We start from the raw sequence: 55974 nt of genomic DNA on the forward strand, positions 1-55974 counted from the left end.
TCTGTTAATGAGTCTGACACAACGTTTGATGCCACTGGTGGCCAAGTTGATCACCAGCGAACGCCTGCAACAATGGCGGCGGGCCTTTCGTGAATGGCAACGCAAGCTGAAGCGGCGCCCTCATCAGGCGGTATTCTACTTCCGCATTGATGACCCCTATTCGGTGCTGATGGCCCAGGTATTGCCCCGCTTTGCCCGCCACTTCGGCATCACCATCACCCCCCGGGTGATGCTGTATCTGGATCAGCAGATGTACCCGGCGGCGGACATGCTGGAAGAACTGGCTCCCCGTGATGCCATTCAGCTGGCCCGGGTTCATGACCTGGATTTCCCTGACGCTTGGCAATTACCGCCTCGGGAAGTGAGCCTGGCGGCCACCCGCTGCCTGCTCAAGCACGAGGGCGACGAGCGCTTCTGGAGCCTGGCCGCCGCCCTGGCGGATGCCCTGTGGCGCAACGACCACGACAAGCTGGAAGAGCTGCTCACCGAACACGGCCAGATGCCCGCCGACCGGGCCCAGCTGGCACTGGAAGCCCGTCGCGACCAGTTCCTCAAGGATGGCCACTACCTCACTGGCACGCTGCAGTACGAAGGTGAGTGGTACTGGAGTATCGAGCGGCTGGACCATCTGGCCCATCGTCTCAACGACCTGGGCCTGGGCAGCGCGGACTGGCCACTGCCCTACGGCCGCGCCAAACGGGCCCGTCTGAAAGAGGTCCCGGAAGGCCTGAAAGGCAAGCCGCTGGTGCTGTTTTTCTCCTTCCGCAGCCCCTACTCCTACCTGGCGCTGGCCCGCACCTATGCCATGGCGGACCATTACGGCCTGAACCTGAAAATTCGCCCGGTCCTGCCCATGGTGATGCGCGGGCTCTCGGTCCCCAAGGCCAAGCGTTTCTACATCCTCAAGGACGCCGCCCGGGAAGCCCGTCTGCACAAGGTGCCATTTGGCAAGGTGTGCGATCCGGTCGGTGCCGGGGTGGAACGCTGTATGGCCATCTGGCCTTTCGCGGAAAAGGAAGGCCGCCTGCGCGAATGGCTGCGTGCCGCCGCCACCGGCATCTGGAGCCAGGGCATCAATGCCGCCACCGACAACGGCCTGAAGTTTCTGGTGGAAAATGCCGGGCTGGACTGGAACCGGGCCCGCCGCTGGCTGGACGACGACAGCTGGCGCGACCGTGCCGAAGACAACCGCAACGCCATGATGGCCGCCGGCAGTTGGGGCGTACCCAGCTTCCTGACCGAAAACACCATGGTCTGGGGGCAGGATCGCTTTGCGGTGATCGAGGCATGCCTGCTAGCCTCACAGGCCGATGACAAAGACTGAGATAACCTAATCTTCATTCCAGTAGGAGCGGCGCTTGAGCCGCGAAGCCCCAGAGATCTTTTCGAAGACGGCTTCGCGGCTCAAGCGCCGCTCCTACGGCATATAAAAATCACGGAGAAAACATCATGACCCTTGCCTATTGGTGCGTGCTTGCCGCCATTTTCCTGCCCTACCTGAATACCGCTTTAGCCAAATTCCAGGGCGGCTTCGGCCCGAAGCAGAACCATAACCCGCGCGAATTCCTGGAAACCCTGGAAGGCAGCCGCAAGCGCGCCCACTGGGCCCAGCAGAATGGCTTCGAAGTCACCCCCGCCTTTGCCGCGGCCGTGATCATTGCCCACCTGGCCCAGACCGCCCCTCAACCCACCATCGACGGCATCGCCCTGGCCTTCGTGGTCAGCCGGGTCATGTTCACCGTCTGCTATATCGCCGACTGGGCCAGCGCCCGCACCCTGGTATGGGCCTTTGGCATGGGTTGTATCGTGGCGCTGTTCGTGGGCGTTGGAGCATAAAGAGCAGGCAATTGATCATTGAGAATGGATAATTGATAACTTAAAACCATGAAAGCCACCGCCAGCCCTTACTGGAGGTGGTTTCCGTTATCAATTCTCAATTTTCCATTATCAATTCAGCAAAACGTGCCCGATATCTTCACCATCACCGTCAACGGCAGGGAACGCTTCTCCTGCCATGACGACCAGACCATCATCGAGGCCGGCCAGCAGGCCGGCTTCGGCTTTCCGGTGGCCTGCCGCAATGGTGTCTGTGAGCGCTGCATGGGAACGCTTCAAAGCGGACACGTTCAGCAAAGAAACCACACCATTCATGCGGGCGATGCCGATAGCATCCAGGTGTTATACTGCATCGCTCAGCCACTCAGCGACTGTGAGATCGATGTGCCCGAGGTGACCGCTCCCGGCGAACTGCCGAGCCATGAAGTTCATTGCCAGATTCAGCAGATTGAAGCGCTCAATCACGATGTGAGTCGGGTCTGGTTACAGCTACCCGCCGGCAAGCGGGTGCAGTGGCATGCCGGGCAATACATGATGCTCAACCTGAACGGCGAGAGCTTCCCCTTTTCCATCGCCAACCACTGCGATGGCCGCCGCCTGGAATTACATATCCGCCACGGCGACGATAACAGTGCCGCCCAGGACATCATGGCGCACCTGACATCAGCCAGCACCGTCAGCGCCACCCTGCCCGCCGGCATGCGCTTTATCGACAGCGCCCCGGAACAGCCGGTGTGGTTTATCTGTGGCTCCACCGGTTTCGCCCCGGTAAAGGCCATGGTCGAACGCCTGATCGCCCTGGACTTCGACCACCCGGTCCGCCTGTTCTGGGGCGCCCGCACCCCGGAAGATCTCTACCTGCCGACACTCCCCTCCCAGTGGAAGATGGCACTGAAAGACTTCGATTTCACCACTGCCCTCTCCGACATCCGTCACCCGGACCACGCCGAAGGCCTGGTGCATGAGGCAGCGCTGGCGGCCCTGAACGAACCGGAGTTGCCGCTGTTCTACCTGGGCGGTTCCCCGCCCATGGCCTGGGCGGTATTCGATGCGCTGGTGGAAGAAGGCGTCCCCGCCGGCAATATCCACTGTGACGTGTTTGATTACGCGCCCAGGGAATAGCTGCAGCAACGCGGGCTAAACCCGTGCCGACCGAAGAGGCCTGAGCCCGCGATGCGAGTCTAATTCGTCATTGGGCATCGAGCATTCGCCTCGAATCGCGGCCAAAACGCTCCCGGACTGGCAACAACCGAGCCCGCGTTGTAGCTTGAAGCTTGTAACTTGTAGCTAATTCCCAAGGAAAGGATGCGATGGCGCAGGATTCTCCGCCCACGGCGCATAACCAGACATTGCTTCTGCCTTGCCACGAATGCGACCTGGTATGCGAAGTAGACCTTCGCCAGGAAAGCGGCTGGCTACAGTGCCCCCGTTGTCGGCACCCGCTGATGCGCCAGGCGCAGAGCGATCAACTGACTCCCGCGCTGGCCTTTACCGCGCTGATTTTGCTCGGCCTGTCGTTGCTCTTCCCCTACATCGGTTTCGAGAAAAATGGCATTGAGAGAGCCATGACGGTGACCGATGCCGCCTGGGAACTGGCGGTCTATCACCACCCGTCGCTGGCGGTCATCGTGATCGCCACCATCATCGTGATCCCCGCGCTCTATCTGCTGTCGATTTGCTGGATACACCTGAGTCTGTCCGCCCGCCGTCATCTGCCCGGCAGCCTGTTGCTGGCCCGCTGGCTGCCCCGCATGCAGCCCTGGATGATGGCAGATGTGTTTGCCATCGCCGCATTGGTGAGCCTGGTAAAGATCGTCGCCATGGCCCATATCCAGCTGCTCTCGGCCTTCTGGACCTTTTCCGGCTACGCTTTGTTGTTGCTGATTACCGTCACCCGCATGAATACCGTGAGCCTGTGGCAGCGGTTGCTGGGTAATCTGCAGCAACCCGCCGCTACCCGCAGCGGACTCACCGCCCGCAGCCAGGGGCTGATCGGCTGCCAGCGCTGCGGGCAGTTGCAAACCCTGGGCAGTCACCATTGCCACCGCTGCCACAGCAGCCTGCATGACCGCCACCCGCTGACCCTGCAACGGGTCTGGGCACTGCTGATCACCGCCATCCTCTGCTGCTTCCCCGCCCACCTGTTTCCGATCATGACCACCACCAGCCTGGGGCAGAACGAGCCGTCCACCATCATTGCCGGTGTCATGCTTTTCATCCGCCATGGCGACTGGCCCATTGCCCTGATCATCTTTACCGCCAGCGTGCTGGTGCCGTTCGGAAAAATCCTGGCGCTGGGCTGGCTATGCATTGCCAGCCGCCGGCGCGACACCCTGGACATGAAAAACCAGATGGCGCTCTACCGGATCACCGAATGGGTGGGGCGCTGGTCCATGATCGATGTATTCGTGGTGGCCATCATTGTCGCCCTGTTCCAGATGGGCAATATTCTTACCGTGACCCCGGGCGTGGGTGGCGTGGCCTTTTCCGCCGTGGTGATATTTACCATGCTGGCGGCCCACCAGTTTGATCCGCGCCTGATCTGGGACCAGCAGCAGAAGCTGCCCCCCAACACACAACCGGAGCATCAGCCTTGAGTGATACCCAAGCCGAACCCCGCCGCACCCGGCTTTCCGCCGTCTGGCTGATCCCTCTGGCCGCTGCCCTGATCGGCCTGTGGCTGGTATTCAGTTATCTCTCCAGTCAGGGGCCGGTAATTACCCTGAAACTGACGGACGCGGAAGGCATCAACGCCGGCAAGACGCCGGTGAAAACCCGCAATGTGCAGGTCGGCCTGGTAGAAAGCGTGAGGCTGTCGGATGACATGAGCCACACACTGCTGACCGTACAGATGCAGTCAGACACCGACCGCATGCTGGCCGAGGACACCCGCTTCTGGGTGGTCAAACCCCGGATCAGCAGGGAGGGCGTGAGTGGCCTGAACACGGTACTGTCCGGCTCCTACATCGAGCTGATGCCCGGCGAAAGCGGCAAGAAGGGCAAGCGTTTTCAGGTACAGGACACGCCGCCCCCGGAAAAAACCGGCGCCGGCCTGTTCCTGAAACTGGTCAGCGAGGCAGGGACCAATGTGGACGTGAGCGACCCGGTGCATTTTCGCAGCCTGAAAGTGGGCCGGGTGGTGGAAACCCGCTTCAATGCCAGCGACAAGCGCTTCCACCACCGCATCTTTATCCAGAAGCCCTACGACGTGCTGGTCTCGGACAGCAGCCGTTTCTGGCAGGTCAACGGGCTTGGCTTCAAGCTCGATGCCCGCGGCTTCCAGGCTCAGATCCACTCCCTGGAAGCCCTGATCGGCGGCGGCATCACCTTTGCCGTCCCTGATGGCAATATGCGCGCCGGCGACCCGGTAAAAGACGAGCGGGAGTTCACCCTGCACAACGATGAAGAAAGCGCCCGGCGGGCTCTCTACACCGACACCCTGGATTATGTGTTGCTGGTGGAGAGTAGTGTGCGGGGCCTGAAAACCGGCGCCCCGGTGGAGTATCGCGGCATCCGTGTGGGCACCGTGGAACAAGTGGCCTGGAGCTTTGCCCAATCGGGCCCGGGCACTATCAGCAGTGCTCCCATTCCGGTGCTGATCCGCCTGGAACCCCAACGCATCACTCACCAGAGCCGGGAAGATACACAGCGCTGGCGGCAGGAAATCGATCGCATGATTGATGATGGTCTGCGCGCCAGCCTGAAGCCGGGCAACCTGCTCACTGGTGCCCTGTTTGTGGATCTGGATTTCCATGCCGACACGCCCGCTGCCAACAGTGGCGAACGCTATGCGGATGTGGCCGTTTTCCCCACGATCGACAGCGGCGGCATCAGCAAGATCGAGGACAAGATCCAGCGGCTTCTGGATACCCTCAACAACCTGCCCATGGAATCCATTGCCGGCAACCTGAACCGCAACCTGGACAACTTGGCCGGCACCACCCAACGGCTCGAAGCCCTGCTGGCCGACCCGGCACTCAATGCCCTGCCGGAACGGCTTACCGGCACCCTCGGCGCCCTGGAAGGTACGCTGCAGGGCTGGCAGACCGGCGGCGACGGCTACCAGCAACTGCAAGGCACCCTGCAGAAACTGGATCGTCTACTCAACGACGCCGAACCGCTGCTGGATACCCTGAATCGGCAGCCCAATGCACTGATCTTCCAGCGCCAGCCGGCCCCCGATCCGCAACCCAGAGGCTCCCGCCAATGAAATCATTGTTCATTTCCGGCCTGCTGGTCACCCTGATGGTGTGGCTGAGCGCCTGCAGCCAGACCCCGCCGGCACCCGCGCCGGACTACCTGCTACCCGGCGCCAGCCACAGTGGCCACAGCCCACTACAGATTCGCGTAAGCCTGGCCAGCTACCTGGACCAGGGCGGCATCGTGTTGCAACTGAGCGACACCGAACTGCACGTGGCCCGCCAGCATCGCTGGGCGGAGCCACTGGGCTCGCAACTACAGCGGGCGCTGGCGGCCACCCTGGCAAGCCAGACAACACTCCATGAACTGGGGAAACTGGATCTGCAACTCAGCCGCTTTCAGGGCGTGCAGAGCAATGGGGGTGACGTGGCCATGATCACCGGCACCTGGCAATTCACCCATGAAGAGCAAGTCCAACGGGGAACCATCGAGTGGCAGGGCCCTATTGGCGGCGAGGGCTATGCGGCACTGGTTAAAGCCCTGGATCAGGGCTGGCAGGAAGTCGGGCAGAGCATCACCCAGGCCCTGAAATAACCCGCCACACCGGGCCGCAAGGGCTCGACGGGTTTTGTAGGAGCGCCGCTTGAGGCGCGAACAGCATTAGAAGCGAGTCACGAGGTTCGAGTTTCGAAAGTCCTTTCGTTCCTCGTAACTCGGCCCTGTTCGCGCCTCAAGCGGCGCTCCTACAGCAAAAAGGCCGCACCAGAAATCCGGCGCGGCCTTTTGGTTTTCGTTTGCCAATGCCGTTCTACAACGACTTCTCCGGCATCGGCAACGCGGGCAACTCTCCGTCCAGTTGCTGCAGGCGACGCTCAAAGGCCTTCTGTGCCTTGCTGGTATCACCCAGCGCCTGATACAGCCGAGACAGTTCAGCCAGGGCTGTGGCGCTCTGGCTGGAGTTGGCGGCGGCCTCAAAGAAACCCTGGGCCTTGCCCCACAGACGGGCCTTGAGAGCCACTCGACCGGCCGTAATCAACACCGCTGCGTTACCCGGTCGTTCTGCCAGCCAGCCTTCCAGCACCTGTAGCAAATCATCCGGAGACATATCATCGATGGCTTCCAGTACCGGCGGTAAGCGGTCATCCCACTGTTGGGTCAACTGCTCACGGACCAGATTCAAGGCGCCCTTACCACCGCCCAGCTGGGCCAGAAAACCGGTATAGCGGGCCACCATGGCCGGATCATTCTTCAAATGAACCGGCACATCCTTCCATAGCTTGCGCAGTTCCTCCCGACGGCTGTCCGCATCATTGAAGCCGGGCTTGCGCGCGGTTTCCTGCAGCAGGGCCAGCCAGGCTCGGCGTTCACGACGGGATTCCTTGCCCTCACCGAAGGCGCGCTTGAGGCGCGGCATCAGGGCGCACAGAGCCGGCCAGTCTTTCTGGCTCTCCAGCACTTCCGCATAGGTACGCAGGATGCGTTTGTTGCGCGGCGCCAGGTCCGCCAGCACCTTGAGCTCCTGGCGGGCCTGCTCCGGATAACCATCATCCAGCGCGAAACGGGCCTTCATCAGCCCGGCCACCAATTGGCCACGGCGGTCGCTGCTGGCATTTTCCAGATACCGCTGACTGGCCTCCACGTTCTCCTGTTCCTGAGCCGCTTCCGCCGCCAGCAACCAGGCCAGCAGGGGCCAGTCACCGTCTTCTCCGGCGGCTACCAGCAGCCGCTCGGCCTTTTCTTGTTCGCCATCCACCAGTTGCAGAAGACCACTGCGCAAACGCCGGGCCGCCACGGCTTTTTTCCAGCGACGTGTAGCTCGCACCGGCTCCAGCACATTCCAGGCGGCATTGCCGAGCAGGGTAAGCACCACAATGGCCACCACCGCCAGCAGTGCCGCCAGCACCACAAAGCCCAGGGTGGTGTCCAGGGAGAAGTCATCGCGGATTACCAGCACGTAGCCGGAATCCGCCGCCATCCAGCGCCCCAGTGCCAGTGCGGCAACCAGGGCGATGACGATCAGCAGGGCGACTTTTTTCATGCACCGCCCTCCTTGCGTTTCAACTCTTCAATGGCAGCCAGACCCGCGCCAATCTCCGGCAGGGCCTGAGCCACACTGCTGCCACCCAGCTCTTTCAACGCCTTGCGCATTTGCACCGCCCGCGGCTCATCCTCACGGAACCACTGGGCCAGCGTCGTGCGCGCATTATCCAGCGCCTGCTGGTAGGCCTTGGCACGTCCTTGCATTAGCGCCAGCTGCGCCTGCTGCAGACTGCCATCCAGGGTCAGACGCACCAGTGACGCCTGCTCGGCAGACAACGGCAACGGCACAGCCCCTGCGTGATGACGTACATTGATCGGCAGGCGGTCGAGCACGTCTTGCCACCAGGGCTGATTCACTTCAGGTAAATCCCGCTCGGGAGGGGCTTCCTCCACTGGCACCGCCAGCTCAGCGGTAATCTGACGCAGGGCGCCCAGGCGAAGCACCATGCCTTGCACATCCACCTGACCGGCACCGCTGAGTTTTTCCATGTCCATGGCCAGCGCCTGACGGCCCGGCAGCACCTTGGGATCATCAAGGCGGGCCAGGGTTTCATCCGCGGCTTTCAATAAACGCCGCGCGGCAGAGGCATCCTGGGTCAGCAGCAGTCGCTGGCTGGCCAGGCTGGCCAGTGCCCGGGCTTCGTTGACCAGCCACAGTGTTTGCCCACCACTCTGCATATCGCTGAGCACGGCGCGATCCTTGACCATACGGGCGGACAGCTCCGCCTGTTTTTTCTCGAAGGAAGACAGCGCGCCCTGCACCTCGCTGCGCTGGCTGGCCATGGCAGCTTTCAATTCGCTGATCTGACCGGCAAGACCGGCTTTTTCTTTCTGCATCTGCTGGAACTGTTGCCAGCCCCACCAGCCACCGGCCCCCAGGGCCGCCAGAACCACCAACGCCACCAGTACAACCCAGACGCTCTTGCCTGTCTGGCGGGAATAAAGACGTTCCTGCGTCATGTCAGCTCCATGTTCTGATTATCTGGCACCCCCAAACGGGCGATCCTCTGCGAAAACCTTAATTGGGGCTGCGCTGAGTGTCCATTAAACAATGTAATAGGAGAGGCAAACAGGGCATGAACCCGGGAGATAGATTACAAAACACTACCTTGGCGATATGAAGAAATCAGTCATTCATGTTCTTTATGCAGAAGGCAGAGTGGCCAGCATATCTTCATCATGGGCACTGGCCGCCACTCGCACTGGACCGGCATGTTCCGCACGGATATGAGAGGCCACTCGCTCCCCGGCAGCCACCACCCCGACGTCAGGTGGAATTTTTTCGCTGATGGCTCGCCAGCTTTCCACACTGGTCACCATGACCCAGTTGCATTGTGCAGGGCAATGAAATGCTGCGCAGGGCAAACGACGATAGAACGGCAGGGTGACAACTTCCGCTCCTCGCTCGGCAAGAGTCTGTGCCAATAATTCCCGACCGCTATCACCACGACACAACAGCACTTTTTTTTCCGTCAGTTGCTGCAGGCAGGGCAGGGATAGCACCGCTTCGGAATTGAAACCGCCGTCAGGAACGGTGGGCTGCAGATGCCAGCGGGTAATTTCCGCCGCAGTGGCCTTGCCTACCGCCAGCCAGTGGACGCCCACCGGCCACTGGGGCCAGATATCCGCCATGGCGGCCAGGGCCAGGCGGGCGGCATTACTGCTGGCGAAGAAAACCGCATGGAACAAATCCAGGTCCATCAGCACCCGGCGGGTCGTATCGCTGACCGGCAGCGGCTCGATATGCAGTGCGGGGCTGTGCAGCGGCTGATAGCCAGCCTGACGCAGGGCATCCATTAAGGCCTGCTGCTGCCCCCGGGGACGGGTGACCAGCACCTGCATGACAATCAGCCTTTCTCGTAGAGAGCCTTGAGGATCACATCCGCCCCCTGGGCCAGCAGTTGCTCGGCAATCTCCACACCCAGTTCGGCACCGCGCTCGCGGGGGGCGCGCCCTTCTGCACGGAGCACCTGTTTGCCGTTTTCCTCGGCAACCAGGCCACGCAGCCAGAGCTGATCGTCTTCCAGCAACGCGAAGCCGGCGATAGGCACCTGACAACCACCCTCAAGACGTCGATTCATGGCTCGTTCCGCCACTACCCGGTCCCAGGTATCCACATCACTGAGCGGACTCAGCAGTGCGATGGTGCGCTCATCGCCTTCGCGGCACTCGATGCCGACCGCACCCTGCCCCACCGCCGGCAGGGATTCCTCCGGCGGCATTTCGTAACGGATCCGCTCGTGCATCTCCAGCCGCTTGAGCCCGGCAGCGGCGAGGATAATGGCGTCGAACTCGCCGGCATCCAGCTTGCCCAGGCGGGTCTGCACATTACCGCGCAGGCTTTTCACCACCAGGTCCGGGCGGTTGGCCTGTACCTGGGCCTGACGGCGCAGGCTGGAAGTCCCCACACAGGCACCATGTGGCAGAGCAGACAGGCTGTCATGATGATTGGAGACAAAGGCATCGCGGGGATCTTCCCGCTCACAGATCACCGGCAGCGCAAAGCCTTCCGGCAATTCCATGGGTACATCCTTCATTGAATGCACGGCAATATCCGCACGGCCGTCCATGATGGCCTCTTCCAGCTCCTTCACGAACAGGCCCTTGCCACCAATCTTGGCCAGCGGGGTATCGAGAATCTTGTCACCCTGGGTCTTGATCCGAACCAGCTCCACGCTCAACCCCTCATGCAGACTTTCCAGACGCTGCTGAACGTATTCTGCCTGCCAGATGGCAAGCGGGCTGGAGCGGGTGGCGATACGCAAGACTTCGCGGGACATGGGAGATCCTGTGGTTCTGAAATGAGGAGGACAGTTTACAGGAAGAGAAGCTCATACCGTAGGAGCCATGCTCGCCATGGCGAACTGAGCGCAGCGAACCATTGAGATCGCAAGCAAGTTCGCCATGGCGAGCATGGCTCCTACAAATTCAAAAGGGGCAATCAGTTACCGTAAACCACCACGGTAAACTCCGCCAACACCCCGAAGAAGTTCTGGGACTCGTAGTCCACATGATGGATTTCGGTGATGCCGCCGTTGCGCGCTGCGGTCTGGATGCTGGCGTCGCCGGAGGCAATGATGCCGAGAATCGAACGGGTACTGGCTCGGCCAACCCGGGTGGGTTTCTCGGTGGAAGCAGTGGCGGTGAGCGGCGCTTTCACGTTGCCGTAGAGCAGACCGGTGACCGGCATGGTGGCGGAGGCACAACCGCTCAGTGCTGCGGCGCTGACCAGCAGAAGAAGAAGCTTTTTCATGGCAGGTTTCCTGTTCTTGTTATTGGATTGCTAGGAACATGGGGAGGTCCAAGGCTAGCATGCCGACAGACCTCTGTTAACGACTACAGATTCTGCAGCACCCGGCGCAAGCCGGCCACATGCCGGCGGCTGACAGTGAGCCTTTCATCGATGCCGCGCAGGCGTACCTGGTGGTGGCCGGCAGTGGCCATCTCCATACCCTCGATAAACTTCAACGCCACCAGGGCATTGCGGTGAATACGCACGAACTGGTCACCGAATTCGGTCTCCAGCTCCTTGAGGGTTTCATCGATCAGCACTTCGCCCTCGCCGGAGCAGACGGTGACGTATTTCTGGTCAGCCAGGAAATAGCGCACCTCATCCACTGGCACCAGTTCCAGACCCCGGTGGGTGCGGGCACTGATATGCCCGCGCCGGCGCGGCTTTTCTTCACTGACATCCCTGCCGATTTCCGCCAGTTGCACCCGGTTCAGGGTCCGGGCCTTGCCCAGCGCCGTGGCCAGATCATCGGCACTGACCGGCTTGAGCAGATAGTCCACCGCATGGACCTTGAAGGCCTGCAGGGCATGTTCGTCATAGGCGGTACAGAAAATCAGCGCCGGGGGATTATCCATCTTGCTGAGATGCTCGGCGGCTTCCATACCGTCCATTTCCGGCATGCGAATATCCATCAGGATCACGTCAGGCCTGGTGATTTGAGCCTGATCCACAGCCTCGCGGCCGTTGGCCGCTTCTGCCACCACTTCAACGCCGTCGGTTTTCTCTACCAGCCGCTTGAGCCGGTCCCGAGCCAGTTGTTCGTCGTCGCACACAAGCACCCGCATAATTCCCATCCTTTTTTATTGCAGCGGATATCGGATTTCGATTTCGTATTCTTTTTGTTGCGGCCGTGATTCCACCGCCACCTCGTCACCATACAACGCTTCCAGTCGATGACGAATATTCTCCAACGCCATTCGGTTGCCGTTGTGGTGCCCGTCGCCTTCCGGCTTGGGGTTACTCACCGATAATACCAACTCGCCATCTGCTGCCAGGGCCCGGATCGTCACCACGCCGCCCGCAGCTAATGGTTGTATGCCATGATAAATGGCATTTTCGAGCAAGGGTTGCAAGGTTAACAGCGGAATCATCACGCTTTTTGCCTCCACGCGGATATCCCATTCCACCTGGAGACGCTCGCCCATGCGCAATTGCTCAATATGAATATAGCGCCGACACAGCTCCAGTTCCTCATCCAGAGAGACCTCGTTGCCGATATTCTTCAGGCTGGCCCGAAACAGCACCGACAGATCTTCCACCACTTTCTCGGCGGTATCCGGGTCCACCGCAATCAGGCTGGCGATGATGTTCATGGAATTAAACAGGAAGTGCGGGCGAATCCGTGATTGCAGGGCCTGGATGCGCGCCTGCAATTCCGCCTGCCCCTTCTGGCGAAGCTGTTCTTGCACGTAGAAATAGCGCATGACCAGGCCGGCAATAATGGCGGCAATCAGGCCGTTGACGAGAATTTCCATGGACCACAGGGAGCCCGGCATCAGATTTCCGGTCACCCAGCTCATCACCAGGGCCGCCACCACGCTGAACACCAGGGTGTCGATTACCACCAGCAGCACCACCGCCACCGCCGCACCGGCCGGAGCCAGGCGATTGAGTCGGGAACGTAGCTGGCAGACCAGCGCCGCCGAGGTAAGTCCCACCCACTGCACAAACAGGGAGGTGATCGCCAGCCTGCCCATGCTGAAATCGCTGTAATAGGTGGCCACCAGGTTGATTACCAGGGCCATGAGCTCCGCCACCACCACCACCACCAGCACCGCGCGGGTGCTGCACAGATCAGGCAGGAAGCTGGTATTGGGCCGGTCGTCCGTGGCCGCCATTGATTCTCCTATCAGTAAAAATCACTAGTTACAGGCAGTTATACCTTAAGCGAGCACGTCACCCAAGCAATACCGATTGTTCAGGGGGTCCCCGGTCCCTGCTATACTGCGCGCCTCGCAAATCCGGCTTTATGCATGGGAACCGTACGATGACCGACAAGCAGCAGAACAAACTCTGGGGCGGCCGCTTCAGCGAATCCACCGATCAGTTCGTTCAGGAATTCACCGCCAGCGTGAATTTCGACCGGCGCATGTACCGCCAGGACATCTTCGGCTCCCAGGCTCATGCCACCATGCTGGCAGAAGTGGGCGTGCTCACCGATGAGGAGCGCGATGCCATCATCAACGGCCTGGCGGAAATCCAGAAGGAAATCGAAGCCGGTGAATTCCAGTGGTCCGTGGCCCTGGAAGACGTGCACATGAACATCGAGGCGCGGCTCACCGACAAGATCGGCATCACCGGCAAGAAGCTGCACACCGGCCGCAGCCGCAACGACCAGGTGGCCACCGATATCCGCCTGTGGCTGCGCGATGAAATGCTGATCATGGAAGAGCAGTATCTGCACCTGATGACCGGCCTGCTGAACCTGGCCGAGCGTGAAGCGGCCACTATCATGCCCGGCTTCACCCACCTGCAGACCGCCCAGCCGGTGACCTTCGGCCACCACCTGCTGGCCTGGTTCGAGATGCTCAAGCGCGACCGCGAACGCCTGCTGGACTGCAAGAAGCGGGTCAACCGCATGCCGCTGGGCGCCGCTGCACTGGCTGGCACCACCTACCCGATCAACCGCGAGCGCACCTGCGAATTGCTGGGTTTTGACGGCGTCTGCGAAAACTCGCTTGATGCCGTCAGCGACCGGGACTTCGCCATCGAATTCTGTGCCCTGGCCGCCCTGACCATGACTCACCTGTCACGGATCAGCGAAGAACTGGTGCTGTGGACCAGCGCCCAGTTCAACTTTATCAACCTGCCCGACCGCTTCTGTACCGGCAGCTCCATCATGCCGCAGAAGAAAAACCCGGACGTGCCGGAGCTGGTGCGCGGCAAGACCGGACGCGTCAACGGCCATCTAATCAGCCTGCTGACCCTGATGAAGAGCCAGCCGCTGGCCTACAACAAGGACAACCAGGAAGACAAAGAGCCGCTCTACGACGCCGTGGACACCATCAAAGGCAGCCTGCGCGCCTTCGGCGACATGATCCCGGCCCTGGAGCCCAACCGCGAGGTAATGCGCGAAGCGGCCCGTCGCGGTTTCGCCACCGCCACCGACCTGGCCGATTACCTGGTACGCAAGGGCATTGCCTTCCGCGACTCCCACGAAATCGTTGGCAAGGCCGTGGCCTACGGCGTAGAAAAGAAGAAGGACCTGAGCGACATGTCCCTGTCTGAACTGAAGCAGTTCAGTGATCAGATCGAAGACGACGTGTTCGACGTGTTGACTCTGGAAGGGTCAGTGAGCGCCCGTAACCATATCGGTGGCACCGCCCCCGATCAGGTGCGCGCCGCAGTTGCCCGTGCCCGGCAGGCGCTGGACAATACCGGTCACTGATCAACCTCGGGCGGACAGGGCACGGTCCTTTCCGCCATCTTTCGCCGAGGCGGAAAGCACCACGCTATCCGCCTTCGCACGCACATTCGGAGCTTGATGATGCGCATCATCGCCCTGCTATTTGTCGCCCTGCTGGCTGGCTGCGGCCAGAAAGGCCCGCTGTACTTTGCCCCTCAGGAACCCGCCGCCGAGCCCGTAGAGGCACAGGACGACAACGCCGACCAACCCGCCGCATCCGACCAGGATGACGGGGAACAGGAATAATCATGGATCACTTCCAGTACCGCGACGGCGAGCTGTTCGCCGAAGAACTGCCGGTAGAACAACTGGCCGACCGTTTCGGCACGCCGCTGTACCTCTATTCCCGTGCCACCCTGGAACGTCACTTCCAGGCTTTCGACGAGGCCTTCGGCGATCATCCTCACCAGGTCTGTTATGCGGTGAAAGCCAACTCCAACCTGGCGGTACTGAACGTGCTGGCCCGTTGCGGCGCCGGCTTTGATATCGTCTCCGGCGGCGAACTGGAGCGGGTACTGCGCGCCGGCGGCGATCCGGACAAGATCGTGTTTTCCGGCGTCGGCAAGACCGCCGATGAAATGGCCGCCGCCCTGAAAGCCAACATTCATTGCTTTAACGTGGAATCCGCCGCCGAGCTGGAACTGCTCAATCTGGTCGCCGGCGAACTGGATCGTGAAGCGCCCATCGCCATCCGCGTGAACCCGGATGTGGACGCCCAGACCCACCCCTACATCTCCACCGGCCTGAAGGACAACAAGTTCGGCGTGGATATCGCCAAGGCACCGGCACTCTATCAGCGCGCCGCCGAGCTGCCACACATCAAGGTATTGGGCATCGACTGCCACATCGGCAGCCAGCTCACCAAGCTGTCGCCCTTCGAAGATGCCCTGGAGCGGGTACTCAAGCTGCTGGAACAACTGCAGCATCTGGGTATCGAGATTCACCATCTGGATCTGGGCGGCGGTCTGGGCGTGACCTACAACGAGGAAGCGCCTCCGGCGCCGGCAGATTACGTGCAGGCCCTGCTCAAGCACATCCCCGGCGACCTGCCGGTGCATATCGAGCCGGGCCGGGCCATTGCCGCCAACGCCGGCATCTTTGTCACCCAGGTGCTGTTTCTCAAGCCCACCGAACACAAGAACTTCGCCATCGTCGACGGCGCCATGAACGACCTGATCCGACCGAGCCTGTATTCGGCCTGGCAGAACATCGTGCCGGTAAAACCCCATGATGCGGATTGTCGGGACTGGGATATCGTCGGCCCGGTCTGCGAAACCGGTGACTTTCTCGGCAAGGACCGGGCCCTGTCCCTGGAGACCGGCGACCTGTTGGCAGTGCGCAGTGCCGGCGCCTATGGCTTTGCCATGGCCAGCAACTACAACAGCCGCAACCGCCCCGCCGAAGTGATGGTGGATGGCGACCAGGCCTTTGTGGTGCGCCAGCGGGAAACCTATGAAGATCAGCTAAAACTGGAATCGTTACTACCCTGACTCCAGCGAACAGAAATCACGGCATAAGGCGGAAATACCTGAAAGGTATTCCGCCTTTTTTATTGCAGCGTTTTGGCAGGGCGTCGCCAGGATTAACGGGAGGAAGACGGCAAGGCCAGAGAAGCTTGATTATCCTGCAGACGATTTCGCGTTTTCACGTGGTTCGCGGCGCAAGCTCCGCTCCTACTGCGGCTTCGTAGAAGGCCCTGGGGGAAACCCTCCTGCCCCCGGCGGAGTCAGACGCAGCACCTTGATCCCCAGCCAGGCATACACCAGCGCCAGCAGCGGGTTGATCAGGTTGAAGAACGCATAGAACAGATAGTCCGTCACCGGCACCAGCAGCACCGACTGCATATAGGCCCCGCAAGTATTCCAGGGAATCAGCGGGCTGGTGATGGTACCGCCATCCTCCAGGGCCCGGGACAGATTCACCGGCGCCAGCCCTTCCTTTTCATAGGCCTCGCGGAACATGCGCCCGGGCATGATGATGGAAATATACTGGTCCGCAGTGAGGATATTGCTGCCCAGACAGGTGGCCAGGGTAGCCGCAATCAATCCCGCCGCCCCCTTCACCGCGGCCAGCAAACCTTCGATCAGTCTGGCCAGCAAACCGGCATGCTCCATCACCGCCCCGAAGGTCATGGCGCAGAGAATCAGCCAGACCGTGTTGAGCATGGACGCCATGCCGCCACCGGACAGCAAATCATTGAGCGCCCCATCGCCAGTCTCCACCGTGATACCGCCATAAAAGGTCTGCCATACCACTTTCAGTGACGCCGCCAGATCCGCCTGCGCCCCCCCGCCTGGGCGGTAATGGCCTCGGGCTGGAACAACAGCGCCCAGACGCCACCCAGCAAAGCCCCCAGGAAGATCGCCGGCAGCGCCGGCATGCGCTTGAGCGCCAGCACCAGCAACACCAGCAGGGGAATCAGATGCAGAAAGGAGATATGAAACTGGTTATCCAAACCGGCCAGTAGCGGGCGGATGCGGTCCACCGTGTCACCGGCCACTTCCGCATTGAACCCCATGAACAGGAAAATCAGCAGCGCGATGACAATCGACGGCACCGTGGTCCACAGCATCAGGCGGATATGCTCGAACAGATCCGAGCCGGCCACCGCCGGTGCCAGGTTGGTGGTTTCCGACAGCGGCGAAATCTTGTCGCCGAAATAGGCGCCGGACACTACCGCCCCGGCAGCCACCGGCAACGACAACCCCAGACCGTTGGCCACCCCGATCAACGCCACCCCCACGGTGGCCGCCACCGTCCAGCTGGAACCAATACTCAGGGCGATAATGGCGCAGATCAGGCAGGCCGCTGCATAGAACAGGGCCGGGTTCATCAACTCCAGCCCGAAATAGATCAGCGACGGCACAATGCCGGCCAGCCGCCAGGTGCCGATCAAGGCCCCCACGCTGAGCAGAATCAGCACCGCGCCCAGGGCCACGGAAATCCCCTTGATCATGGCGGTTTCGATGTCCCGCCAGGACATCCCGTTCTTGAAGGCAATCAGCGAGGCCAGCCCGGCACACAGCAACAGGGCAATCTGGTTGGGCCCGGAAGAGGCACTGTCACCGAACAGGTACACCGCCGCCGCCAACAACGCCACCAGCACGACTATCGGCAGCAGGGCATCGAACAGGCTGGGGCGACGATGTGAAGAGGACTGTGTCATGGCAGGCTTACAGACGGCCGTCTGTCCGGTTGCTCTCTTTCCCGTTATGGGCCTTCGCCGGCGAGTAAGCACTTACCGGCGGCGCGAAAAGCGGCGCAGTCTACCAGCACGCTGGCGAAGGCGCATTGCCGGAGGTCGGCCTGCGGGGCGAGTGACGGGAAGCGCGTCTCGACATGCAAAACAAGACTTAGATTATCGCTCCCTGCAACTCGCCACTGGTAACTGACTCCCCCGCCCCGTGCGATTCACATGCCCATCGCACCCTGTTTTTTTATGCTGTCAGGCCTCGCCGGTCAGCTCTCTTACCAGAGTATGCCCGTTGGGCTCGCACAGGGCATTCTTGAGCACAGGCATGGCCTGGGCCATGTGCTGAGCCAGCGTGTAAGGCGGATTGATGACCAGCATGCCGGAGCCGGTCATGCCACGGCCGGAGGCATCCGGGCGCGGGCAACACTCCACTCGCAGCATATTGGGAATCTCCGCCTTGACGAAACGGCGGATGAAACTCTCGGTGCGGTTACGATCCAGCACCGGATACCAGATGGCATAGGTCGCAGTGGAGAAGCGCTCCATGGCCATCTGCAACGCCGGCAACAGGCCAAGGTAATCCGCTTCCATCTCATAGGAAGGATCGATCAGCACCAACCCCCGGCGATGCTGGGGCGGCAACATGGCCTTGAACCCCTGCCAGGCATCCAGCTTTTCCACACGCACCCGCTTGTCATCGGCAAAGCGACGCTGCAGCAACTCGAAATCGGTACTGTGCAGCTCGGAACACTGCAGCCGGTCCTGCTCGCGCAGCAGGCTGGCGCTGATCAGCGGCGAGCCCGGGTACTCGGTGAGCTTGCCCACCGGGTTGAGTTTTTTCACCAGCGCCACGTACTGGTCAATCACCCCTACACCGGTGCGGTTATCCAACAACCGGGCAATGCCGTCCCGGTATTCCCCGGTCTTCTGCATGTGATCACTGGCAATGGTATAGCTGCCGGCACCGGCATGGGTATCGTGCACCGTGAAGGGTTTGTCCTTCTTTTTCAGGTACTCGATGATCGCCACCTGGACGATGTGCTTGAGAACATCGGCAAAGTTGCCGGCGTGGTAGCTATGACGGTAAGACAACATGATCAGGGCCTGCGGGTATGTGGTGCCGCATTGTACACCCAACACCTCCTATGTAGGAGCGGCGCTTGAGCCGCGAATCTGCTTGCGAACACTTTCCCAGGTACGATTCGCGGCTCAAGCGCCGCTCCTACAGCAAGACCAAGGCGCCATCACCTGACGCCACCGGAATCCCGGAGTACAATGGCCTTTTTACCCGTACCGGACACCCCGCATGAACCTGCGCTTCACCAAAATGCACGGCCTGGGCAACGATTTCATGGTCATCGACGGCATCAGCCAGTCGCTGCCAGAAACCGGCGTACCCTTTTCCGCCGATGAGATCCGCCGCCTTGGCGACCGGCATTTCGGCGTGGGCTTTGACCAGCTGCTGATCGTGCAACCGGCCCGTTCCGCCGACGCGGATTTCCGTTACCGCATCCTCAATGCGGACGGCTCCGAGGTCAGCCAGTGTGGCAACGGCGCCCGTTGCTTTGCCCGCTTCGTGCGCGATCATGGGCTCACCGACAAGGCCGAAATCGTGGTGGAAACCGCCGACGGGCAGATGACCCTGACGGTGACCGACGACGAGCAGGTGACCGTGGACATGGGCGCACCGCGCTGGGCGCCGGAAGCGATTCCCCTGATCGCCAAGGGTGAACAGGACACCTATTTTCTGGTCGCGGGCAACAATGCCTACGAAGTCGGCGCCGTCGGCCTGGGCAATCCGCACTGTACCCTGCTGGTGGAGAATGTGGACACCGCCCCGGTGGACACCGTGGGGCCACTGCTGGAAAGCCACGAACAGTTCCCGGAACGAGTCAACGTGGGTTTCATGCAGATCGTCAGCCGCAATGAAATCCGCCTGCGCGTCTACGAACGAGGCGCCGGGGAAACCCTGGCCTGTGGCTCCGGCGCCTGCGCCGCAGTCGTGATCGGCCAGCGACGGGGTTTTCTGGATCAGGACGTGACCGTGCACCTGCCCGGAGGCACCTTGCAGATTCACTACTCAGGCCAGGGCGGTATCCGGATGACAGGCCCTGCCAGCCATGTCTATGATGGCAGCATTGATGTAACCAGCGCATAACTGCGGCGGAACAAGAAGGACGCAATCCCATGACGGAGAACACCAAAGCCAGCGCCGACCAGGTTGCCGCCTACCTGCGCGACAACCCGGACTACTTCCAGCATCGCCCGGAGCTGCTGGAATTGCTGCGCCTGCCGGACTCCAAGGGCGAGGCTGTCTCTCTGCTGGAACGCCAGGCGTCCATTCTCCGCGACCGTAATAACGAACTGCGTGACCGCCTCAACGGCCTGCTGGACGTGGCCCGGGAAAACGATCACCTGTTCGACAAGACCCGTCGTCTGACCCTGTCTCTGCTGGAAGCGCGAGGAGCCGAAAAACTGTTCCGCAACCTGCTCACCAGCCTCGGCGATGATTTCCACTGTGACCGGGTGGCGCTGATGCTCTACGACCGGGAACTGCCCATCCTTGGCGACCTGCGCAACCAGATTCGCTGTGTCGACAGCGACGCCCTGCCCAGCGCCCTCAACCACCTGCTGCGCAACGGCAAGGCGGTCTGCGGCGCCATGCGCGAAGAGGAAATGCAGGCCCTGTTCCAGGAGCACGCCACCGACATCCGCTCCGCCGCCATGGTACCGCTCGAGTACCAGGGCAAACTGGGCCTGCTGGCCATCGGCAGCAAAAGCGCCATGCACTTCCGCAGCTCCCTGGGCACCCTGTTCATTACCCACATCGGCCAGGTCCTCAGCCGCCGCCTGCACGAAGTCCTGCGGCAATACCCGCATCAGGCTGCCAAAAAGACCGGGGAAATCAATTGAGAATGGATAATTGATAATGGATAACGAACATCCAGCCGCTTCTGGCGCTATCAATTATCAATTATCAGTTATCAATTCGTTCCTAACCCATCTGGCCTCCGAGCGCCGCCTCTCCCCGCACACCGTCAGCAACTACCAGCGTGACCTGAAAGAAGCCCTCCGCCTCACCGGGCAGCGGGACTGGGCCACGCTCACCGTGCACGACATGCGCTCGCTGGTGGCCACCCTGCACCGGCAGGGAAAAGGCGGCAAGACCATTGCCCGCCTGCTGTCCACACTGCGCACCTTTTACAGTTATCTGATGCGAGAAGGGCTGGCCCGGGACAATCCGGCGGTGGATGTGCGGCCACCGAAAAGTGGCAAGCGCCTGCCCAAGGCCCTGGATGCGGACCAGGTGGGCCAGCTGCTGGACGCGGGTATGGAAAAAGGCGACCCGCTGAGCCTGCGCGACCAGGCCATCATGGAACTGTTCTACGCCTGCGGCCTGCGCCTGGCAGAACTGCTGAGCCTGAATCTGGACAGCCTGGATCTGAGTGCCGGCCAGCTGCTGGTCACTGGTAAAGGTAACAAGACCCGCCAGCTACCCATCGGCAAACCCGCCCTCACTGCCGTGCGCCGCTGGCTCAAGGCCCGCACCCTGTTCATCAAGGACAGCGAAGAAAAAGCGCTCTTCCTGAGCAAGAATGGCCGTCGACTGTCGCCCTCCAGCGTACAGCAACGCCTGAAACGCCATGCCCTGGAACGGGGCCTGGATGATCACCTGCACCCCCATAAACTACGGCATTCCTTTGCTACCCATTTGCTGGAATCCTCCGGCGACCTGCGCGCGGTACAGGAACTGCTGGGCCATGCAGATCTGGCCACCACCCAGGTCTACACTCACCTGGACTTCCAGCACCTGGCCCAGGTGTATGACGGCGCTCATCCAAGAGCGCAGCGCCGCAAGAGGGATGACGAGGAATCGTCCTGACGTCTGTCGCTCCCTGTAGGAGTTCCCTCCTAGGGGACGAACCTCGCGTAGCGAGGCGCCCGAAGGGGGATCATTGTTCAAGGCTCTATCGCGCCTAGATATCCCTGATCGCCCTATGGCCGATTCCGTGCTGCGCACGGTTCGCCCCCCTGGAAGGGAGCTCCTACAGCAGCTTCGTCGCCATGGTCGGGCCACAGCCCCTGCCATGCGTTACAATAGCGCCATGAGCCGACTCAAACTGATTACCTTTGATCTGGACAACACCCTCTGGCCGGTGGACGAAGTGATTCGCCGGGCGGAGAAGGCATGCAGTGACTGGATCATTGACCGCCACCCCGAAGCTGCCCAGGCGCTGAGCGCCGAGCGGGTACGCGCGGTACGCACGGCGCTACTGCGGGAGCGGCCGGATTATCTGGACAACCTGACAGCCCTGCGCCAGGACGCCATGGCCCGGGCCTTTACCGAGCATGGCTTCAGCACCAATGAGGCGCGCAAGATTGCCGAAGAAGCCTTTCTGGTTTTCCATCGCGCCCGTAATCAGGTGACGTTTTTCCCCGGTGCCCTGGGCGTGCTCGAACAACTGGCCGACAGCTATCAGCTGGGCGCCCTGACCAATGGCAACGCGGATCTGCAACAAATCGGCATCGCCGAGCTGTTCACCTTCCACCACTCCGCGGAAACCATCGGCAAGCGCAAGCCCGCACCGGACATGTTCCTGGCGGCACTGGCATCAGCAGGTGTCGACGCCAGCCAGGCCGTCCATGTGGGCGATCATCCCCTGGAGGATGTGCATGCCGCTCGCGAACACGGCATGCATGCCATCTGGGCCAACCTGATCGATCTGGACTGGCCGGTTGATCTGGCCCACCCCCGTCACCATATTCACAACCTTCACGAACTCCCGGACCTGGTACCCCTTTTCGATGACTAAGCGCGCGCAACTTGCCAACCTTCTGGACGATCTGCAAACCGAGCTGGACCAGCAGGGCCTGTGGGAACAACAGCCCCCGGCGCCCGCTGCCTTCGACAGCAGCACCCCCTTCTTTGCCGACACCATGGCTTTCAGCCAGTGGCTGCAGTGGGTATTTATCGGCCGCTTCCGCGCCATCCTCGACGCCGACCATCCCCTGCCCGGCCAGTGCGACGTGAGCCCCATGGCAGAAGAGGCTCTGAAGGGAATGGAGCAAGATGTCAGCGAGATCATTGATCTGCTCAAGCGTTTCGACGAGCACTTTTGAGGTAGTGGCAAGCGGCAACGCGCATCCGTAGGAGACTGCTTGCAGGCGAACCCACACACTGTAGGAGCGTCGCTGGCGGCGCGATTCAGGCCTTAGCGAGGATTTGAGATTCAATGTAGGAACGGAGCGTAGCGAAGTAACGCACGTAGTTCCGTGCGGCCCGAGGGGTGAGCGAAGCGAATAACACCCCTTGAGATGCGAACCGAGCGTAGCGAGGGGACAGAGACGAGGGCTGCTGCATTGTTTGAAACCTGTCGAGCTCTGATATCCCTGATCACCCTGCGGGCGATTTCCGCGCAAGCGCGGTTCGCACCTCAAGAGGTGCTCCTACAGCGACTGCGAAGAGAGCTCGGAGGTTGAGGAACTTTTAGCCTTTCCCAATCCAATCGAGCGCAGCTCGAGCTACCGAATCACGCTATCCCTTAATAACGCCCGCCAGTCTGACTCCGTTTCGCCAGCCGACAGTGTCCACAACCAGTTGCCGTTTTTATCCAGGGCTTCAAGGGCCGTGATCACCTGTCCCTCGCCGGGCTTTCGCAGACGCCACAGGCTGTGCATCTTTGCCATGTCCAGCGATATCAACGCGCCGTTGTGGGCCAGATGACAATGACTGCCCTGCCAGCGTGGCGACGACCAGGGTGCGGTCATACACAAACGCACCCCCTGGTTGCCAACACACAAGGTGGTCGCATTATCGCGATGTGATGCTTCCGCCAGCACCGCCGGCAGGGTTTCCGGGCGCACCATGCAGGCAAAGCTGTCACGCACCGACCGATACAGCACGGCGCGCTGGTTGTGGCAGCGCTGCAGCAGCTGGGAGAAATCCTCCTCGTCGGCACTGCCGGCCCAGTCCCGCTCCAGTTGCGATAGCGACCCTAACTCACCCGCCACAATGCGAGGCAGACCGGCAGGCGGATTCAGCGTCTGCTGATCCGGGTGCAGCATGGCACAGACCAGTTCCTCGAATGCCAGGCCACCACTGTCCGGCGCCACCGCCATCTGTTGCAGCGGTTGCCCCTGGCGGTCGAAAAACACCAGACTGCGGGCCGGCAAGGCGCCGGTGGGTTCCAGCACTGCCAGTACCGAATGCCATTGGGACACCTGCAGGCTTTGCCGTAACCGGCAACGGTCACCCACTGACTCCAGCCACCACTCGCCCTCATGGAAAGCCGGGTAGTGCATGTTCTGGGATACCCGGGAACCACTGGTAAAAGTCGTCACCACCAGGGAGCCAAGCCGGTACAGGGCCTTGAGAATGGCCAGCGGCTCGTCCTGCAATCGTAAAACCCGATCACCGAGGGCAGCGCCGCACTGACGAAGCAGAGGGGATGCCGCCGGCGCCGGGGACCACGCCATCACTGACATGCTACCTCCAGATCGCCGCACCACCGGTTAAGACACCTCTGGCGCCCTGTTCAGAAAGGGTTATTCAGAAGCGCCTAATGGTCGACGGTGCTTGTTATTAGGTGTGGAAAGCTGGCGGCGGCTGGCGATCCACGTCAGGGAGAAATTGAGACGCTGCATGCAACACGGGACACGCATCAACACGAAGAAATGCTTTTCATTGTGACTGGCCCCGCCCGGAAACCTGATACGCGTCCTGCTGGCCAGAAAATCTGAAAGCCGATACCGCGTTGTTGCGTATAGCGTGTTGCGCGCCGTGTTACTTGGTCAGAATTAGCCGATTATTGGAGGTACGTCGCAACTGGTAACGCTCACCGGCATGCTCAATCCAGAGCTTGCCCTGATGATTGAGCAGCAAGCTGCTGGCAACACTGCTTTCTGCATTGATCGCAACCCGGCGGGTAGTCTTGGTGACGTTCTTCTTGAGCTGAGTCATGCTGGCCTCCTTGTCTGTATATGAGAATCATTATCATTATTGATTGGAGGGCCGTCAATGCTCTTTCCTGATTTTCTGATGGGGGTCACAACGCAGCCCTGACGCAAGCCAGCGTTAATGGATCTTTCCACGTTAACCCTTCTCCCTTTCTGGCACCCGCCATCGGACTTCTGCGCGCTTTGTCTTTCTTTGTCCGCCATCCGGCAAGTGTTTTTACGTTCCCCTATCGAAAGCCCTGCACAACCGCGCTAGACTGAATTCATGAATACCGCGATGGCACACCCCATGACTGAATCCCCCCAGGAACGTCTGGCCGCTATCCTGGATAGCCACCAGCCTTCCTCCATTGTTACCGTCAGCCTCAACCCCATCCCCGTCGTCAGCCAATGGTGCAAGGACCACGACTGCAATCTGGTGGAAATCCAGGAGCAGGATCCCTTTGCGGCACTGGATGATATCGAGCGGGTAGATATGGCGATTGTGGCCGACCAGCTGGAGTACATGAGCCAGCGGGACGGCGAGGCACTGATGGGCCTGCTGCGAAACCTGCACACCGATTCCATGGTGGCGGTGTACCAGCCCACCCTGGCCCCGCAGAAACTACGCTGGCCCAGCAATGGATTTCTGGCACTGGGTTGCCGGGAACAGGGACACTTTGCCCAGGATGGCCGCGAGCTGAACATCTACAGCTACGACCTGGACAACTACAACTTTGAGCGCAAATGGAACAACCCGCGCTTCTGGGCCAACCCGGAAAACTGGGGCAAGTACTGGTGGTGACCCGGCTGTGCCGTAGGGTGGATTAGCCGAAGGCGTAATCCACAATCCTCCCTCTGCCGATAACTCAAGGGCATGGAGGAGCTAAACTCGCCGATCGGTGTTAATTGGGTTTCTCTTCACGGTGGTGGAAAGGTGGATTACGCCTTCGGCTAATTCACCCTACCTGCAACCAGCCCCACCACCATCAACGCCCCACTGACGAATATTGCCCCTTTCCCTGTGCACATCCCGCCCGCTGTGGTGAAATAGCGCCTTTCCCGCTACACCTTACAGCCAATATGATCAGCCAACGTTTTCGCGAAATTCTCTTTTTCTGGTGGCGCAACCTTGGCCCGATCTTTCTGGTCACCGCGCCGTTTGCCCTGCTCACCGAAGCCAGTCAATGGCTGTTTGGCCCCAGCTTTGTATTTCCGGAAGAGGCCGGCGGCGCCCTGCAGTTCAGCGGCATCAGCCTGGCCATTGTGCTGCTCAGCCGCCCCCTGGCCGAAGGCGCACTGATCGCTCAGCTCGCTGCCACCCGCACCGGCAAACCCGCAGGCCTGCTGCAATGCCTGGCCGCCGCCTTGCTGGTCTATCCAATGCTGCTGGCCACCTACGCCATCATGGCCGTTGGTGTCTCGCTGGGTTGGCTGGCATTTTTCTTCCCGGCGCTATGGGTCTACACCCGCCTGTGTTTCGCGCCTTTCCTGGTTGTCCTGAAACGCCGCAACCCCATTGACGCCCTGCGCCAATCCTTCGCCATGACAGAAGCCCAGCAGTGGCCGCTGATGCTGATACTGGTGCTGGTGTTTCTCGCCTACCTGATGATGAGCAGCATCCTGGCCAGCCTGGTGACCTCCGTCATCAGCCAGCCCCAGGCTACCGCCCTGCTAGTGGGCGTGCCGGTCAGCCTGATGAGCGCGCTGGTGAATGTGGCCGTGTTCCGCTATTGGGAAATGGCCCAGGACAGTGCCACCTAGTGGTGGCGGTAACGTTTTCACCACTTTCCCGCCACCGCCACCTGCCGCTGTTCTGCCCTGCCAGCGCTCTCCTTCCGGATACAACCGACACCGCCCGCTGACGTTTTGTCACCGACTTCGACCAAAGCCGCCATGGCAAGTGGCAGTTTTGATGGCATACTGCCCTGAAGAATAAACCAACCGGGGATATCTCGTGCCACAACACACTATGCATCTGAGCTGGAGCACCCACGGCGAGGATCACTACCTCTGGCACCTGGCCGATGGCAATGAAGTCCGTGTGGTGGATGGCCATCATGGTCAGCAGGAATTCATGGAACCGGAAGAGGCCTTTATTGCCTCCCTGGCCAGTTGTCACCTGCTGTCATTCCTCACCGAAGCCGCCCGCGAAGGCTTGTCCGTCACCAGCTACGATGATGCCCCCGAAGCCATCCTCGGCCAGAATGAAAAAGCGATGATCTATGTGCGGCAGGTATTGCTGCAGCCCCTGGCCACCTTCAGCGGCGAACAACCGGATGCTGGCAAGATCCAGGCCCTGCACCAGCGCGCCCACGAGAAATGCTTTATTGCGCAGTCTGTGAAGAGTGAAGTATTGATCAAGCCGAGGGGGTGAATCAGCTACGAGCTTCTAGCTGCGACGCGGATAAGGCAGAGCTAATCGATTGAGCCCGGTTTTATGTAGGAGCTATGCTTGCATGGCGAACCGGGAAACCAGGCCTGCCCGTCATTCTTTCTGAAACCTGTCGAGCCCTGATATCCCTGATCGCCCTCCGGTCGATTTCCGCGCAAGCGCGGTTCGCCATGCAAGCATAGCTCCTACAGCGGCTTCGTAGAGGTGCCTAGGTCAGCCCCCTATCCAACCGAGTGTAGCTCGCCCCTATTTCCTCTCGTACACCACGAACGAATAATCGTAGGGGTTCGGCCCTTCCGCCGGGAAATCCTCCCGGCCGATCTCTTTCCATTCAGACGTGTCGTATTCCGGGAACCAGGTATCCCCTTCCACTTCCGCATGGACTTCGGTGAGATAGAGCCGGTCCGTTTTCGGTAGCGCCAGCGCATAGATCTCTGAGCCACCCATCACCACCGCTTCGTCCTGTCCTTCGATAAAAGCCACGTTCTCCGCCATGGTCACCGCCTCTTCCAGCGTCGCCACCACCTTGGCGCCTTCTGCCTGAAAATCCGGCTGGCGGGTGATGACGATATTGGTGCGACCGGGTAACGGCTTACCCAGAGAGTCCCAGGTTTTGCGGCCCATGATCACTGGCTTGCCAAAGGTGACCTGCTTGAAGTACTTCAGGTCGTTGGGCAGATACCAGGGCAGCTTGTTATTGCGGCCGATCACATTATTGCTGGCCTTGGCGACCATCAGGGAAAGACGAATGGACATGCAAACCTCGCTGACACGCAGCACGCTTGCATGCACCACGCGTGTCGGCGTGTTGCGTGAAAGCGTGCAAGCGTTTTTCTAAATCGCCACCGGCGCCTTGATGTGGGCGTGGGGCTCGTAATCGCTCAGGGTGAAATCCTCGAAGGTAAAGGCAAACAGATCCTTCACCTCCGGGTTCAGGGTCATGGTAGGCAATGGGCGCGGGTCGCGGGCCAGCTGGGTATCCGCCTGCTCCAGATGATTGGAATACAGGTGCGCATCACCCAGGGTATGCACGAAATCGCCGGGCTCCAGACCACAGACCTGCGCCATCATCAACGTCAGCAACGCATAGGAGGCGATGTTGAACGGCACGCCCAGAAAGATATCGCCGCTGCGCTGATACAGCTGACAGCTCAACTTGCCGTCCGCCACATAGAACTGGAACAGGCAGTGGCACGGTGGCAGTGCCTGCTTGCCGGCAGCGGCATTGGCGTCCGGGGAAATGGACGGGTCCGGCAGCACCGCCGGGTTCCAGGCACTGACCACCAGGCGGCGGGAATCCGGGTTACGCTTGATCTCCGCCAGCACCTCGCTGATCTGGTCAATCACCTGGCCATCGTGGGTTTTCCAGCTACGCCACTGCTCGCCGTAGACCGGGCCCAGCTCACCTTCCGGGGTCGCCCATCCATCCCAGATCGACACTCCGTTTTCCTTCAGATAACGGATGTTGGTGTCGCCAGACAGAAACCACAGCAGCTCGTGAATGATGGAGCGCAGGTGCAGCTTCTTGGTGGTGACCATGGGGAAGCCTTCGCTCAGATCAAAACGCATCTGATGGCCGAACACCGCATAGGTGCCGGTACCGGTACGGTCTTCCTTGAAAGTGCCATGCTCACGCACCTGGCGCAGCAGATCGAGATATTGCTTCATGAACGACTCCCGGAAGGGGTGGTGGCGGCACGATCATCATGGCGGTAGGCCCACACCATCATGGCGGCACCGAGAAGTATCATCGGGATGCTCAACAACATCCCCATGGTCAGCCAGCCACCGCTCAGGTAACCGAGGTGGGCATCCGGTTCACGGAAAAACTCCACAAAGGTTCGGCCCAGACCATAGCCAACCCCGAACAGCCCGGTCACCGCCCCGGCCGGCCGCGGCTTCGCCGAATAGAACCACAACACGAGAAACAGCAGCACCCCTTCCAGGGCAAACTCGTACAGCTGGGAAGGGTGCCGTGGCAGGCGGTCCGGATCGGTGGGAAACACCATGGCCCAGGGCGCATCACTGGTGCGACCCCACAGCTCTGCATTGATGAAATTACCCAGGCGTCCGGTGGCCAGGCCGATCGGCACCATGGGCACCATGAAATCTGCCACCTGGAAAAACCGCTTGTTGATCTTGCGGCCGAACAACCAGAACGCCACCAGCACCCCGATGGCGCCACCGTGGAAGCTCATACCGCCGTCCCACAGCTTGAACAGCCAGATCGGATCATCGAGAAACTTGCCGAAATTATAGAACAGCACATAGCCCAGCCGGCCACCTAGGATCACCCCCATGGCGCCGTAGAAGACCAGATCGCCCACCTGGTCCTTGGTCCAGCCGGAGTTCGGTTGTTTGGCGCGGTATACCCCCAGCAACCAGGCGGCGGCAAAGCCGATCATGTACATCAGGCCGTACCAGTGCACCTGAAGGGGACCAATGGCAATCGCCACCGGATCAATCTGCGGAAATTCCATAATGCCTATCCCAAAACCAGCCTGAGGCCGATGACAAACAACACCACCGCGAACACCTTTTTCAGCATCGCTGAAGGAAGCCGGTGGCTGAGTCGCGCCGCCAGTCGCGCGAACGGAAAACTGGTGAGCACTATACCGGCTGTGGCCGGCAAAAACACATAACCCAGCGCCCCCTCGGGGAGCCGGGTTTCCTGCCAGCCGGCCAACGCAAAACCCAGGGTGCCGGCAATGGCGATGGGCAGACCGCAGGCGGAAGCGATGGCCACCGCCTCCTGCATTTTCAGCCGGCACCAGCTTAGGAACGGCACCGTCAACGAACCGCCGCCAATACCAAAAATGGCGGACCCGGTACCGATCAACACCCCGGCCACACCCAACCCCACCGCCCCCGGCACCCGTTCCGGCAGGTTGCCGTCTGGCGCTTTGCGGCCCGTCAGTGCCATCTGCAAGGCAATCACCATGGCAAACAGACCAAACAACCGGGTCAGCAGTTCCCCTTTCATGGCATCGGCAATAAAGGCACCCGCGAAGGCCCCCAGCACAATGCCCACGCCCAGCCGCAACACCACCGGCCAGCGCACAAAGCCGGCCTTGTGATGGGTACGCACCGCGCTGATAGAGGTGATCATGATGGTGCTCAGAGAGGTGGCCACCGCCATCTTCGCCACCAGATCAGCGGGGAAACCGAGCCCGTGAAACAGAAAGATCAGCGCCGGCACAATCACCACACCACCGCCCAGGCCCAGCGCCCCGGCCAGCAGCCCGGCACCCACACCAACCCCCAGACAAATCAGAAACAGTTCCCACATTGGCCAGCCCTTAGCGCCGGTTCATAATCTATACGCAAGGCAGGTATGCTAGCACGCTACAAGTGCCACACGCTGGCGGGATTACCCTTCCCGTTGGAGCCTTGCTAGCAAGGCGAAGGCACCAGCCCATACCCTTTATTGACTGGCAACATTCATGTGCATTGTGCTTTTCGACTGGCAACCAGATTCAGCTACCCCCTTGCGGATGGCCGCCAACCGGGATGAATTCCACGCCCGCCCCGCCGAGCCCGCCCGCTGGCGTGGCGATATCTTCTGTGGTCTGGACTTGACCGCCGGCGGTACCTGGCTGGGCATCCACCGCAATGGCCGTGTCGCCGTGGTCACCAACTACCGCGAGCCCATCGCCGGCCGACAAAGCGGCGAACGCTCCCGGGGCCTGCTGCCCCTGGCCTTCCTGGAAGGCAGCCAGTCGCCGGAACAGTTCTGCCGGGAACTGGCCGAACAACAGCACCACTACGGCGCCTTCAACCTGCTGGTAGGCACCCCCGACAGCCTCTGGTACCTGGGCAACCGCGGCGGCGCTCCGCAAGCGGTCACCCCCGGCATTCACGGCCTGTGCAACGGCCTGCTGGACGATCCCTGGCCCAAGGTGCAACGGGCCAAACAACATCTGGCCAACGCCATCACCGCCGACTGCAGCACAGAACAGCTCATGGAAGTGGTCGACGACCACTTCCAGCCCCCGGACAGCGAACTTCCCGACACCGGCGTCGGTCTGGACCTGGAACGTCTGGTGGCCCCGGTCTTTATCCAGTCCCCCACCTACGGCACCCGCGCCAGCAGTGTGGTCGAACTGCATCGCGACCGTGACCCGATCATGCTGGAACAGGGCTGGCTGCCGGACGGCTCAGCCAGCGGATCTCTGCAGCGCAGTTAACCCTGACTACGCAGATCCGTTACTGCCCCAACATCAGCCCCGCATAAAACCGCACCATGTGCGGATACTGCTTGCGGGGCAGGCGTTCGTTGTGGCCGTGGAAACGGGCCAGATCGTCCTGGCCCAGGGAGACCGGCATAAAGCGGAATACCTGGTCGGACAGGTGCTGGTAGTGACGGGCATCGGTGCCGGCGATAAGCAGGTAGGGGGCCACCACCGGCTGTTCCGGTAACGCCCGCGCCAGCGCGGCCAGTCGATCGAAGCTGGCGGAGGGGATGTCGGTGACGGCGGATGGATCGGACAGGAAAGCGCCCTTCGAGGTGACGCTGATATTGTCCGGTAATTCGTTTTGCAGATAGGCCCTTAGACTGTCGCGGGTTTCTCCTGGCGCAAGCCGGAAGTTCAGAGTGGCGTTGGCGGTAGCCGGCAGCACATTTTCCTTTACCCCGGCCTCCAGCAAGGTGGGCGCCATGGTGGTGCGCAGCAGGGCATTGGTTTCCGGTTTGCCTTCCAGCTGGCGAATAATCAGCGGCTCGAACAGCCACAGATTGGCAAACACCAGCCGCTTGGCAAACGATTGATGAGGCGCCACCTGTTCCAGCATCTGCCGGGTGGGCAGACTCAAAGATGCCGGTCTGGGGTGCGTCTGCAAGTGATGAATCGCCGCAGCCAGATCACCGATGGCCGTTCTCTCCGGCGGCCGGGAGGAATGCCCCGGTTCAGCTTCCGCCTGCAGTTCCACTGTCATGTAACCCTTCTCGGCAATCCCCATTAACGCCACCGGACGATCCATACCCAGGGTGCTGCCCGGCAGCATCATGCCTCCCTCATCCAGAATCAGGGCAAACCGCAGGTTCTGCTGTTCCAGCCAGGCAGCCATTTTCACCGCGCCCTCGCGGCCACCGATTTCCTCATCGTGACCGAACGCCAGATACACATCACAGGCGGGAGCCTGACCGCTTTGCAGCAAGGCTTCCGTGGCTTCCAGAATCGCCATCAGGCTGCCCTTGTCATCCAGGGCACCGCGGCCCCAGACAAAGTCGTCATCAACGACGCCGGCAAAAGGAGGCTTCTGCCATTTTTCCGGGGAGGACACTGGCACCACATCCTGATGGGCCAGCAGCAATTGTGGCGGGCAGTCGTTCTTGCTGTCCCAGTGATACAGCAGACTATGGCCGAAGGCCTTTAACGAAAGGGTCTGGTGGGTCAGCGGAAAGCTGTCGCGCAGAAAATCATGGAAGCCGACGAAGGCATCCGGCTGGTCCGGCAGGGTGGGAAAACGCAGAGCCGCGGCCAACCGCCCAACCATGGCGTCTTCATCCATGGCTTGCGGCAAATCGGGCAGCTCGGCAACGCGGCTGTCTGCCTGCGGCAAGGTCAGGGTGTGATAGAGCAGCACCGCGAGCAGGATAAGCACAGCTAGCGCCAGCAATTGCAGCAAGCGTTTCATGTTCAGCCCTCACGTCTTGTTGTTCTGACAGGCTCGCTGTTTCGTCAGACCAGCGCCTTGCGATTGCGCAGCAGCTCGCCCAGCCCAGCCTTGTCCAATTGCAGGTCCACGTAGGCGGCGATGACTTCGCCGTTGTCCATGGCCAGCACTTCGTTGAGCAACTGGCGGGTAAAGCTGGCTTTGACCTGGCGGACGGCGGCTTTCACCTTGAGCAGGTTGGAGGCATTCATGGACAGAGCGTTAACGCCCATGGCCATCAACAGCAACGCCGAGCCCACTTCCCCGGCCATCTCCCCGCACACGGATACCGGCACGCCTTCCTCATGAGCCTGCTCGACCACATGCAAAATGGCATGCAGCACCGCCGGGTGATAGGAGTTGTACAGGGATGCCACCTGACGGTTGTTGCGGTCCACCGCCAACAGGTACTGGGTCAGGTCGTTGGTGCCGATGGACAGAAAGTCGACTCGCTGTGCCAGCGCCCGGGCCTGGTAGACGGCCGCGGGGACTTCGATCATCACCCCCACCTGAGGCATGGCAATGTCGAGGCCTTCATCACGAACTTCCAGCCAGGCACGGTGAATCAGATGCTGGGCTTCTTCCGCCTCGATCACACTGGTGACCATGGGCAGCATGATGCGCAGGTTGTCCAGGCCGTCGCTGGCCTTGAGCATGGCCCGCACCTGCACCATGAAAATTTCCGGGTGATCCAGGGTGACGCGGATACCCCGCCAACCCAGGAAGGGGTTTTCCTCTTCGATGGGGAAATAGCTCAGCGATTTGTCGCCACCGATATCCAGGGTGCGCATGGTCACCGGGTGCGGCGCAAAGGCGGCAAGCTGCTCCCGGTAGATCACCCGCTGCTCCTCTTCAGAAGGAAAGCGGTCGCGGACCATGAAGGGAATTTCCGTGCGATACAGCCCCACCCCTTCGGCACCACGCTCGATGGAGCGGTTGATGTCGGTCATCAGGCCGGTGTTCACCTGCAGGGGAATGCGGACACCGTCCAGGGTTTCTGCCGGTTCATCGCGCAGCTTTTCCAGGCCCGCTTGGAGATTGGCCTCCTCGGCGATGATTTCTTCGAACTGCTCCTTGAGCTCCGGTGAGGCATTGGCCACCACCCGGCCACGGAAACCATCAACGATGATTTCCTTGTCATCCATCTTCTTGAGCGGCAGGTTCTGGGCTCCCACCACGGTGGGGATGCCCATGGCGCGGGCGACGATGGCCATGTGTGAGTTGCGCGAGCCACGGGTCGTCACGATGCCGCGAATCCGCTCGCGGGGAACTTCCATCAGCATGGGCGCGGAAATATCTTCGCCCAACAGAATACAGTCATCCGGGAACACGATATGCCGGCGGTTCTGGCTCTGCAGTTGCGCCAGTACCCGTCGCCCCAGATCGCGCACATCCGCCGCCCGTTCGCGCAGATAGGGGTCATCCATCATCTCGAAGTTGCGCACGTGGGCATCCACCACGGTGCGCAGGGCCCCCTGGGCCCACTGGCCCTCGCGAATATGCACAATCACTTCGGCGGGTAACGCATGCCGATCCAGCATGCGCAGATAAACATCAAACAACGCCTGCTCTTCGGTCCCCAGGCTCTTGGACGCTCGCTCGGCCAAGTCTCGCACTTCCTGACGTACGCGCACCAGCGCATCATCCAGGCGGGCGATTTCCGCGCTGACATCTTCCACCTGACGATCCGGCACGGCAGACAGATCCGCCGCCGGGAACAACAGCACGCCGAAGCCGATGGCCGCACCAGGGCAGCCGGGCAGACCATCATAAAAACTGGGCAGGTCCGGCCCTCCCGGATCCAGCTGATCGAACAGCACCCCGGAGGCATGGGCGTGGGCAATCACCGCCGACAACTGGGCGGAGATAGTCACCAGAAAGGCTTCTTCACTCTGATCGAAACGGCGCACATCACGCTGCTGCACCACCATCACCCCGAGCACCTTGCCATGATGCATCACCGGCACGCCGAGAAAGGCGTGAAACGGATCTTCGCCGGTTTCCGCCAGGTAATGGAATTTGGGATGGCTGAAGGCATCTTCCAGGTTCACCGGCTCTTCGCGCAGGCCTACCTGACCCACCAGGCCTTCCGACAGCCCCAGACTGACATGACCCACCGCTTCCTGCTTGAGGCCTTCGGATGCCATCAACACATAACGCTGCTCTTCTTCGTGACGTAGATAAATGGAGCACACCTCGGTGCCCATGGCATCACGAACCCGCTTGGCCATCAGGTTCAGCGCGGAGGGGATATCCGCCGCGTTGTTCACTTCCTGGACAATGCGTCGCAGGGTATCAAGCATTGGGGTTGTCTCCCGGTGAAATCCGGTTCTTTTCCTGCTCTTCCCGTTCCCCCTTCAGGGCCGGGGCAAGTTCGCGCAGGGCGCGGGCATAAACGCCGCGTTTGAAATGCACCACCTTGCGAATCGGATACCAGTAATTGACCCAGCGCCAGGCCTTGAATTCAGGGCTGTCGCTGGCGAACAGATCAATGGCTGCCTCTTCCGCCGTCAGCCGCAGCAGAAACCACTTCTGCCGCTGACCAATACAATGGGGACGATTGCGAGGCCGACGCAAAAAGCGGCGCGGCAGACGATAGGTCAGCCACCCTTCAGTGCTGGCCACAATCTCCACATGTTCACGACGCAGACCGACCTCTTCTTCCAGCTCGCGAAAAAGCGTTTCCTCCGGGGTTTCTCCGGGCATCATGCCCCCTTGGGGAAACTGCCAGGCATCGCGGTTACCCACGCGGCGACCCCAGAATACCCGGCCATCCTCGCCGGCAATGATAATCCCGACGTTCAGCCGGAATCCCTTTTCATCAATAATGCCTGTCATGGTGTCTCTGCGAGCCGGCACACCATTGCCGACTCTGGCTCCTTGTTGGCCCATTAAACCTTGCCGGGCAACCCGCAATCAATGCACAACCGTGCAACATCTGGTCCAGAAACGCTGACAGCAAGACGCCAGGCCGCCTGGCCACTCCCTATAACTTGTCATTCGCTTCGCATAAAATGTGCTGTTCACGTAAGGAGAGGCCATGACGCTCGCAATTTTCGACCTGGACAACACCCTGATCGCCGGCGATTCCGACCACTTGTGGGGGGACTGGCTGGTAGAAAAAGGCATTGTCGACCAGCAACATTACAAGGACACCAACGACCAGTTCTACGTGGATTACCAGAATGGCCGTCTGGATATCATGGCTTACCTGCGTTTTTCCCTGAAAGTGCTGGCCGAGCATGACATGGCACAGCTGCATTTCTGGCGTGAGCAGTTCCTGGCGGAAAAGCTGGATGCCATGTGGCTACCCAAGGCAGAAGCCCTGCTGCAGAAGCACCGGGACCAGGGCCATACTCTGATGATCATCACCGCCACCAACGATTTCGTCACCGCACCGCTGGCGGACCGCCTGGGCGTGGATCACCTGATCGCCACCGTGGCCGAGTGCAAGCGTGAGCGCTATACCGGTAACGTGGCCGGCATTCCCAGCTACCGGGACGGCAAGGTGGAACGGCTGGCAGAATGGCTGCGTGCCAACAACGAAAGCCTTGCCGGCAGCTGGTTCTACAGTGATTCCCATAATGACTTGCCGTTGCTCCGAAAAGTGGACAACCCGGTGGCGGTGGACCCGGATGCCACCCTGGACCGGGAAGCACGGGAACAAGGCTGGCCGGTCATCAGCCTGCGCTGAGATTCATAGAAAGGGGAAGGGGAACCATGCGTTATTTTTTGGCCGCACTGCTGGCACTGGTGTTAAGCGGCTGCGACAGCAACACACCGGAGCCGGCGCCGGCCGAAGAGGCCGATCTGTCGGCCACGATGGCGGACATTCCGGCCACCGACTGGCAGCAAAGTGCGGACAAGGCCTTTCAGGACAATGCCGCCGCATGGCAGCAGGCCCTGGACGATTTCACGCAGAATCGCGAGCAGGCGCAACTGGATGAACTGCGCGATCGCCTGCAAAGCTGGTATGCCGCTTTTGTCGACCATTACCTGCTCGCGGCCAGCCGCTCCTGCCAGCTCGGGCAGCAGGAATTGCTCAACCGCATGGACACCTGGCCGCTCTACCCCGGCTATCTGGATGCCCTGCCGGAATGGCCGGAATCTGGCCTGATCAGCGATCCCTATCTGGAAATGACGCGTAAATCCCTGCGCACCCAACACGGCGCCACCGATGCCAGCGAAGCCAGCCTGGGCTTCGCCGCCCTGTTTGTAGCACTCAATGGCACGGAAGAAGCCCCCAAGGCACTGCCCCTGCTGGCCGGCGATGACGAGATCGCCCTGCGCCGGCGACAATATCTTCAACTCACCGCCGAGCAACTGGTGACCGATGCCAAGCTGCTGTCCGTGGAGGCGCCCCTTGATTCACAGGCCCTGACATGCGGCCTGGAACAAACCCTGGCCCGCCACGCCCGCAAGGACAGCACCGACCTGGAAGCAGAAGGCTTGTTTATTCCGGCAACCGTGCGCGAAGTAAATGCGGAACGGTTGTTGAAGGGTGTGCGCAATATGGATCAGACCGCACTGGAAGCCTGGGCAGAAAAAGCGCCGGGCATTGAGGAGGCCCTAGCAGCATCGAAAAAAGAAGGCCCTGACGCGCTGGCAACCTGGCTGAATCAGCCCTGAAAGAGTAAAACCTTTGTAGGAGCGGCGCTTGAGCCGCGAACCGAGCGAAGCGAGGGGGAACAAGCAGGTTCGCGGCTCAAGCGCCGCTCCTACAAATGCAATCAACACAGGGCAACACGCGGGCCCCAGTCACAAAAAAAGCCCGTCGGATTTTCACCCGGCGGGCTTTTTTTGTGCTGAACGCTACTTAGAAATTGTAGCGGCCGAACACACCGTAGGTATCACGGTCGCCACCGACAATAACGCGGGCGCCCAGATCCACCACCGGGGTCAGTTTAAACAGACCCTGGCCGTAAACACCCAGATCGTCGTCGTACAGATCCATGTAGGTCAGGCCACCGGACAGTTCTAGCTGTTCGGTAGTCGCGTGACGAAGGCCACCGCGCAGCTCGAAACCGATCTCATCATCTGACTTACCCGGATCAAGATCACGGTCATCGTAGATGATGTCGGCGGATGTCACGAAGTCCAGGCCTCGCTGCAACGGCGTGTGAAAGCCGGCACCCGCGGAGAGCCGAGTACCATCCACATCGCCATCACGGAACGGACCGCGATCGTAATCACCATCAAAGAACCCCAGGCTACCACGCAGAAAAATATGCTCATCCAGAGCAAAGGAACCCTCTGCGGTCAGGGCATCCACGTCCACATCGTTGTCCAGATCCCACCGGTCATAGGCCAACTGCCCATAGGTGTAGGAAAAGCCGTTATCGCGAACCATGGAAGTCTGCTGCTCCGCCATGGCCGGTGCAGCAACAGCCAGGGCAATCCCTGACACAAGCAAAGTCTTCTTAAACATAGAAAAGGTCCTCTCAAGTATTGATAAACGGCATCAATGCGCTCGCACTGTAGTGGGGATATGGAGTCGCTGGCGCGCGAGCAGTTCCGCCTTTTTGACAGTTTTATAAAAATTTTCAATGCCGCCGGCAGGTTATAGCACAGGGTTGACCTTGGGGTTACCCTGAAGTTTGACAATCTGTGACAACACGCATGGTTGCGCCCTCACGGCCAATGGAGATCCCGATGCAGACACAGAGGTTCGATATTCAGGGCGCCAGCTGCCAGGGCTGCGTCCGCAAGATTCGCCAGGCGCTTGATCCTGTTGCTGGTGTCGACGATGTGCAGGTGGATCTGGACGCTCAGCAGGTAACTGTCACCGGTAGCGCCGACAGTGCCGACGTGCAGGCGGCGCTGGCCAAGGCCGGTTATGCCGCCGAAGACAAACAGCAGACGGCACCATCATCGCCCGCCAGCACCGATCAGGAGCAGCAACTCGCCATTACCGGCGCCACCTGCGCCGCCTGCGTGCGCACCATCGAAAACGCCCTGCGCAACACGCCTGGGGTCACCCAGGCACAAATGAATTTTGCCGACCGCACTGCCAGAGTCAGTGGATCGGCAGACAGCCAGGCCCTGATCGACGCCGTGGAAAAAGCAGGCTATGGCGCCAGCCCGCTGGACGACAGCGATGACGGTGACGCCCGCGAGGAGCAGGAGCAGCAACACTATCGCAGGCTGTTACGTCATATGTGGCTGGGTCTGGGGCTAGGCGTACCATTAATGGCCTGGGGGCTGCTCGGCGGTGACATGATGGTACGCCCCGGTGAAGCCAGTCAGTGGGTCTGGCTGGGCATCGGCCTGCTGACCCTGGCGGTGCTGGCCACCGCCGGGCGCCATTTCTTTGTCGGTGCCTGGAAGGCGTTTCGCAATCACAACGCCAACATGGATACCCTGATTGCTCTGGGCACCGGTGCCGCCTGGCTCTACTCCATGGCCGTGGTGCTGATTCCCGCTGCCCTGCCGGAAGCCGCTCGTCATGTGTACTTCGAAGCCAGTGCCATGATCATCGGCCTGATCAATCTGGGCCAGGCACTGGAAGTGCGTGCCCGGGGCAAAACCAGCGCGGCGGTAAAACGGCTGCTGGACCTTGGCGCCAAAACCGCCCGGGTGGTCCGCGATGGCAAGGAGCAGGACATTCCGGTGGAGCAAGTGCAGACCGACGATATCCTGCGTGTGCGCCCCGGTGAAAAAATTGCCGTGGACGGCATCGTCGAGGAAGGCGAAAGCCGGCTGGATGAGTCCATGCTCACCGGCGAGCCCATGCCGGTGAGCAAGAGCACCGGTGACACGGTCAGCGCCGGCACCCTCAACGAAGGGGGCACCCTGCTCTACCGGGCCACCGCCGTGGGCAAGGATACCGCCCTGTCGCGGATCGTGGCGCTGGTGAAAAAAGCCCAGGGCAGCAAGCCACCCATCGGCCGCCTGGCCGACGACGTTTCCGCCGTGTTCGTTCCCACCATCATGCTGATCGCCGTGGTCGCTGCCCTGGCCTGGTTCAACCTGGGGCCGGAACCGCGCATCACCCACATGCTGATCAGTGCTACCACGGTGCTGATCATTGCCTGCCCTTGTGCTCTTGGGCTGGCCACGCCCATGTCGGTCATGGTCGGCGTCGGCAAGGCCGCCGAGCACGGCATTCTGATTCGTGAAGGCGATGCGCTGCAGACCAGCAGCAAGCTGGACACCATTGTGCTCGACAAGACCGGCACCATCACCGAAGGCAAACCGGCGCTCACCGAGATTCTCTGCGCCGAAGGCCAGCAGGAAGACACCCTGCTGCAGCTGGCCGCCAGCCTGGAGAGCGGCTCTGAACATCCACTGGCACGCGCCATCGTGGAAGCGGCAGAGCAGCGTGAGCTCACACCCCACCGTGCCGACAATTTCCAGGCCCTCAACGGCAAAGGCGTCAGCGCCACCCTGAACGGCAAACAGTACCGACTCGGCAACCGTCGCTGGCTGGAAAGCGAAGGCATCACCGTCAGCCTGAACAGCGACTCGCTCACCGAGCGTGGCGCCACCCCCCTGTTCCTGGCCGAAGACAACACCCTGCTCGGCATCCTTGGCGTGGCCGACCGTATCAAGGAGGACTCCCGGGAGGCCATTGCCCGTCTGAAAGATCAGGGCCTCACCGTGGTGATGATTACCGGTGACATCCAGGCCAGCGCCGACGCCATCGCCAAACAGGTGGGCGTGGACCAGGTCATGGCGGAAGTGCTGCCCGAGGACAAGGCGAAAAAAGTGCAGTCTCTGCAGGAAGAGGGACGCATCGTGGCCATGGTGGGCGACGGCATCAACGATGCCCCGGCGCTGGCCCAGGCGGATGTGGGCTTTGCCATCGGCACTGGCACCGACGTGGCCATCGAATCCGCCGCCATCACGCTGATGGGCGGCTCCCTGCACGGTGTGGCCGATGCCATGGCGATCTCCTCCGCCACGGTACGCAACATCAAGCAGAACCTGTTCGGCGCCTTTATCTACAACAGCCTGGGCGTGCCGGTGGCCGCCGGGGTGCTCTACCCGCTCACCGGCAGCCTGCTCAGCCCGGTGATCGCCGGCGCGGCCATGTCGCTCAGCTCGGTGACCGTGGTCAGCAATGCCAACCGGTTGCGGCTGTTCAAAACCCAGCGAGACAAGCGATGACCCCGGAACAACTGGCCGCCCAACTGCGCTGCCCCAGTGGCGATGACGGCGCTCAGGTCGCCGACAACATGAATCAGCATAACCAGCCGATCATCGCTGCCAGCTACCAGGCCCTGACGCCATCGGAAGGTGACCATATCGTGGAAATAGGCCCCGGCACGGCGGGCCACCTGCCGGACCTGTTGGCCATGGCCGACGATCTGCACTATACCGGGCTGGACCTGTCACCAGACATGGTGACCCAGGCGCAGCAGCAGCATGGTCATCTGGAACGGGTACGTTTCCTGGCAGGCGATCTGCATGATGCGCCGCTGGCCCCCGGCAGCGCAGACCATGCTGTCGCCATCAATGTGGTGTACTTCTGGGATCCGCTGCTGCCGGCCTTGCTCGCCATCCGCACACTGCTGCGCCCTGGCGGCAAGCTTTGTCTGGGCCTGCGCGATAGACACAGCATGGCCACCCTGCCAGTGTTCCGGCACGGTTTTCTCACCTACGACGGCCCGGATCTGCAACAGGCCCTGAAGACGGCGGGCTTTGTCGACGTTCGCCAGCAGATCATTCCAGAGCAAAGTATCAACGTGATGGGCCAGGTCATGCACAAGACCGGCCTGGTCATCACCGCCCGCAACCCGGAGGTCGTACCATGACACTGCTGATCAATCTTGCCGGCCTGCTGCTGATGGTAGGGATCGTCTGGTGGTTCTGGCTGTCCAAATCCACAACACAGAGCCAGGAAGTCAGCGATCAGGGCGCCACCATCGTGGTCGCCGACGGCGTCTACAGCCCGGCCACCCTGCGCGCCAGGGCCGGGGAGACACTGACCCTGTACTTCGACCGTCGGGATCCTTCCCCCTGCGCCGAGCAGGTGGTGTTTCACGGGCTCGACGTGAGCGAGTTTCTGGAAACGGGTACCATCACCACCGTGACCCTGAACAACCCGCCCGCCGGCGAATACCGTTTCACCTGCCAGATGCAGATGTATCAAGGCAAGTTGATAGTCAGCTGACGCTGGCAGGCCGCACGCACAGAAGAGGAAACACAATGAAAGTATTTTCGGCACTTCTACTGGCTTTTTTGCTGGCCGCCTGTGGCGATGATGCCCCACCCCAGCCCCAGGCCACCGAAGCGGCCCCTGCGGCCCCTGAAGAAGCCAAAACCGCCAGCACCGACAAGGTGATGGAAGTGTACAAATCGCCCACCTGTGGCTGCTGTGGCGCCTGGGTCGATCACATGAAAGACAATGGCTACCAGGTGGTCGTCCACGAACAGCAGAACCTGCAATCCATCAAGGAAAAAGCCGGCATCCTCCCGGGGCAGGGCTCCTGTCATACCGCCTTTATTGGCGACTACGTCATCGAAGGTCATGTGCCCGCCAGCGACGTGGACCGTCTGCTCGCCGAGCGACCCGATGCCAAAGGGCTTACCGTCCCCGGCATGCCTGTCGGTTCCCCCGGTATGGAAATGGGCGACCGCAAAGATGCCTATGATGTGCTGTTGTTCGATGAAGACGGCACCCAGGTCTTCAGCCACCATCCCGGCAACTGATCCCCCCTGTAGGAGCACCTCTCGAGGTGCGAACCCGAGCTCAGGCGAGGGAAATCTATCTGGTAACGTCAAACCTGTTAACCGGTTCGCACCTCAAGGGGTGCTCCTACAGGGGCTTCTTAGACCCATTGCCTGCTCTTCAACCTGTCACACCAACCCGTTACAGTCTCTCCCTTTTGCGTGTAACGAGATACTGAATGCTCCCTCTTCACGACTGGCTACTGTTGGCCAGCGTCTGCGCCCTGGGTGCCATGGCGCCCGGCATCAGCCTGGCGATGATCACCCGCCACACCCTCCATGGCGGTCCCCGAGCCGGGGCCATCGCCGGGGTTACCCATGCCCTGGGAATCGGTATCTGGGCCACCGCCACCGTCACCGGGCTGGCGGTACTGTTCCACCGCTACCCGTCACTGGAACTATTCTTCAGCCTGAGTGGCGCCTTGTTCCTGCTGTGGATGGCCTGGAAAAGCTGGCAGGCGGGCAAGCAACCGCTGGCGCCCATGGATAACTCCAGCCAATTCAACGTCCTGCATGGCGCTGCCCGCGACGGCTTTCTGGTGGCGTTCCTGAATCCGAAAGTGGCCCTGTTTTTCCTCGCCCTGTTCAGCCAGTTCCTGCAGACGGACATGGCCCAGGCCGCCCGCATCCAGATGGTGCTGACCTCCATGTTCATCGATGGCGGCTGGTATGTACTGGTGGCCGTATTGCTGGGCCGAAGCCGTTTTCTGCCGTGGCTGCGGGCCCACCATCACTGGGTGGAAAAAGGCACCGCCGTGTTGCTGGTCGTCATCGCCGCGAGTGTGGTGTGGCAGGCAGCGTGACGTCAGGCATCCTTTAATTTCCTCTTTGACCTTGGGGTAGCACCGAGGTTAATAATGGTTCCATGAAACAATATCTGCGCCTCGATTACCGGTCCTTGCTGGCCGGGCTGCTTGCCACCCTGATGCTGGTGGTGACAAGCAGTGTGTCTGCGCAGGTTTCCTTGAGCCATCTGGATACCGCCCCCCAGCCCCATTGCCATCACCATGCTGACATGGCACAGCCCGACCATGGCGACAGCCAGCACTGCCCCCAGGATGACGGTTGCCAGTGCCTGACCCTGTGCCAGATCAGTGCCACCACCGTCGCCCTGTTCAGCGGGCAGACGGATATCCCCGAGCGCCCCTGGCACCCCGGCCTGGAGACCGGCCTTCACGATGGCATCCACCACCTGCCGTTACGGCCACCGTCCCTGACTGTTTGAGTTCACTGTTCCACTCAAACAATCAGGAGATCCATCATGAAAACCGCACCCCCGTTTTCCCTGCCACGACGCCGTTTCGTGCAGGGCCTGGCGCTCGGAGCCACTGATCTGGGGCTGGGTCTGACATCCGCCCAGCTGCTGGCCCGTCAGGGCCACACCGGCGCCCCCACGCTTACCGGTGACACCTTCCACCTGACTCTGGGTGGCGCCGACGTCAACATCACCGGCAAGACCCGGCCGGCAACCACCATCAATGGCATCGTCCCCGGCCCCACACTGCGCTGGCGCGAAGGCGATACCGTCACCCTCAAGGTCACCAACCTGCTGCCGGAAACCAGCTCCATCCACTGGCATGGCCTGCTGCTGCCGTTTGAAATGGACGGCGTACCGGGGCTGTCATTTGATGGCATCAAACCGGGAGAAACCTTTACCTACCGCTTTCCGATCAAGCAGAACGGCACCTACTGGTATCACAGCCATTCCGGCTTTCAGGAACAGACCGGACTCTACGGTTCCATCATCATTGATCCGAAAACCCCGGAGCCGCACGCCGTGGACCGGGACCAGGTCATCGTGTTGTCAGACTGGAGTGACGAGGACCCGAACCACATCTTCGCCACCCTGAAAAAGCTCAGCCACTACTACAATTTCAACGAACGCACCGTGTTCGACACCCTGCGCGATTTCCGCGACAAGGGCGTGATCCAGACCCTCAAGGATCGCCATATGTGGAACACCATGCGCATGAGCGACCAGGACCTGGCCGACGTGACCGGTTACACCTACACTTACCTGATGAATGGCCAGAGCCCCAACGGCAACTGGACCTGCCACTTCAATCCGGGTGAACGCCTCCGCCTGCGCTTCATCAACGCCAGCGCCATGACCTTTTTCGATATCCGCATTCCCGGCCTGGACATGACCGTGATCGCCATGGATGGCCAGCCGGTCAAACCGGTGCCCTTCCACGAGGTGCGCCTGGGCGTGGCTGAAACCCTGGATGTGATCGTGGAACCCAAAGCGGATCGGGCCTACACCCTGTTTGCCCAGAGTATCGACCGCAGCGGCTTTGCCCGTGGCACCCTGACACCCGACCCGGCCATAGCCGCGCCGGTGCCGGAGATGGACCCGCCGCCGCTGTTGGGCCATACCGAGATGGGCATGGGTGCCATGCAGCACGGCGACAGCCATGCAGGCATGGACCATGACAGCATAACGATGAGCAGCATGGATCACGGCCAGATGGACCATGGGCAGATGAATCACAACATGGACGGCATGAATCACGCCGACGCCGTTCCCTTCGCGGCAGATCCAGACAACCCGGACCTGCCCCGCAGAAACAGCGCCACCGAGCATGCTGCCACTGAATACGGCCCCGGCGTGGACATGCGCGCCATGGCCCCCGGCGCGATGCTCGCCGACCCGGGCATCGGCCTGCGCGACCGGGGCTGGAAAGTTCTCACCTATGCAGACATGGAAACTGAGGGCGGCCCGCCAGACAGTCTGCACCCGGACCGGGAAATCGTACTGCACCTGACCGGCAACATGTCCCGCTACATGTGGAGCTTCAACGGTATTCCATTTGCCGATGCCGTACCGCTGGAGCTGTATCACGACGAACGGGTTCGCATCACCTTGGTCAACGACACCATGATGACCCACCCCATCCACCTGCATGGGCTGTGGAGTGATCTGGAAGTGGGCAATGGCAAGCTGCTGCGCAAACACACCGTCACCGTGAAACCCGGTGAAAAACTCAGCTACCTGGTGCGCGCCGACACCCTGGGCCGCTGGGCCTATCACTGCCATCTGCTCTACCACATGGACGCGGGCATGTTCCGGGAAGTCCGCGTGGTCGACGCTCCAACGGACGGCGACCACTCACACCATGGCGCTCACGGAGAGGACGCATGATGAAAACATCGACCTTTCTGTTCAGCGCCCTGACAGCCATGACCGCCGCCACGCCGGCCTGGTCCATGAGCGAACACCCGCCCCGCTTCAGCAAAGCGCTGGTGGACCAGCTTGAGCTGCGTGACAGTGACGAAGGCACGGTGCTGGGCTGGGATGCCAACGCCTGGTATGGCGGCGACCTGAACAAGCTTTACCTGTCCACGGAAGGCGAACGGCTGATGGACCCGGAACACCACGACGAAGACGCCGGCACGGAAAGCGCCGAAACACGACTCGCCTGGAGCCATGCCTTCGCCCCCTACTGGGACTGGCAACTGGGCTGGCGCCGGGACTGGCAACCGGACAATCCCAACCGGGACTGGGCCAGCCTGGGCATTCAGGGCCTGGCGCCCTACTGGTTCGAGCTCGACGCCCAGTTATTCTTGGGTGAAGACAACCTCAGCGAATTGCGTCTGGAAGTGGAATACGAGCTGATGTTGAGCCAGCGTCTGGCGCTGGTACCGGAGGTGGAAGCCAGCTTCTACGGCAAGGACGATGACGACCTGGGGATCGGCGACGGTCTGGTCGCCATTGAATCCGGCCTGCGGCTGCGCTACGAAATCCGCCGGGAGCTGGCCCCCTACATCGGCATTCATTGGGAAAAACAATACGGTGATACCGCCGACAGGACGCGGGCGGCGGGTGGTGATCCGGAGGAAGCATCGCTGGTGGCCGGGATCCATTTCTGGTTCTGAAAAACGCGAAGGCAGCAATCTTGCGTAGGGTGCCACTGAGCCTGAGGCGAACTGCACCGTTGGTTGATGGTGGTTGGTGCAGTTCTACTTAGGCTCAGTGGCACCCTTCAGGGCCCCTTATGCCGAGGTGTTGTCGTATTCCTCGTTTTCCAGAACCCGCAGTTCCTTGTTGTTCTGGATCTGGATATCCAGGTCACGCAGGCGGCCATCGCCGATACCGTAAATCCAGCCATGGATCGTCAGTGGCTGATCGCGGCGCCAGGCTTCCTGGACCACGGTAGTGTTGGACACATTGATCACCTGACGCGCCACATTCAGCTCGCACATGCGATCCAGTTGGGCCTTGTCATCCGGCAGCTTGACCAGGTGCTTGCGGTTGCGCAGATACAGCTCACGTACCTGCCGCAGCCAATTGTCGATCAGGCCATGGGGTACATCTTCCATGGAAGCCTTTACCCCGCCGCAGCCATAGTGGCCCACCACCATGATGTGCTTCACCTTCAACACGTCTACGGCAAATTGCAGCACCGACAGCAGGTTCAGGTCGGTGTGGTTCACCAGGTTGGCCACATTGCGATGCACGAACAGCTCACCGGGCATCAGCCCGACCACCTCATTGGCGGGCACGCGGGAATCCGCGCAGCCAATCCACAAATACTGTGGGCTCTGCTGCTCGCCCAGCGCCTTGAAGAACCCAGGATGCTCCTCCTCGATGTCATGACGCCACTGCTCGTTGTTGGTAAAGAGTTCAGGAAGGGATTTCATGGTCTCTCGCTTGGTTACGCATTCACGCTACACGCAGCATATTTGCACGCTACATACTAAAGGCTTTCTGGAGCATCCCCTCTGCCTTGAAGGGGGACGAAGGCGGCGACTAACCACCGGTCATATTCATGAACCGTACCAGTTGCTCGCCCGGTGCCAGATTGAAGTCGTGCCGCTCCGGTTTGATGGCCATGGCATCAATGATTGCCTGACGCAGGGGGGCATCCTCCGTGGGGTGCGCCCGCAGTACTGCCCGCAGGTCCACACTGTGCTCGTGCCCCAGGCACAGAAGCATACGGCCCTCGGCGGTAATTCGCACCCGATTACACAAATGGCAAAAATTTTGTGAGTGGGGAGAGATAAACCCGATGCGGCTGTCACTGCCCGGCACCTGCCAGTAGCGGGAGGGCCCACCGGTTTTGTCCGCCATGGGCACCAGGGTCAGGCGCTCAGAGAGCTGATCCCGTAACGCTTCGGAGGAGACAAACTCCAGCGCCCGATCATGTTCACTGATGGCCCCCAGGGGCATTTCCTCGATAAAGGAGATATCCAGCCCCCGCGCCAGGGCGAAATCCACCAGTGCCGGCACCTCATCCTGATTGCGTCCGCGCAGGATCACGCTGTTCAGCTTGATACGGCGGAAACCGGCCCGGCGGGCCGCCTCGATCCCCGCCAGAACCTTGCTCAAATCACCGGTGCGCGTGAGGGCCCGAAACCGCTGCGGATCCAGGGAATCCAGGCTGATATTGAGCCGATCCAGCCCACCGGCCTTCAATTCACCGGCAAAACGGCCCAGTCCGGCGCCGTTGGTGGTCATATTCAGTTCATCCAGACCCGGAAGTGCACCAAGACCACGCACCAGATGCGCCACGTTACGGCGCACCAACGGCTCGCCACCGGTAAGTCGGATTCGCCTTACCCCCAGCGACACCAGAACCCGCCCCAGCCGCCCCATCTCCTCCAGAGTCAGCACCTGGGCCCGGGGCACAAAGGTCATATCCTCCGCCATGCAGTACACACAGCGGAAATCACAGCGATCCGTCACCGACAGCCGCACATAGTCGATAGTGCGGCCGAAACGGTCCTGTAGTAGCGGATTGTCAGTGAAAGTGTCAGCGGCCATGGCGGTACTGTAGCAAATGCGGGGCCAAGCCGGGGAACCGGCGCTTACTCGGGCAATAACCTCCCGGTTCCGCCCTCCTGTGGAGCCCTTCGTGGCTCCCCAGCCCCTGATGGCTACCCCACGCCCGTCGGCCGGGACTGGCTCCGGTTGGTCAGGCCCTTGCCGGTCTTGTTAGAATGTTCGCCGACCTGAATGCGGGGCGCTGCCGGACCATGAAACGCCATGTCCGCCATACCCCCTTCATTCCGAATTCATCTACCCCTAAAGGGTTTCCATGCAAATTTCAGAAAACTCCGTAGTGTCTATCCACTACACGCTCACTAACAAAACCGGCGAGACCATTGATTCTTCTATCGAGCGTGGCGAGCCCCTGGCCTACCTGCACGGCGCGGGCAACATCATCCCCGGCCTGGAAAACGCCCTGGTGGGCAAGGCTGCCGGTGACAAGCTGGACGTAACCGTCACCCCGGAAGAAGGCTATGGCGAGCGTCACGAGCAGCTGATCCAGCAAGTGCCGAAAACCGCCTTCGAAGGCAACGAAGAGAATCTGCAGCCGGGCATGCAGTTCCAGGCTCAGACTGAAGCAGGTCCTCGCATCTTCACCATCACTGCTGTGGAAGGTGAGGAAGTGACCGTTGATGGCAACCACCCGCTGGCAGGTGAAACCCTGAACTTCGCCGTGGAAGTCACCGAGGTGCGTGAAGCCTCCGACGAAGAGAAAGAACACGGCCACGTACACGGCCCGGAAGGTCACGACCACTAAGGTCTGCACCTCCCGCAAAAAAGGCGCCTCTGGCGCCTTTTTTATTGTCCCTTGCTCCCCCAAGACTAACCTGACAGTGAAAGCAAGGTGAAAATCTTGCCGTTTTCTCCCTTCTTTTTTAACAAAATGACTCCCTGCCCCGGCTTACTTCAGCTTCTTGTTGTGGATTGTGCACAATTTTGTAAAGCCATATTGAATGTATACTCAGCGCCCAAATAGGATCGATGCTCTTTGATATTTCTGTGTTTCACGGGAGAGCGTCATGCGCTACATAACGATACTAATTCTTTCCGCTTTGCTTTCGAGTATTTCCCTTTCCGCTCATGCGCTGGAAAAACGAAAATTCTGTGTTTTCGACATCATCGGCGCCAACGGCGACATCTATAACATCATGAAGGACTACAAGACCGCCGCCGTTGCATGGGGCGTGGATGTGGAACTGAAACCCTTCACCGATGAAAAGATCGCTGCTGAAGACCTGAAAGCCGGGCAATGCGATGCAGCGGTTCTTACCGGTATTCGCGGCCGCCAGTTCAACAGCTTCACCGGCAGCATGGATTCCATTGGCGCCATCCCCAGCTACGACGCGATGAAAACAGTCATTTCCGTCATTGCCAGCAACACGCCATCCATCAACAAACAGATGATTTCCGGCCCCTATGAAGTGGGCGGTGTTGTTCCCATGGGTGCTGCCTTTCTTTTTCTGAAAGATCAGGAATTGGATACCGTTGAAGAGCTGTCAGGCAAATCCATTGCGGTGCTTGAATATGACAGTGCCCAGGCAAGCATGGCATCCCGGGTGGGCATGTCACCGGTGATGTCAGACATCACCAACTTTTCCACCCGCTTCAATAATGGTTCTGTGGATATCTGTTTTGCACCGATCATGGGCTTCTCTGCGCTCGAGCTATACAAGGGCATGGCGCCGGATGGCGGCATCCTGGATTACACCCTCGGCCAGCTCAGTGCCCAGATCATTCTCAAGAAGGACAAGTTCCCGGCGGATTATGCCCAGCAGTCCCGGGAATTCATGTATGGCCAATTTGACCGTGCCATGCGCCTGATTGAGAACGCCAGCAACGAAGTTGATGATAAGTGGTGGATCCGGATCCCGGACGCGGACAAGTTGCGCTACGACGAGATGATGCGTGAAGCGCGAGTCGCTCTGACTAAGGACGGCGTCTACGACAAATCGATGATGGGCCTGCTCAGAAAGGTTCGCTGCAAGCTGGAACCGACACGGGCGGAATGCGTTAACCCGATGGAATAATGTCTCTCGGGCCGGGAGGAGCTCTCTCCCGGCCCTGTCTTTCAGGACCAACTCACAGCACGGATAGCAGTCTCTCTGTATCCAGATGTTCCTCGATCAAATCTGCCAGCCGGTCCAGATCCTTCTGTCGATGATCATCGTAATCCACCGCCCGCTCACCACGAAGTCCCGCCCATTGCAGTATCCCGTTGCAGGCCTCGGCACGATCGAACAGGCCATGTAGGTAACAGCCCATGACCTGACCATCGTCGCTGATGGCGCCCTCGTTACGTTCTCCCAATTGCAGCATGGGCCGCAACAACGCCGATCCTTCACTAACGCCGCTGTGAATCTCATAGCCATGAATGGCAGTATCAGCAGGGAGAAAAACGCCCTGTACATTACGCAGCTGCTTGCCGGCAATCAGCCGTGTGGTCATGGCCAACCAACCCAGGCCAGTACTACTGCCGGCATTGCTTTCCAGCCCGTCAGGATCGTCAACCCGGTCCCCCAACATCTGAAAGCCCCCACAGATACCCAGCAGCTTGCCGCCGTAACGCAGATGTTTTTCGATCTGCGAGTCCCAGCCCTGCTCACGCAGGAAGGCCAGATCGGCGCGGGTCGCCTTGCTGCCGGGCAGAATCACCAGGTCCGCCGCCGGCCAGGTATCACCCATTTTCACAAAGCGAAGGTCCACCTGGGGATGCAGGCGCAAGGGGTCGAAATCATTGTGATTGCTCATGCGCGGCAGCAACGGCACCACCACCTTGAGCGAACCACTGTCATGATCTCCCTGCTCCGCCACCGCGTCTTCCGCATCCAGGGTCAGGCCATGCAGATAGGGCAGCACCCCGAACACCGGTTTGCCGGTACGGTCTTCCAGCCAGTCCAGCCCGCCCTGCAACAATGACAGGTCACCGCGAAAACGATTGATGACAAAACCCAGGGTACGTTGCTGCTCTGTTTCAGAAAGCAGATCCAGCGTACCGGTGAGATGGGCGAACACCCCACCGCGATCAATATCCGCCACCAGGATCACCGGACAATCCACCATCTCGGCAAAGCCCATATTGGCGATATCGTTTTCACGCAAATTGATTTCCGCCGGGCTGCCCGCCCCTTCAGCAATAATCACATCATAGCGGTTCGACAGGTCCGTCCAGGCCGCCAGCACCGCCTCACGAGCGCTCTTCTTGTAGATGTGATAATCCAGCGCCTGCATGTTGCCCAGTACCTGGCCACGGAGTATCACCTGGGCACCCATATCGGTCTGCGGCTTCAGCAGCACCGGATTCATATCACTGTGCGGCTCAACTCCGCAGGCCAACGCCTGCAATGCCGTAGAACGCCCAATCTCCCCACCGTCCACAGTCACCGCACTGTTCAACGCCATATTCTGCGGCTTGAACGGCGCCACCGAATACCCCCGCTGCGCAAACCACCGACACAAGGCGGCCACCACCGTACTTTTTCCGGCGTCGGAGGTGCACCCCTGAACCATCAAAGTCAGTTGACAGTTGATAGTGGACAGTTGACAGCTAGAACCTGGATTTTCACCGCCTGTCTTCAACTTTCACCTCAACGTTTTTTCGCCTTTCGCTGTCAACTTTCAACTGTCAACTGCCTTCAAAGCTCCACGCCCTTCTGCGCCTTTACCCCAAGATCCGTGAACGCATGCTTCACCACTTTCATCTCGGTGACGGTGTCGGCGAGTTCGATCAATTCCTTTGGTGCATAGCGACCAGTGACAACGGCGTGCTGCATGGCGGGGCGGTTTTGCAGATCGTCGAGCACGGTATCCAGATCCAGATACTCGTAACGCAACGCGATGTTCAGTTCATCCAGCAACACCATGTGATAGCTGTCGTCCTGCAACATTTTTTTGGCGATATCCCAGGCAGCACTGGCGGCAGCCACATCCTTTTCCCGGTCCTGGGTATCCCAGGTATATCCCTCGCCCATGACGTGATAATCCACGTTGGGCAGATCACGAAAAAAGGCTTCCTCGCCGGTACTGAACGCGCCTTTGATAAACTGCACCACCCCCACCTTCATGCCATGCCCCAGAGCCCGGGCCAGCATACCGAACCCGGAACTGCTCTTGCCCTTGCCGGGGCCGGTAAGCACCAGAAGGATCCCCTGGTCCTTGTCCGCATTGGCAATCCGCTCACGCATGATTTGCTGTTTCTTTTCCATCCGCCAGGCATGACGCTCAGGACTTTTAGGATCCGGTTTCATACTGTTTTCCATTTTTTGGTTCTTTTCTCAACGCTTTTGAATTTCGTTATTAATCTGGGCAATTAAGAAGACATGTCTTCTGAAGGCTCACTCCGTAGGAGCTATGCTTGCATGGCGAACTGGCGAGCGATCTGCGCAAGCAGGTTCGCCATGCAAGCATAGCTCCTACAGCCTATTAACAGTTTTCACCCCGGCACAAACACCGGCGCGCCGTTGATCTGCCCCACACTGAGCTTCTGGTCATAAAGTCGCTCCAGCGCCTCTGGCACCAGCATGGTCTTGGCGGGCCCGAAGCACAGCTCGCCATCGGGATAGAGCAGTAGCAAATGGTCACACCAGCGGGCCGCCAGATTCAGATCATGCAGGCACATGAATACTGCCGCGCCCTGCTCCGCCTGGCGGTGCAGCAGCTCCATCACCGCTACCTGATGATGCAGATCCAGATGATTGGTGGGCTCGTCTGCCAGCCAGATGGCCGGCTGCTGGGTCAGGGCCGTGGCAATGGCCACCCGCTGGCGCTCGCCCCCGGACAGGGTGCTGACCAGCCGATCACTGAGCAGACGCAGGGACAGGGCATCCATGGCCTGGTTGGCCAGACGAAGATCACTGCCACTTTCCCGCTGCCAGGGGGAAAGAAAAGGATGACGGCCAATCAACACGGTTTCCTGCACCGTGGCAGGAAAACTGTCCTGACGTTCCTGAAACACCACCGCCAGTTTTTTCGCCAGTTGCCGGCGGCGCAGTTGAGTCAGGCATTCGCCATCCAGCAACACCTGGCCACTGCGCGGCGGCCTTAACCCCGCCAGGGTATGCAGCAGCGTGGACTTGCCTGCACCATTGGGGCCCAGAACGCCCCAGCGCTGGCCCGGCAGAATCCGCGCGGTAAAGGGCTGGCCTGCCGAACGGCCAGGAATATCGACCACCATATTGCTGGCTTCGAGAATCGCCATCACCGACTCCGATACAGCAGGAAGAGGAAAGTGGGCACCCCGAGCAGGGCGGTGATCACGCCCACCGGCAACTGCTCTGGCGCCATCAGGGTTCGCGCCAGGGTATCGGCGATGGTCAGCAAGGCGCCGCCGGCCATGACACTGGCCGGCAGAATGATGCGCTGATCATTGCCCAGCACCAGCCGCAGCATATGCGGCACGATCAGCCCCACAAAGCCCACACTGCCGGCGGTGGTTACCGCCACCGCCGTCAGCAGGCTGGCCAGCCCATAGACCAGCCAGGCAAGCGGCTTCACTGCCACACCCAGAGCCGCCGCCTGTAATGGCCCCCGGGCAAGCACATTGAGGCTGCGCCCCAGCGGCAGCGTGACAATCAGCACCGGGATCAACACCATCCAGGCCAGCCACGGCGAGCGGGCGTAACTCAGGTCGCCCATCAACCAGTAGAGCATGCCGGGCAAGCGGTCCGCCGGGCTCAGCGACAGCATGAAGGTAATCAATGCCCCCCAGCCGGCGGCGATGACCACGCCGGTCAGCAGCAAGCGAGTCGGCGTCCAGCTACCCCGCCCCTGGGCGAGGCCAAAAACCAGCAGGGTGGACAGCAGGGCACCGGCAAAGGCGGAGCCGGAAACCATCGCCGTCCCCAGCCCCAGCAACATGGACGCCAGCGCCCCCACCGCCGCACCGCCAGAGATACCCAGCACATAGGGATCGGCCAGCGGGTTGCGCAGCAGCACCTGCATCAGGGCACCGGCCAGTGCCAGCAGGCCACCGGTGGCAAACGCCGCCATGGCACGAGGTAATCGCAGGGAAAATACCAATTCGCCAAACAAGGGATCGCCCCGCCCGGCAACTGCCATCCACAACTCCGTGAGGCTCATGGAGACACTGCCCACAGTCACCGCCACCAGCAATGCCAGCGCACCCAGTGCCGCCAGCATCAGCAGGGAAGAGACAGCTCGGCGGCTAATCACGGGCGCGCACGGTGTCGAGATGGCTGCAAAGGGTGCGAGTGCCGGCCAGCATCTGTGGCGTGGGCCGCTGCAAGGTGGAGGGCGCCACAAAGAACAGGTTGTTCTGCTGCACAGCACGCAGGGAGGAAAACTGTTTCCAGGGATCCAGCCAGGCGGGATCATCCTCACCCATGCCACCGGCGATGATCACCTCCGGGTCCTTGGCAAGCACCGCTTCACGGCTGATCTTGGGAGCCAGGGATGCCAACTCCCCGAACACATTCACGCCACCGCAGATCTGGATCGCCTCGCTGATCAGATGCTCGTTGTTAACGGTCATCAGCGGCTCTTCCCAGACCTGGTAAAACACCGTCACCGGTGCCGCCTCCGCATAGCGCTGGCGCAGGGAGTCCATGCCACTGCGCAAAGCATCGGCCGCCCCCTGGCCCACCGCTTCGGTCCCGGCCAGCACCGCCAGGCGTTCCAGAGTAGTGCTGATGTCGTCAAAACGGCGGGGTTCGCTGTGATACATCGGCACGCCCATGGCCTGCAGGCGCTCGACCTGTTCCATGGGATTACCACTGCGCCAGGCAACGATCAGATCCGGCTTCAACGCCAGCACCGCTTCCAGATCCAGCCGTTTGTAGCTGCCCACCCGCGGCAGTTTTTCCGCCGCCGGCGGATAATCACTGAAGCTCACCGCTCCCACCACCTGCTCGCCGGCACCGGCAGCGAACAGCAACTCTGTGGCACCAGGGGACAGAGCAATGATGCGACTGGCCGGCTGCCCCAGACAGACCTGTCGATCTGTATCGTCGGTGACACAGACCTGTGCCCGGGCCAGCCCGCTCCCCAGACACAGCATGACTGCCAACAGGGGAAGACAAAGCGATAACAGACGGGCTGGGGGCATGGCGGACTCCGTGTTTCAGTTACTGCACATCGTAACGCAGGCTTACCATTACGGAACGCCCGGCGTTGAGATAGTTCCAGCCACTGAAGTTCTGCGCGGTGGCATACTCCTTGTCGAGCACGTTTTTCATTGTCAGCCGGGTGGACCAGTTCGGCGCAAACTGCCAGCCGGCACGCAGATCAAACAGGCCGAACCCGGAAAGCCGCTGGGTGTTGGCAGCATCATTGTACCTGTGCCCCTGGAAACTGGCGGTGCCACCCAGGGTCACGGTGCCGATGCGACGATCCACATCCAGCCGGCCCAGACGCTGGGCACGACGAGCAATCAACGTATCAGTATCCCGGTCTTCCGGTTTCAGGGCGGAGAAAGCCACCCGCACCTGCCACTCCTGCCAGTCCATGCCCAGGGCTAGCTCCGCCCCTTCGATGCGGGCCTTATTCACATTGAACGAGGAGCCCTTGCTGCCATCGTAGGCGATCAGGTCATCAATATTGGTGCGGTATACCGCCGCATCCCAGAACCAGTGTTGGTACTGTGCGCGAACACCCAGCTCACCGGTTTCCGAGGACTCGGGTTTCA

The 55974-nt window shown here is 60.8% G+C and carries 58 protein-coding genes (1 of these 58 cut by a window edge); 30 read left to right on the forward strand and 28 right to left on the reverse strand.

Translation table 11 applies throughout. The annotated features are described in order from the left end of the window. Positions 1 to 7: 7 nt before the first annotated feature. From ACMG4M_RS15415 to ACMG4M_RS15440, 6 genes are all read left to right on the forward strand, one after another. The gene (locus ACMG4M_RS15415; RefSeq protein WP_414430347.1) at positions 8 to 1324 is read left to right on the forward strand and encodes a DsbA family protein; all 1317 of its coding nucleotides are present in this window, start codon (positions 8 to 10) and stop codon (positions 1322 to 1324) included. 125 nt (positions 1325 to 1449) lie between these two features. Beyond that, positions 1450 to 1836, forward strand: coding sequence for an MAPEG family protein (locus tag ACMG4M_RS15420; protein WP_035245252.1), 387 nt, complete (start codon positions 1450 to 1452; stop codon positions 1834 to 1836). A 48-nt stretch (positions 1837 to 1884) separates the two neighbouring features. Beyond that, positions 1885 to 2958: a 2Fe-2S iron-sulfur cluster-binding protein gene (locus ACMG4M_RS15425; protein ID WP_277672796.1), complete on the forward strand. Its 1074-nt coding sequence runs from the start codon at positions 1885 to 1887 to the stop codon at positions 2956 to 2958. A gap of 188 nt (positions 2959 to 3146) precedes the next feature. Further along, on the forward strand, positions 3147 to 4433 hold the full coding sequence (locus ACMG4M_RS15430) for a paraquat-inducible protein A (protein ID WP_052042470.1): 1287 nt from the start codon (positions 3147 to 3149) through the stop codon (positions 4431 to 4433). After that, on the forward strand, positions 4430 to 6046 hold the full coding sequence (gene pqiB / locus ACMG4M_RS15435; RefSeq protein ID WP_035245258.1) for an intermembrane transport protein PqiB: 1617 nt from the start codon (positions 4430 to 4432) through the stop codon (positions 6044 to 6046). The genes ACMG4M_RS15430 and pqiB overlap by 4 nt, the downstream gene beginning before the upstream one ends. Further along, positions 6043 to 6570 carry a membrane integrity-associated transporter subunit PqiC gene (locus ACMG4M_RS15440; RefSeq protein ID WP_035245259.1) on the forward strand — a complete coding sequence of 176 codons (528 nt, stop codon included), beginning with the start codon at positions 6043 to 6045 and terminating at the stop codon, positions 6568 to 6570. Before pqiB ends, ACMG4M_RS15440 begins: the two co-directional genes overlap by 4 nt. Positions 6571 to 6784: 214 nt before the next feature. Here ACMG4M_RS15440 and ACMG4M_RS15445 read toward each other — a convergent pair whose 3' ends face one another. The 7 genes from ACMG4M_RS15445 to ACMG4M_RS15475 form a co-directional block, all read right to left on the reverse strand. Continuing rightward, the gene (locus ACMG4M_RS15445; protein WP_414430348.1) at positions 6785 to 8014 is read right to left on the reverse strand and encodes a heme biosynthesis protein HemY; all 1230 of its coding nucleotides are present in this window, start codon (positions 8012 to 8014) and stop codon (positions 6785 to 6787) included. After that, positions 8011 to 8976: a uroporphyrinogen-III C-methyltransferase gene (locus tag ACMG4M_RS15450; protein ID WP_414430349.1), complete on the reverse strand. Its 966-nt coding sequence runs from the start codon at positions 8974 to 8976 to the stop codon at positions 8011 to 8013. The genes ACMG4M_RS15445 and ACMG4M_RS15450 overlap by 4 nt, the downstream gene beginning before the upstream one ends. 183 nt (positions 8977 to 9159) lie before the next feature. After that, the gene (locus ACMG4M_RS15455) at positions 9160 to 9858 is read right to left on the reverse strand and encodes a uroporphyrinogen-III synthase (RefSeq protein WP_414430350.1); all 699 of its coding nucleotides are present in this window, start codon (positions 9856 to 9858) and stop codon (positions 9160 to 9162) included. A 5-nt stretch (positions 9859 to 9863) separates the two neighbouring features. Continuing rightward, positions 9864 to 10796, reverse strand: a complete 933-nt coding sequence (hemC, locus tag ACMG4M_RS15460) for a hydroxymethylbilane synthase (RefSeq protein ID WP_035245267.1) — start codon at positions 10794 to 10796, stop codon at positions 9864 to 9866. A 161-nt stretch (positions 10797 to 10957) separates the two neighbouring features. Further along, positions 10958 to 11269 (reverse strand): TRL-like family protein, encoded by a 312-nt coding sequence (locus tag ACMG4M_RS15465; RefSeq protein ID WP_035245269.1) that lies wholly within the window; start codon positions 11267 to 11269, stop codon positions 10958 to 10960. Positions 11270 to 11352: 83 nt separating this feature from the next. Continuing rightward, complete coding sequence (locus ACMG4M_RS15470) at positions 11353 to 12093, reverse strand: LytR/AlgR family response regulator transcription factor (RefSeq protein WP_035245271.1); 741 nt, start codon at positions 12091 to 12093, stop codon at positions 11353 to 11355. A 15-nt stretch (positions 12094 to 12108) separates the two neighbouring features. Further along, on the reverse strand, positions 12109 to 13146 hold the full coding sequence (locus ACMG4M_RS15475) for a sensor histidine kinase (RefSeq protein WP_272962166.1): 1038 nt from the start codon (positions 13144 to 13146) through the stop codon (positions 12109 to 12111). 149 nt (positions 13147 to 13295) lie between these two features. On the opposite strand from ACMG4M_RS15475, the gene argH reads away from it, so the two are divergent. The 3 genes from argH to lysA all read left to right on the forward strand — a co-directional run bounded on the left by argH (position 13296) and on the right by lysA (position 16204). Then, the gene (gene argH, locus ACMG4M_RS15480; protein WP_035245274.1) at positions 13296 to 14696 is read left to right on the forward strand and encodes an argininosuccinate lyase; all 1401 of its coding nucleotides are present in this window, start codon (positions 13296 to 13298) and stop codon (positions 14694 to 14696) included. Positions 14697 to 14792: 96 nt separating this feature from the next. Continuing rightward, positions 14793 to 14960 carry an LPS translocon maturation chaperone LptM gene (lptM, locus tag ACMG4M_RS15485; protein ID WP_414430351.1) on the forward strand — a complete coding sequence of 56 codons (168 nt, stop codon included), beginning with the start codon at positions 14793 to 14795 and terminating at the stop codon, positions 14958 to 14960. Positions 14961 to 14962: 2 nt separating this feature from the next. Beyond that, entirely contained in the window at positions 14963 to 16204 is a 1242-nt protein-coding gene (gene lysA / locus ACMG4M_RS15490; protein ID WP_272962163.1) for a diaminopimelate decarboxylase, read from the forward strand. 183 nt (positions 16205 to 16387) lie between these two features. Here lysA and ACMG4M_RS15495 read toward each other — a convergent pair whose 3' ends face one another. From ACMG4M_RS15495 to ACMG4M_RS15505, 3 genes are all read right to left on the reverse strand, one after another. Beyond that, the gene (locus ACMG4M_RS15495; RefSeq protein ID WP_414430352.1) at positions 16388 to 16969 is read right to left on the reverse strand and encodes a Na+/H+ antiporter NhaC family protein; all 582 of its coding nucleotides are present in this window, start codon (positions 16967 to 16969) and stop codon (positions 16388 to 16390) included. 2 nt (positions 16970 to 16971) lie between these two features. Continuing rightward, positions 16972 to 17880, reverse strand: a complete 909-nt coding sequence (locus tag ACMG4M_RS15500) for a Na+/H+ antiporter NhaC family protein (protein ID WP_414430353.1) — start codon at positions 17878 to 17880, stop codon at positions 16972 to 16974. Between the two features lie 279 nt (positions 17881 to 18159). Beyond that, entirely contained in the window at positions 18160 to 19002 is an 843-nt protein-coding gene (locus ACMG4M_RS15505) for a 23S rRNA (adenine(2030)-N(6))-methyltransferase RlmJ (RefSeq protein ID WP_272998514.1), read from the reverse strand. Positions 19003 to 19213: 211 nt separating this feature from the next. Here ACMG4M_RS15505 and dapF point away from each other — a divergent pair, with 211 nt between their 5' ends. The 5 genes from dapF (at position 19214) to ACMG4M_RS15530 (ending at position 23028) form a co-directional block, all read left to right on the forward strand. Then, positions 19214 to 20065 (forward strand): diaminopimelate epimerase, encoded by an 852-nt coding sequence (gene dapF / locus ACMG4M_RS15510; RefSeq protein WP_414430354.1) that lies wholly within the window; start codon positions 19214 to 19216, stop codon positions 20063 to 20065. Positions 20066 to 20094: 29 nt separating this feature from the next. Next, complete coding sequence (locus tag ACMG4M_RS15515; protein ID WP_272998513.1) at positions 20095 to 20820, forward strand: DUF484 family protein; 726 nt, start codon at positions 20095 to 20097, stop codon at positions 20818 to 20820. Positions 20821 to 20836: 16 nt separating this feature from the next. Beyond that, entirely contained in the window at positions 20837 to 21790 is a 954-nt protein-coding gene (gene xerC, locus ACMG4M_RS15520; RefSeq protein WP_414430355.1) for a tyrosine recombinase XerC, read from the forward strand. 115 nt (positions 21791 to 21905) lie between these two features. Continuing rightward, entirely contained in the window at positions 21906 to 22721 is an 816-nt protein-coding gene (locus tag ACMG4M_RS15525) for an HAD family hydrolase (RefSeq protein WP_414430356.1), read from the forward strand. Next, positions 22714 to 23028 (forward strand): YqcC family protein, encoded by a 315-nt coding sequence (locus tag ACMG4M_RS15530; RefSeq protein WP_035245283.1) that lies wholly within the window; start codon positions 22714 to 22716, stop codon positions 23026 to 23028. Before ACMG4M_RS15525 ends, ACMG4M_RS15530 begins: the two co-directional genes overlap by 8 nt. A 402-nt stretch (positions 23029 to 23430) precedes the next feature. Here the strand turns inward: ACMG4M_RS15530 and ACMG4M_RS15535 are convergent, their stop codons facing one another. Continuing rightward, complete coding sequence (locus tag ACMG4M_RS15535; protein WP_272998511.1) at positions 23431 to 24393, reverse strand: ChuX/HutX family heme-like substrate-binding protein; 963 nt, start codon at positions 24391 to 24393, stop codon at positions 23431 to 23433. Positions 24394 to 24691: 298 nt separating this feature from the next. Next, positions 24692 to 24868 (reverse strand): hemin uptake protein HemP, encoded by a 177-nt coding sequence (gene hemP / locus ACMG4M_RS15540; protein WP_414430357.1) that lies wholly within the window; start codon positions 24866 to 24868, stop codon positions 24692 to 24694. A gap of 285 nt (positions 24869 to 25153) precedes the next feature. On the opposite strand from hemP, the gene ACMG4M_RS15545 reads away from it, so the two are divergent. The 3 genes from ACMG4M_RS15545 (at position 25154) to ACMG4M_RS15555 (ending at position 27220) form a co-directional block, all read left to right on the forward strand. Continuing rightward, complete coding sequence (locus ACMG4M_RS15545; RefSeq protein WP_232221997.1) at positions 25154 to 25648, forward strand: DUF6231 family protein; 495 nt, start codon at positions 25154 to 25156, stop codon at positions 25646 to 25648. A 278-nt stretch (positions 25649 to 25926) separates the two neighbouring features. Beyond that, entirely contained in the window at positions 25927 to 26607 is a 681-nt protein-coding gene (locus ACMG4M_RS15550) for a hypothetical protein (protein WP_035245290.1), read from the forward strand. Between the two features lie 193 nt (positions 26608 to 26800). Further along, positions 26801 to 27220 carry an OsmC family protein gene (locus tag ACMG4M_RS15555; RefSeq protein ID WP_232221999.1) on the forward strand — a complete coding sequence of 140 codons (420 nt, stop codon included), beginning with the start codon at positions 26801 to 26803 and terminating at the stop codon, positions 27218 to 27220. Positions 27221 to 27484: 264 nt separating this feature from the next. Here the strand turns inward: ACMG4M_RS15555 and ACMG4M_RS15560 are convergent, their stop codons facing one another. From ACMG4M_RS15560 to ACMG4M_RS15575, 4 genes are all read right to left on the reverse strand, one after another. Then, positions 27485 to 27994, reverse strand: a complete 510-nt coding sequence (locus tag ACMG4M_RS15560) for a dihydrofolate reductase (RefSeq protein ID WP_035245295.1) — start codon at positions 27992 to 27994, stop codon at positions 27485 to 27487. Between the two features lie 78 nt (positions 27995 to 28072). Next, positions 28073 to 28906 carry a thymidylate synthase gene (locus ACMG4M_RS15565; protein WP_035245297.1) on the reverse strand — a complete coding sequence of 278 codons (834 nt, stop codon included), beginning with the start codon at positions 28904 to 28906 and terminating at the stop codon, positions 28073 to 28075. After that, complete coding sequence (gene lgt, locus ACMG4M_RS15570) at positions 28903 to 29718, reverse strand: prolipoprotein diacylglyceryl transferase (protein WP_414430358.1); 816 nt, start codon at positions 29716 to 29718, stop codon at positions 28903 to 28905. The genes ACMG4M_RS15565 and lgt overlap by 4 nt, the downstream gene beginning before the upstream one ends. 5 nt (positions 29719 to 29723) lie before the next feature. After that, the gene (locus ACMG4M_RS15575; RefSeq protein WP_414430360.1) at positions 29724 to 30527 is read right to left on the reverse strand and encodes a sulfite exporter TauE/SafE family protein; all 804 of its coding nucleotides are present in this window, start codon (positions 30525 to 30527) and stop codon (positions 29724 to 29726) included. Between the two features lie 154 nt (positions 30528 to 30681). On the opposite strand from ACMG4M_RS15575, the gene ACMG4M_RS15580 reads away from it, so the two are divergent. Next, entirely contained in the window at positions 30682 to 31425 is a 744-nt protein-coding gene (locus ACMG4M_RS15580) for an NRDE family protein (protein ID WP_272998507.1), read from the forward strand. Positions 31426 to 31444: 19 nt separating this feature from the next. On the opposite strand, the gene ACMG4M_RS15585 is transcribed toward ACMG4M_RS15580, so the two are convergent. The 3 genes from ACMG4M_RS15585 to ACMG4M_RS15595 are packed head-to-tail and all read right to left on the reverse strand — an operon-like array spanning position 31445 to position 35722. Beyond that, a complete protein-coding gene (locus ACMG4M_RS15585) occupies positions 31445 to 32875 on the reverse strand; it encodes a M20/M25/M40 family metallo-hydrolase (RefSeq protein ID WP_272998505.1) in 1431 nt (476 codons plus the stop codon). 44 nt (positions 32876 to 32919) lie between these two features. Further along, positions 32920 to 35196 carry a phosphoenolpyruvate--protein phosphotransferase gene (gene ptsP / locus ACMG4M_RS15590; RefSeq protein WP_035245304.1) on the reverse strand — a complete coding sequence of 759 codons (2277 nt, stop codon included), beginning with the start codon at positions 35194 to 35196 and terminating at the stop codon, positions 32920 to 32922. After that, a complete protein-coding gene (locus tag ACMG4M_RS15595) occupies positions 35189 to 35722 on the reverse strand; it encodes an RNA pyrophosphohydrolase (RefSeq protein ID WP_414431145.1) in 534 nt (177 codons plus the stop codon). The genes ptsP and ACMG4M_RS15595 overlap by 8 nt, the downstream gene beginning before the upstream one ends. Before the next feature lie 211 nt (positions 35723 to 35933). Here ACMG4M_RS15595 and ACMG4M_RS15600 point away from each other — a divergent pair, with 211 nt between their 5' ends. Together ACMG4M_RS15600 and ACMG4M_RS15605 are read left to right on the forward strand one after the other, a co-directional pair. Further along, on the forward strand, positions 35934 to 36587 hold the full coding sequence (locus ACMG4M_RS15600; protein WP_414430361.1) for an HAD family hydrolase: 654 nt from the start codon (positions 35934 to 35936) through the stop codon (positions 36585 to 36587). Between the two features lie 26 nt (positions 36588 to 36613). Next, positions 36614 to 37522: a hypothetical protein gene (locus ACMG4M_RS15605; RefSeq protein WP_414430362.1), complete on the forward strand. Its 909-nt coding sequence runs from the start codon at positions 36614 to 36616 to the stop codon at positions 37520 to 37522. A 187-nt stretch (positions 37523 to 37709) separates the two neighbouring features. On the opposite strand, the gene ACMG4M_RS15610 is transcribed toward ACMG4M_RS15605, so the two are convergent. Beyond that, entirely contained in the window at positions 37710 to 38321 is a 612-nt protein-coding gene (locus ACMG4M_RS15610) for an outer membrane beta-barrel protein (RefSeq protein WP_414430363.1), read from the reverse strand. A gap of 224 nt (positions 38322 to 38545) precedes the next feature. Between ACMG4M_RS15610 and ACMG4M_RS15615 the strand changes: the two genes are divergently transcribed. The 8 genes from ACMG4M_RS15615 to ACMG4M_RS15650 all read left to right on the forward strand — a co-directional run bounded on the left by ACMG4M_RS15615 (position 38546) and on the right by ACMG4M_RS15650 (position 46441). Continuing rightward, positions 38546 to 41002 carry a heavy metal translocating P-type ATPase gene (locus ACMG4M_RS15615; protein WP_414430364.1) on the forward strand — a complete coding sequence of 819 codons (2457 nt, stop codon included), beginning with the start codon at positions 38546 to 38548 and terminating at the stop codon, positions 41000 to 41002. Beyond that, a complete protein-coding gene (locus ACMG4M_RS15620) occupies positions 40999 to 41649 on the forward strand; it encodes a class I SAM-dependent methyltransferase (RefSeq protein ID WP_414430365.1) in 651 nt (216 codons plus the stop codon). Before ACMG4M_RS15615 ends, ACMG4M_RS15620 begins: the two co-directional genes overlap by 4 nt. Further along, positions 41646 to 42008 carry a cupredoxin domain-containing protein gene (locus ACMG4M_RS15625; protein WP_414430366.1) on the forward strand — a complete coding sequence of 121 codons (363 nt, stop codon included), beginning with the start codon at positions 41646 to 41648 and terminating at the stop codon, positions 42006 to 42008. Before ACMG4M_RS15620 ends, ACMG4M_RS15625 begins: the two co-directional genes overlap by 4 nt. Positions 42009 to 42043: 35 nt before the next feature. Then, entirely contained in the window at positions 42044 to 42547 is a 504-nt protein-coding gene (locus ACMG4M_RS15630) for a DUF411 domain-containing protein (protein ID WP_414430367.1), read from the forward strand. A 197-nt stretch (positions 42548 to 42744) separates the two neighbouring features. Then, complete coding sequence (locus ACMG4M_RS15635) at positions 42745 to 43368, forward strand: LysE family translocator (RefSeq protein ID WP_414430368.1); 624 nt, start codon at positions 42745 to 42747, stop codon at positions 43366 to 43368. A gap of 62 nt (positions 43369 to 43430) precedes the next feature. Then, positions 43431 to 43790, forward strand: a complete 360-nt coding sequence (locus ACMG4M_RS15640) for a hypothetical protein (RefSeq protein ID WP_414430369.1) — start codon at positions 43431 to 43433, stop codon at positions 43788 to 43790. Between the two features lie 36 nt (positions 43791 to 43826). Beyond that, positions 43827 to 45707 carry a copper resistance system multicopper oxidase gene (locus tag ACMG4M_RS15645; RefSeq protein ID WP_414430370.1) on the forward strand — a complete coding sequence of 627 codons (1881 nt, stop codon included), beginning with the start codon at positions 43827 to 43829 and terminating at the stop codon, positions 45705 to 45707. After that, on the forward strand, positions 45704 to 46441 hold the full coding sequence (locus ACMG4M_RS15650; protein ID WP_414430371.1) for a copper resistance protein B: 738 nt from the start codon (positions 45704 to 45706) through the stop codon (positions 46439 to 46441). The genes ACMG4M_RS15645 and ACMG4M_RS15650 overlap by 4 nt, the downstream gene beginning before the upstream one ends. Before the next feature lie 117 nt (positions 46442 to 46558). Here ACMG4M_RS15650 and can read toward each other — a convergent pair whose 3' ends face one another. Together can and moaA are read right to left on the reverse strand one after the other, a co-directional pair. Continuing rightward, on the reverse strand, positions 46559 to 47206 hold the full coding sequence (can, locus tag ACMG4M_RS15655) for a carbonate dehydratase (protein ID WP_035245321.1): 648 nt from the start codon (positions 47204 to 47206) through the stop codon (positions 46559 to 46561). A 109-nt stretch (positions 47207 to 47315) separates the two neighbouring features. After that, on the reverse strand, positions 47316 to 48329 hold the full coding sequence (gene moaA / locus ACMG4M_RS15660; RefSeq protein ID WP_272961981.1) for a GTP 3',8-cyclase MoaA: 1014 nt from the start codon (positions 48327 to 48329) through the stop codon (positions 47316 to 47318). 274 nt (positions 48330 to 48603) lie between these two features. Here moaA and ACMG4M_RS15665 point away from each other — a divergent pair, with 274 nt between their 5' ends. Continuing rightward, the gene (locus tag ACMG4M_RS15665) at positions 48604 to 49092 is read left to right on the forward strand and encodes an FKBP-type peptidyl-prolyl cis-trans isomerase (RefSeq protein ID WP_035245325.1); all 489 of its coding nucleotides are present in this window, start codon (positions 48604 to 48606) and stop codon (positions 49090 to 49092) included. A gap of 262 nt (positions 49093 to 49354) precedes the next feature. Continuing rightward, the gene (locus ACMG4M_RS15670; protein WP_272961980.1) at positions 49355 to 50362 is read left to right on the forward strand and encodes a putative solute-binding protein; all 1008 of its coding nucleotides are present in this window, start codon (positions 49355 to 49357) and stop codon (positions 50360 to 50362) included. A gap of 52 nt (positions 50363 to 50414) precedes the next feature. Here ACMG4M_RS15670 and ACMG4M_RS15675 read toward each other — a convergent pair whose 3' ends face one another. The 6 genes from ACMG4M_RS15675 to ACMG4M_RS15700 form a co-directional block, all read right to left on the reverse strand. Next, positions 50415 to 51842, reverse strand: coding sequence for a cobyric acid synthase (locus ACMG4M_RS15675; RefSeq protein ID WP_414430372.1), 1428 nt, complete (start codon positions 51840 to 51842; stop codon positions 50415 to 50417). Positions 51843 to 51967: 125 nt separating this feature from the next. Further along, positions 51968 to 52579, reverse strand: coding sequence for a cob(I)yrinic acid a,c-diamide adenosyltransferase (cobO, locus tag ACMG4M_RS15680; protein ID WP_035245542.1), 612 nt, complete (start codon positions 52577 to 52579; stop codon positions 51968 to 51970). Positions 52580 to 52764: 185 nt separating this feature from the next. Further along, the gene (locus ACMG4M_RS15685; protein ID WP_414430373.1) at positions 52765 to 53529 is read right to left on the reverse strand and encodes an ABC transporter ATP-binding protein; all 765 of its coding nucleotides are present in this window, start codon (positions 53527 to 53529) and stop codon (positions 52765 to 52767) included. Beyond that, positions 53529 to 54470 (reverse strand): FecCD family ABC transporter permease, encoded by a 942-nt coding sequence (locus tag ACMG4M_RS15690; RefSeq protein WP_414431146.1) that lies wholly within the window; start codon positions 54468 to 54470, stop codon positions 53529 to 53531. Before ACMG4M_RS15690 ends, ACMG4M_RS15685 begins: the two co-directional genes overlap by 1 nt. A 25-nt stretch (positions 54471 to 54495) precedes the next feature. Then, positions 54496 to 55395, reverse strand: a complete 900-nt coding sequence (locus ACMG4M_RS15695) for a cobalamin-binding protein (protein ID WP_414430374.1) — start codon at positions 55393 to 55395, stop codon at positions 54496 to 54498. 19 nt (positions 55396 to 55414) lie between these two features. After that, positions 55415 to 55974: the final stretch of a TonB-dependent receptor domain-containing protein gene (locus ACMG4M_RS15700; protein WP_414430375.1), read on the reverse strand. It continues 1270 nt past the right edge of the window; the window shows 560 of its 1830 coding nt (coding positions 1271-1830); the start codon falls outside the window, past its right edge — the gene reads right to left on this strand; the stop codon is at positions 55415 to 55417.

The sequence above is a fragment of the Alcanivorax sp. IL3 genome, assembly GCF_047495465.1.
Taxonomy (GTDB): Bacteria; Pseudomonadota; Gammaproteobacteria; order Pseudomonadales; family Alcanivoracaceae; genus Alcanivorax; species Alcanivorax jadensis.

Bases quoted from the DNA above. Each gene is read 5' to 3' on its own strand.
- ACMG4M_RS15415 (WP_414430347.1), top strand. From the start codon at position 8: ATGAGTCTGACACAACGTTTGATGCCACTGGTGGCCAAGTTGATCACC.
- ACMG4M_RS15420 (WP_035245252.1), top strand. From the start codon at position 1,450: ATGACCCTTGCCTATTGGTGCGTGCTTGCCGCCATTTTCCTGCCCTAC.
- ACMG4M_RS15425 (WP_277672796.1), top strand. From the start codon at position 1,885: ATGAAAGCCACCGCCAGCCCTTACTGGAGGTGGTTTCCGTTATCAATT.
- ACMG4M_RS15430 (WP_052042470.1), top strand. From the start codon at position 3,147: ATGGCGCAGGATTCTCCGCCCACGGCGCATAACCAGACATTGCTTCTG.
- ACMG4M_RS15440 (WP_035245259.1), top strand. From the start codon at position 6,043: ATGAAATCATTGTTCATTTCCGGCCTGCTGGTCACCCTGATGGTGTGG.
- ACMG4M_RS15445 (WP_414430348.1), bottom strand. From the start codon at position 8,014: ATGAAAAAAGTCGCCCTGCTGATCGTCATCGCCCTGGTTGCCGCACTG.
- ACMG4M_RS15450 (WP_414430349.1), bottom strand. From the start codon at position 8,976: ATGACGCAGGAACGTCTTTATTCCCGCCAGACAGGCAAGAGCGTCTGG.
- ACMG4M_RS15455 (WP_414430350.1), bottom strand. From the start codon at position 9,858: ATGCAGGTGCTGGTCACCCGTCCCCGGGGGCAGCAGCAGGCCTTAATG.
- hemC (WP_035245267.1), bottom strand. From the start codon at position 10,796: ATGTCCCGCGAAGTCTTGCGTATCGCCACCCGCTCCAGCCCGCTTGCC.
- ACMG4M_RS15465 (WP_035245269.1), bottom strand. From the start codon at position 11,269: ATGAAAAAGCTTCTTCTTCTGCTGGTCAGCGCCGCAGCACTGAGCGGT.
- ACMG4M_RS15470 (WP_035245271.1), bottom strand. From the start codon at position 12,093: ATGCGGGTGCTTGTGTGCGACGACGAACAACTGGCTCGGGACCGGCTC.
- ACMG4M_RS15475 (WP_272962166.1), bottom strand. From the start codon at position 13,146: ATGGCGGCCACGGACGACCGGCCCAATACCAGCTTCCTGCCTGATCTG.
- argH (WP_035245274.1), top strand. From the start codon at position 13,296: ATGACCGACAAGCAGCAGAACAAACTCTGGGGCGGCCGCTTCAGCGAA.
- lptM (WP_414430351.1), top strand. From the start codon at position 14,793: ATGATGCGCATCATCGCCCTGCTATTTGTCGCCCTGCTGGCTGGCTGC.
- lysA (WP_272962163.1), top strand. From the start codon at position 14,963: ATGGATCACTTCCAGTACCGCGACGGCGAGCTGTTCGCCGAAGAACTG.
- ACMG4M_RS15500 (WP_414430353.1), bottom strand. From the start codon at position 17,880: ATGACACAGTCCTCTTCACATCGTCGCCCCAGCCTGTTCGATGCCCTG.
- ACMG4M_RS15505 (WP_272998514.1), bottom strand. From the start codon at position 19,002: ATGTTGTCTTACCGTCATAGCTACCACGCCGGCAACTTTGCCGATGTT.
- dapF (WP_414430354.1), top strand. From the start codon at position 19,214: ATGAACCTGCGCTTCACCAAAATGCACGGCCTGGGCAACGATTTCATG.
- ACMG4M_RS15515 (WP_272998513.1), top strand. From the start codon at position 20,095: ATGACGGAGAACACCAAAGCCAGCGCCGACCAGGTTGCCGCCTACCTG.
- xerC (WP_414430355.1), top strand. From the start codon at position 20,837: ATGGATAACGAACATCCAGCCGCTTCTGGCGCTATCAATTATCAATTA.
- ACMG4M_RS15525 (WP_414430356.1), top strand. From the start codon at position 21,906: ATGGCCGATTCCGTGCTGCGCACGGTTCGCCCCCCTGGAAGGGAGCTC.
- ACMG4M_RS15530 (WP_035245283.1), top strand. From the start codon at position 22,714: ATGACTAAGCGCGCGCAACTTGCCAACCTTCTGGACGATCTGCAAACC.
- ACMG4M_RS15535 (WP_272998511.1), bottom strand. From the start codon at position 24,393: ATGTCAGTGATGGCGTGGTCCCCGGCGCCGGCGGCATCCCCTCTGCTT.
- hemP (WP_414430357.1), bottom strand. From the start codon at position 24,868: ATGACTCAGCTCAAGAAGAACGTCACCAAGACTACCCGCCGGGTTGCG.
- ACMG4M_RS15545 (WP_232221997.1), top strand. From the start codon at position 25,154: ATGACTGAATCCCCCCAGGAACGTCTGGCCGCTATCCTGGATAGCCAC.
- ACMG4M_RS15550 (WP_035245290.1), top strand. From the start codon at position 25,927: ATGATCAGCCAACGTTTTCGCGAAATTCTCTTTTTCTGGTGGCGCAAC.
- ACMG4M_RS15560 (WP_035245295.1), bottom strand. From the start codon at position 27,994: ATGTCCATTCGTCTTTCCCTGATGGTCGCCAAGGCCAGCAATAATGTG.
- ACMG4M_RS15565 (WP_035245297.1), bottom strand. From the start codon at position 28,906: ATGAAGCAATATCTCGATCTGCTGCGCCAGGTGCGTGAGCATGGCACT.
- lgt (WP_414430358.1), bottom strand. From the start codon at position 29,718: ATGGAATTTCCGCAGATTGATCCGGTGGCGATTGCCATTGGTCCCCTT.
- ACMG4M_RS15575 (WP_414430360.1), bottom strand. From the start codon at position 30,527: ATGTGGGAACTGTTTCTGATTTGTCTGGGGGTTGGTGTGGGTGCCGGG.
- ACMG4M_RS15580 (WP_272998507.1), top strand. From the start codon at position 30,682: ATGTGCATTGTGCTTTTCGACTGGCAACCAGATTCAGCTACCCCCTTG.
- ACMG4M_RS15585 (WP_272998505.1), bottom strand. From the start codon at position 32,875: ATGAAACGCTTGCTGCAATTGCTGGCGCTAGCTGTGCTTATCCTGCTC.
- ptsP (WP_035245304.1), bottom strand. From the start codon at position 35,196: ATGCTTGATACCCTGCGACGCATTGTCCAGGAAGTGAACAACGCGGCG.
- ACMG4M_RS15600 (WP_414430361.1), top strand. From the start codon at position 35,934: ATGACGCTCGCAATTTTCGACCTGGACAACACCCTGATCGCCGGCGAT.
- ACMG4M_RS15605 (WP_414430362.1), top strand. From the start codon at position 36,614: ATGCGTTATTTTTTGGCCGCACTGCTGGCACTGGTGTTAAGCGGCTGC.
- ACMG4M_RS15610 (WP_414430363.1), bottom strand. From the start codon at position 38,321: ATGTTTAAGAAGACTTTGCTTGTGTCAGGGATTGCCCTGGCTGTTGCT.
- ACMG4M_RS15615 (WP_414430364.1), top strand. From the start codon at position 38,546: ATGCAGACACAGAGGTTCGATATTCAGGGCGCCAGCTGCCAGGGCTGC.
- ACMG4M_RS15620 (WP_414430365.1), top strand. From the start codon at position 40,999: ATGACCCCGGAACAACTGGCCGCCCAACTGCGCTGCCCCAGTGGCGAT.
- ACMG4M_RS15625 (WP_414430366.1), top strand. From the start codon at position 41,646: ATGACACTGCTGATCAATCTTGCCGGCCTGCTGCTGATGGTAGGGATC.
- ACMG4M_RS15630 (WP_414430367.1), top strand. From the start codon at position 42,044: ATGAAAGTATTTTCGGCACTTCTACTGGCTTTTTTGCTGGCCGCCTGT.
- ACMG4M_RS15635 (WP_414430368.1), top strand. From the start codon at position 42,745: ATGCTCCCTCTTCACGACTGGCTACTGTTGGCCAGCGTCTGCGCCCTG.
- ACMG4M_RS15640 (WP_414430369.1), top strand. From the start codon at position 43,431: ATGAAACAATATCTGCGCCTCGATTACCGGTCCTTGCTGGCCGGGCTG.
- ACMG4M_RS15645 (WP_414430370.1), top strand. From the start codon at position 43,827: ATGAAAACCGCACCCCCGTTTTCCCTGCCACGACGCCGTTTCGTGCAG.
- ACMG4M_RS15650 (WP_414430371.1), top strand. From the start codon at position 45,704: ATGATGAAAACATCGACCTTTCTGTTCAGCGCCCTGACAGCCATGACC.
- can (WP_035245321.1), bottom strand. From the start codon at position 47,206: ATGAAATCCCTTCCTGAACTCTTTACCAACAACGAGCAGTGGCGTCAT.
- moaA (WP_272961981.1), bottom strand. From the start codon at position 48,329: ATGGCCGCTGACACTTTCACTGACAATCCGCTACTACAGGACCGTTTC.
- ACMG4M_RS15665 (WP_035245325.1), top strand. From the start codon at position 48,604: ATGCAAATTTCAGAAAACTCCGTAGTGTCTATCCACTACACGCTCACT.
- ACMG4M_RS15670 (WP_272961980.1), top strand. From the start codon at position 49,355: ATGCGCTACATAACGATACTAATTCTTTCCGCTTTGCTTTCGAGTATT.
- ACMG4M_RS15675 (WP_414430372.1), bottom strand. From the start codon at position 51,842: ATGGTTCAGGGGTGCACCTCCGACGCCGGAAAAAGTACGGTGGTGGCC.
- cobO (WP_035245542.1), bottom strand. From the start codon at position 52,579: ATGAAACCGGATCCTAAAAGTCCTGAGCGTCATGCCTGGCGGATGGAA.
- ACMG4M_RS15685 (WP_414430373.1), bottom strand. From the start codon at position 53,529: ATGGCGATTCTCGAAGCCAGCAATATGGTGGTCGATATTCCTGGCCGT.
- ACMG4M_RS15690 (WP_414431146.1), bottom strand. From the start codon at position 54,470: ATGCTGGCGGCACTGGGTGCGCTGGCATTGCTGGTGGCGGTGACTGTG.
- ACMG4M_RS15695 (WP_414430374.1), bottom strand. From the start codon at position 55,395: ATGCCCCCAGCCCGTCTGTTATCGCTTTGTCTTCCCCTGTTGGCAGTC.